A 57,671-nucleotide genomic window follows, 5' to 3' on the forward strand; every position below is an offset into this window, starting at 1 on the left:
AGCCCTCGTGACCGCAGGGGTGCAGAAAGTGCATACGCATTATGGGAACCGGTACCGCGTGGCGGAAATATGAACTTATATCCCCACAACCTAAAAAACATGCCTTTTCGTACATTCATAACAATTATTTGTCGTACCTTTGCGCGAAAGACCTACAAAATGTTTATAACCAAACCCATATAAATTTATGTTCAAGGAAAACAAAGGAGAAGTCCTGCACGGAATTTTGCTTATCGTATTATTTTCGTTTTCTGCCTTTTACATCGCAGAATTCGAATTCGTCAAACAACTTTCCTTCAGCCCGCTGATTGTCGGTATCATCTTAGGCATGCTATACGCCAACAGCTTACGCAACAAACTGCCCGAAACATGGGTTCCGGGAATCAAGTTCTGTTCCAAACAAATCTTGCGCACAGGTGTAGTACTCTATGGCTTCAAGCTGACTTTCCAACAGGTACTGGCCATAGGACTTCCGGCCATTACGGCCGACTTGATTATCGTCGCCAGTACATTGGCTTTAGGTATATTAATGGGAAAATTACTCAAAGTAGACAGCCAGACAGCCTTAATGACCTCTACAGGCAGTGCCATCTGCGGGGCTGCAGCCGTGTTGGGAGCCGAACCGGTCGTGCGCTGCGAAGCCCACAAGACAGCGGTTGCCGTATCCACCGTGGTGATATTCGGGACGCTTTCCATGTTCCTCTACCCCATCATGTACCGTGCCGGATGGTTGGACGGCTTGAGCGACCAAGCCATAGCCGTATACATAGGTTCGACCCTGCACGAAGTCGCCCATGTAGTCGGAGCAGGTAACGCCATCGATGCTGCGGGAGGCAACGTGGCAGATGCCGCCACCATCACCAAAATGATACGCGTCATGCTGTTGGCACCCGTTTTGGTCATCATGAGTGTATGCCTCTCCGGAAAACAAAAAAATAAAGGCATAACCGGAAAGAGTAAAATCACAATACCTTGGTTCGCTTTTTATTTTTTGATCGTCATCGGTATTAATTCCCTGTTACAATCCGCCACTTTCATTCCTCAGGAAACTTTGCAGGCAGGTATAGGGTTCGTCAATAACGTGGACACGTTCTTGCTCACCATGGCCATGACGGCGCTCGGTGCAGAAACCAGCATAGACAAATTCAAACAAGCCGGAGCCAAACCCTTCTATCTGGCCGGCATCCTCTATGTCTGGTTGGTATTCGGTGGATATGCCATTGTAAAATTGTTGTTCTGAAAAGAATTCGGACATCTGAAAATCCCCATGGTCCTAACCGGCCATGGGGATTTTCAGATATGTTCCGTCTCTTATTGGAAGAAAGGAAGCAGTAAATCGGGGATCTCTATCCCATGCTTTCTGATGTCTTCCAACCTTTCCTTGGCTTTATCAGTCAGGGTAAAAAACATCTGGCGTTTATCTTTCTCTCCCAAGGATCGAACTAACAAGCCCTTTTCTTCTACCGAACGTATCACTTTGGAAGCATGCGAGGCCGTCAGCCCCGTACGTTCCACGACCACCCCTGCCATCACGGTTTCTTCCCCAACGCTACACAGGACCATCGCTTCATTCAATGATAAACCGTATGTTTCCGACAAACGGGTTTCCAACAAAGCAAGAGAACGGTAAAGGTCCCTCATGACACAAATACATTTGATTTTTTCCATCGCGCCGTTAGATAAACAAGTTTACATTAGCCTCTTCGGCACGCCCCATATACGTAGCCACTCCGCCAATCGTCACATGGTCCAACAACTCTTCCTTTTTCACCCCCATCACATCCATGGACATTTGGCAGGCTATAAACTCCACTCCGTTTTCAATGGCCTGGCGGCGTAATGATTCCAACGAGTCAATGCCTTTACGTTTCATGATATGGCGCATCATCCGTGCTCCCATGCCTCCCATATTCATTTTTGAAAGTTTCAGTTTCATGGAATCGGACGGCAACATCATGCCGAACATCTTTCCCAACCAGTCTTTCTCCACTTTTGGCTTTTCTGTCTTCTTAATGGCATTCAATCCCCAAAAAGTGAAGAAAATGGTCACTTTCTCTCCGGTAGCCGCAGCACCGTTAGCCAAAACAAAAGTGGCTAACGCCTTATCCAAATCATCGCTGAACAAGATAAAGGTCTTGCCTTTTGCCGTCGAGTCCGGATGTGAAACCTCCATCGCACAAGGTGTCGCTTTCTCTACTCTGACTATGTATGTACCATTTTCGGTTTGGGCAGAAACAAAACGGTTTCCTGTCACCCGGCACCAGGCTTCGGCATCACGGGGAAAACCGGCATCCGTGGCACGTATCTCCAAACATTCTCCTGGTCGTAGTTGTTCCATGCTCTTCTTCAATTTCAGAATAGGACCGGGACATTGAATACCACAAGCATCTACCCGGACAATGCGGGCAACCGGCACATTTTCCTCCTGACTTGCACAACATGTGCCACTTGACTTCTGAACGCAAACGCCTTCAGACGCATCGGGAAGAAGAACCGGATTCACAGCCGCTTTATAGGTCTTAAGTCCTCCTATCAGATTCCTCACGTCATAGCCGTTTTCTCTCAGGATATTAGAAGCCAGATAACCGCGCAACCCCACACCACAATACACCCACACAGGTTTATCGAGAGGTAACTCTGCCAAACGTTCCCGCAGCTCATCCAACGGCACATTCACCGCACCGTCTATCCCTCCCAGTGCATATTCGTCGGGCGTACGCACGTCCACCAATGTCACGCGGTTCAAATCAGCCGTTTTTAAATCCCTCCAATAAAGCGGATTCATTTTCCCGTTCAATATGTTCCCGGCCACATAGCCTGATACCGCCACCGGATCCTTGGCTGATGAAAAAGGTGGAGCGTAAGCGTGCTCCAACTCCATCAAATCGTACACTGTACCTCCGCGCTTAATGACCATAGCGTATTCATCTATCCGTTTATCCACACCGTCATAACCCACGATTTGTGCTCCGTAAAGTTTGCCTCCATCGGGAGAAAACGTAATCTTTATGGCCATCTGCAAGGCTCCGGGATAATATCCGGCATGAGAACCGGAATGTATCGTAGCCGAAAGATAAGGTATCCCCAACTGCAATAAACGTTTGGCCGGAAGACCTGTTGAAGCCACGGTCTGGTCGAACACCTTGGCAATGGCTGTTCCGACTGCCCCTTCGTATTTTACTTTATTGCCGAACACCATATTGTCGGCCACAATACGTGCCTGACGGTTGGCAGGACCTGCCAAGAAATTCAGCCAAGGCTTACCTGTCAGCGGGTGAGGAAATTCTATCGCATCACCGACCGCATACACCGATTCATCCGATGTCTGCAAATACTCATTCACCCGGATACCTTTCATCTCTCCCAATTCCAATCCTGCAGCGGAGGCTAACGAGGTCTCAGCACGTACCCCAATGGAAAGAATCACCAAATCCGTCTCTATCGTGATACCGGACTTGAACTTTACCGTCACTCCGGAAACGGTTTCCTCAAAAGATTCCACCGCCTGTTCCAAATAAAGCTTCACCCCTTTCTGCAACAGATGTTCATGCACTAAAGCCGCCATAGAAAAATCTATAGGTCCCATGACCTGAGCTGCCATTTCCACCACAGCCACTTCTGCCCCTGTATGTTGCAAATTTTCAGCCATCTCCAAACCGATGAAACCGCCACCTACGATAAGTGCACGTCTGACCTGATGTTGTCGTACGTAATCTTTTATACGGTCGGTGTCTTGTACATTACGCAACGTAAAGATTCCACGGCTGTCGATACCTGTCAAAGGAGGACGTACCGGGGAGGCTCCGGGCGAAAGCAAGAGTTTGTCGTAAGCTTCCGCATATTCCCGACCGGCCGATGTCCTTACCGTAACTTCTTTCCGGGACACGTCTATTGCCGTCACCTCGGACGCTGTACGGACATCCACACGGAAACGACGGGCAAAAGCCTCCGGAGTTTGTACGAAAAGCCGTTCCCTGTCACTAATCACCCCACCTATGTAATAAGGTAAACCGCAATTGGCATACGATATATATTCTCCTTTTTCAAACAAAATGATTTCCGCTTTCTCCGTATTCCTACGAATCCGGGCAGCCGCAGTCGCACCACCAGCCACTCCTCCTATAATTACATACTTCATATTCTTTCTTATTATTTTGTATTATCATTATTTTCCAATAGAAACTTTTGCAAAGAACGCCTTTAATTTACAATGAAACAAATTTCCAACGGAAAACTTTCCAAGTTTAAGCATTTTTAGAAAACACAAACAAAAGCGATTCACTCCACCTCAAAATCCAGAAATTATCACTATATTTGCAAATGAACCGCAAAACCATGGATATATGACAGACTTTGCCCCCTCCGTATTGCTGATTTATACAGGTGGAACTATCGGAATGATAGAAAACCCGGAAACAGGAGCATTGGAAAGCTTCAACTTCGACCACTTGCTGAACTTTGTTCCGGAGTTGAAACGTTTTAATTATCATATCAACACCTATTCTTTCGATCCCCCCATTGACTCTTCCGACATGGAACCTTACCATTGGGCTAGATTGGCACGAATTGTAGAACGAAATTACGGACAATACGATGGTTTTGTCATCCTACATGGAACCGACACTATGGCTTATACAGCTTCAGCATTGAGTTTCATGTTGGAAAACCTGTCTAAACCGGTTGTCTTGACCGGTTCACAACTTCCGATGGGCATGTTGCGGACAGACGGCAAAGAAAACCTGATTACCGCCATCGAGATTGCTGCGGCCAAACATCCGGACGGTACGGCCATGGTGCCGGAAGTCTGTATCTATTTCGAAAGAGACCTGATGAGGGGCAACCGTACCACGAAAATCAATGCAGAAAAATTCAATGCTTTCAAGTCGTATAATTATCCGTGCCTGGGGCATAGTGCCATCGACATCAAAATCAAACCGGAACGCATACGCCGGCCTGACCCGTCCCGTCCCCTGAAAGCACACTACTTGTTCGACACCAATGTAGTGGTTCTCACGCTTTTTCCCGGAATACAAGAAAGCATCATTACTTCAGTCTTCAACATCAAAGGATTGAAAGCCGTAGTCATGAAGACCTTCGGTTCGGGCAACGCCCCACAGAAGCCGTGGTTTATCAAACTCATCAAGGAAGCCGCAGCACGTAACATCATCATTATCAACATAACCCAATGCCAGTCGGGAAGTGTGGAGATGGAACGTTATGAAACAGGACGCCAGTTACTGGAAGCCGGGGTTATCAGCGGATATGACAGCACCCCGGAATGTGCATTGACCAAATTGATGTTCCTTTTGGGACATGACCTGCCCTCCGAAAAAGTCAGGCACCTCATGAATACCAGTCTGGCCGGTGAAATTACATTGGAATAATATGACAAATATACAATCATGGAAGGACTAATCATAGGATTATTATTACCTTTTGCCGGTACAACCTTAGGTGCCGCCTGTGTTTTTCTGATGAAGAAGCAAATGCCGGATTTAGTACAGAAAACCTTATTGGGATTCGCTTCCGGTGTCATGGTGGCGGCTTCCGTATGGTCGCTGCTGATACCTTCCATAGAAATGAGCGGCACGGAAGATGCTACCCGGGTCGTCCCGGCCGTAAGCGGTTTCATAGCAGGTATTGCATTTCTCTTGCTGATGGACCGGATCACCCCGCACCTCCATTTAGGCAGCCCCTCACCCGAAGGACCGCACAGCAAATTGTCACGGACAAGCATGTTGGTATTGGCCGTCACATTACACAATATTCCGGAGGGAATGGCCGTAGGAGTAGCATTGGCCGCCGCCATGGAACACAGCACTTATCTTCCCATGGCCGGTGCATTGGCTTTATCTTTGGGAATCGCCATACAGAATTTTCCGGAAGGTGCCATCGTCTCCATGCCCCTGCGTAGTGAGGGAAACAGCAGATTGCGCGCTTTCGGCATCGGCACATTGAGCGGCGTCGTAGAACCAATCGGAGCTATCCTGACGATTCTGTTGGCGGCCTACATTACCCCCATATTGCCCTATTTGCTGTCGTTTGCCGCTGGCGCAATGATTTACGTGGTCGTAGAGGAGTTGATTCCGGAAGCTTCCCAAGGCAAACATTCCAATGTAGGGACAATCGGCTTTGCCATGGGTTTCGTACTAATGATGATTCTGGATGTCGTATTAGGATAAATGTCTGGAACGATACTCTTTAGGCCCGACACCAAAATGCTTTTTCACATATTTGCCAAAAAAAGAAAGGGAAGGGAAATCCAATTCCACCATAATTTCCTTAATGCTTTTGTTTGAATAAGACAACAAATCCGCGATGTCTTTCGTCACCGCCTTATGAATCAATACAGAAGCCGTGTCGCCACATGTCGCCTTACAAACAGAAGACAAATATTTAGAAGTCACGTTTAACTTCTCTGCATAAAAGGATACGGAACGAGGTTTGGGATACACCGATGTAAGTATATCCAAAAATCCTTTGAACAAGTTATTCCCCTGTGAATAATCAACCGAACCAACAGATATATAACGTCCTATCACACCGTACAACTCACACATAAACGACTTTAACAAACAACGCATGGATTCCTTATACCCCATTTTGTCTTTATCTCCAATTTTAACTGATACTAAAGAGTAATACAAAGATAAACATGTATACTCCATATCCGTAAGCGACAACACCGGATGAGCCATCAAAAATGAGACTACATCCCAATTATAAGAAGAGAATGAAATGCTCTTTTGAAATAAAGAACGAGAAATGCACAGGCAATTTACAGACAAATTCTTCGTTTCCCCCCGTCGCTCCAAGACGTAATTAGGTAAAGACATAATTATATCGCGTGCCTGTACCCTGTAATTTTTTCCATTGATGGTACATTCCGCTTCCCCTGAAATAATAATAGTAATAATCACCCATTCCACTTTTATTTTATCAGAGACCGAATGGGAAAAACTCTTCACTGCTGTTAGACCATCATACGAGAATACATCCTTTTTTCGCAATATCACAAAATCATCATTCACCAACAATAATCCTTCTTCCATTTTCTTTTTTTTTCAAATTGCAAAATAAATATCTTCATGTTTATAAACTGACCTGATTCTTCGCAAAGAGTGTTCTGAATAACATTAAAACTATCCTAAAACAGACTTATATTCCTCTATGTAGAGGGGGATGGCTAACCTCCACGCCAGTATTCCTCCGTACTAAAAACATCCTATCCTTATACGGACAGCCAGGCCAGAAAAGAACCGAGTAAAGAATATCTTATGCCGCTTTTTCTTAACTTTGCACCCGCTAACCCAAATGAAATATGATTTATCCACAGAATTTTGAACAGAAAATAGGATTTGACGAGATACGTACTTTATTGACGGGACACTGCCTGAGTACGCTTGGCATAGAGCGCGTCGTACAGATGAAATTCCTGACGGATTTGCATCTATTGCGCGAATTGCAAGAGCAGACACGGGAATTCCTGCGCATTCAGGAAGGAGAAGAGGACTTTCCGGAACAGGACTTCTATGATGTACGCCCGGCCATCAAACGCATCAGAATAGAAGGTACTTATCTCGACGAAACGGAATTGTTCGACCTGAAACGCTCGCTTTGCACGATTATCAACATCGTACGGTTTCTCAATAAGGAAACCGAAGAAGATAACGACACAGAAGAAAGACGCCCCGCCGACGATGCCTCCGTCCCCTATCCGGCTTTACGCCGCCTGACGCAAGGGGTCTCCGTCTACCCTCAATTGGTACACCGCATTGAAAACATACTCGACAAATACGGCAAAATCAAAGACTCGGCATCCGCCGAACTGTTGCGCATCCGCCGCGAACTTGTCGCTGCCGAAAGCGGAATCTCGCGCACACTGCACGCCATCTTGCGGAACGCGCAACAAGACGGCATGGTGGACAAGGATGTCACTCCCACCATGCGCGACGGACGTCTGGTCATTCCTGTGGCACCGGCTTTAAAGCGTAAAATAAAAGGAATCGTCCACGATGAATCCTCCACAGGACGTACGGTCTTCATCGAACCGGCTGAAGTGGTGGAGGCAAACAACCGTATCCGCGAACTGGAAGGAGAAGAACGGCGTGAAATCATACGCATATTGCAAGAATTCACGGCTGAGGTCCGGCCTCATTATCAGGAAATACTGCAATCCTACGAGTTTTTGGCCGAAATAGACTTCATCCATGCCAAGGCCGGATTAGCCCACCAGTTCGATGCCACGACACCGGACATCAAAGGGGCGCCGCTGATAGACTGGACCATGGCCCGCCATCCCTTGCTATACCTGTCCCTGACCCGTCACGGGAAAAAAATCGTACCGCTCGACATCGAACTGAACGGACATCAGCGTATTCTCATCATCTCCGGTCCCAACGCGGGCGGAAAATCCGTATGCCTGAAGACCGTAGGCCTCATCCAATACATGTTGCAATGCGGACTTCCCGTTCCTATCGGGGAAAACTCACGCACCGGCATTTTCGGCAGTATCTTTATCGATATCGGGGACGAGCAGAGCATAGAGGACGACTTGAGCACCTATTCCAGCCATTTGCTCAACATGAAAAACATGATGAAAGCTTGCTGTGGCACCAGTCTTCTGCTCATCGACGAATTCGGAGGCGGCACGGAACCGCAAATCGGCGGCGCCATAGCCGAAGCCGTCCTGAAACGGTTCAACCAAAAAAAGACCTTCGGCATCATCACGACACACTACCAAAACCTGAAACACTTCGCCGAGGACCATGAGGGGGTAGTGAACGGGGCCATGCTCTACGACCGCCAACACATGCAGGCCCTGTTCCAACTGCAAATCGGCAATCCTGGCAGTTCTTTTGCCGTGGAAATCGCCCGCAAGATAGGCATTCCTGAGGAAGTAATAGCCGATGCGTCCGAGTTGGTGGGCAAAGAATACATCAACGCGGACAAGTACCTGCAAGACATCGTAAGAGACAAGCGGTATTGGGAAAACAAACGGCAGAACATCCATCTCCGGGAAAAGGAAATGGAGAAGACCATAGCCCGTTACGAAACGGAAATCGCAGAGTTGCAACGCAGCCGGAAAGAAATCTTGCGCAAAGCCAAAGAAGATGCCGAACAACTGCTCCGGGAATCGAATGCCAAGATAGAGAACACCATTAAAGCCATCAGGGAGGCTCAGGCTGAAAAAGAAAAGACCCGCAACGTACGCCAGGAATTGGATGATTTTAAAAAGACCTTGGACGACATCGAAAAACGACATGAAGCGGACAAGATAGCCCGCAAAATGCAACAACTGCAGGAACGGAAAAGAAGACAGGCCGAACGGAAAGAGAAAAAAGCATCCGAAGCCGCCATGCGGAAAGCACAGCCCGATGCCTTGCTGCAAACCGCACGGGAAACGGAAGAGCGCAACCGTCCCCTGCAACCCGGCGAGACCGTACGCATCAAAGGGCAAACCACCGTAGGCACGATAGAGGAGATAGACGGAAAGAACGCCATCGTCACTTTCGGCATGATGCGCACCAACGTGAAACCGGAACGGTTGGAACGGGCCACAGCCCCCGATGCCCCGGCACGGACACAGGCTGCCACCTTCGTCAGCAAACAGACGCAAGACAACATATACGAAAAGAAACTGAATTTCAAACAGGACATCGACGTACGGGGCATGAGGGGAGACGAAGCCATCCAAGCTGTTACCTATTTCATAGACGATGCCATAATATTAGGTATATCCAGAGTACGCATCCTGCACGGGACGGGATCCGGCATCTTGCGAACCCTGATTCGCCAATACCTGCACACGGTGCCCGGCGTAAAAGATTTCAAAGACGAACATGTACAGTTTGGAGGAGCCGGCATCACCGTAGTAGACTTGGCCTGACTTCAGGGCGGCAAATATGCACTGCAAAGCGGATTCGCATATTATTTTTCCAACGGGACAAGGACTAAATAGGCCATTATTTATTACCTTTGTACCCAATTAAGTACATATTGCGACTTTTTAGACTTTAAGAAAAAGATTATGCTGGAGAGATTTTTAAGTCAAACGACATTCACGTCGCAAGACGACTTCATCCAAAATTTCCATGTAAAGGTACCGGAGAACTTCAATTTCGGATACGATGTAGTAGATGCATGGGCCGCAGAAGCCCCGGACAAGATAGCCTTATGTTGGACGAACGACCATGGTGTACACCATGACTTCACTTTCTCCGAACTGAAAGACTACACAGACCGTACGGCTTCTTATTTCCAATCGTTAGGCATCGGACACGGGGACATGGTCATGCTTATATTGAAACGCCGGTATGAATTTTGGTTCTCCATCATCGCCTTGCACAAGATCGGAGCCGTAGCCATTCCGGCCACCCATCTGCTGACCGGAAAAGACATTATCTACCGTAACAATGCCGCCGACATCAAAATGATTGTCTGTGCCGGCGAAGAGGTCATCTTGAACCACGTCAAAGACGCTCTCCCCTATTCACCTTCCGTCAAACATCTCGTTTCAGCCGGACCAATCGTGCCCCATGGTTTTGAAGACTTTCAAAAAGGCGTTTTAGGAGCCGCACCGTTTGTCAAACCGGAACATCCCAACCGGAACGATGACATATCCCTGATGTATTTCACTTCGGGAACTACCGGCGAACCGAAGATGGTGGCTCATGATTTCACTTATCCGCTCGGGCATATCGCAACCGGATGTTATTGGCATAACCTGCACGAAAACAGCCTGCATCTGACCGTGGCCGACACGGGATGGGGAAAAGCCGTATGGGGAAAACTGTACGGCCAATGGATTGCCGGAGCCACGGTTTTTGTATACGACCATGAAAAGTTCCATCCGGCCGACATCCTGCAAATGATACAAGATTACCATATCACATCGCTCTGTGCCCCCCCCACGGTCTTCCGCTTCCTGATTCGGGAGGACCTGACGCATTACGACCTTTCTTCCCTGCAATACTGCACGATTGCAGGCGAGGCGCTGAACCCGGCCGTGTACGAAACATTCCGCAAACTGACCGGTATCAAACTGATGGAAGGCTTCGGACAGACAGAGACGACTTTGACTATCGCCACATTCCCATGGATGGCTCCCAAACCCGGTTCCATGGGAGTACCTAATCCGGAATACGTAGTAGATTTACTCAAAACAGACGGAACATCGGCTGCACCGGGCGAACAGGGACAAATAGTCATCCGCACCACCCATGGCAAACCATTGGGATTGTTCAAGGAATACTACCGTAACCCAGGCCTCACCCGTGAAGTCTGGCATGACGGCATATATTATACAGGCGATGTGGCCTGGAAAGATGAAGACGGTTATTTCTGGTTTGTAGGACGGGTGGACGACGTCATCAAAAGTTCCGGCTACCGCATCGGTCCCTTCGAAGTGGAGAGCGCATTGATGACACATCCTGCCGTAGTGGAATGCGCCATCACAGGCGTACCCGACGAGATTCGCGGACAAATCGTAAAAGCTACCATCGTACTGGCAAAAGACTACAAAGATGTAGATAAAGAGCATTTGGTCAAGACTCTGCAAAACCATGTCAAACAAGTCACTGCACCTTATAAATACCCGAGAGTCATCGAGTTTGTAGACGAACTGCCCAAAACCATCAGCGGAAAAATCCGAAGAGTGGAAATCCGCAACAAAGACAATCATAAATCTTAATCACAGATTGCTCATACAGTCTGATTTTATACTTTTAAATTATGAAACAAAAAATTCTATTGCTGTCATTCCTGTTTCTCAGCCTGATAGGGCATGCACAACCCATAGACTGGAACAAGAAACTTCCGGCAGACCCGAATGTCTTAATCGGAAAACTACCGAACGGTATCACTTATTATCTCCGGCATAACGAAGAACCTAAAGACCGGGCCAGTTTCTTCATCATCCGCAATGCAGGCGCCTTACTGGAGAATGACGATCAAGACGGCTTAGCCCACTTCTTGGAACACATGGCCTTTAACGGCAGTAAGAACTTCCCGGGCAACAGCATGATTTCCACACTCGAACGCCACGGTATCTCTTTCGGTGGAAACCTGAATGCCTACACCACACAGAACGAAACGGTGTACAACATCAGTGATGTGCCGATGGCAGACGAAAGCCTGACGGACACGTGCCTGCTCATCCTTCACGATTGGTCTTATTACCTGACCCTCGACCCGAAAGACATCGACGAGGAACGCGGGGTCATCACAGAGGAGTGGCGTACACGCAATACCAGCGCAACCCGCATCTATAACCAGAAAAGACCTATACTCTACAAAGGCTCGAAATATGCCGAGCGTGATGTCATCGGCAATTTGGATGTCATCCGGACATTCAAGCCCGAAACCCTGCGCGACTTTTACCACAAATGGTACCGCACGGACTTGGAAGCCATTGCCATTGTAGGAGATTTCGACATCAAGAATATGGAGGGAAAGATAAAGAAAGTCTTTTCGTCCATTCCCGTTATCCCTAATCCGGAACCGCGCCCATTTTTTGAAATCCCGTCCCATGACGAAACTTATTTCTGCCTGGCCACCGACAAGGAAGCTACTTCATCCAACGTACAAGTTATCCGCATCTTCCGCGACAAAGAATACGACGGCAAGGGATATGCCACGTATCAGGACGTGAAAAACGGTTTGATGATCGGCTTTTACAACAGTATGGTGGGTGAACGTATCGGAGAGATTATTCAACGCGGACAAGCCCCTTACGTAAAAGCTTCGGTCGGCTTTTTCGGCATGGCAAGGGGATATTATGGTTACTCCGTGAGTGCGACAGCTAAACCGAATCAGGAAAAAGAAGCCCTTATCGGAGCCTTAGAGGAACACGAACGGATATTCCAACATGGCTTTACCGAAGACGAACTGAACCGCGCAAAAGCCAATATGCTGACAAGCCTTGAATCTATGGTGAAAGACAAGGACAAAACTTCCAACGATGCTTATGCTGAGGAAATGCAATCCCACTTCTTGACCAACGAAGCCATTATTGATATTGAGGACTACGCCGAAGCTGTCAAGGAAATCCTTCCGACCATCACGGCTGAGGAGGTATCCCAACAAGCCCGCAGATGGTGGAAAGCGAATAACCGTACCATCGTCATCAGCGGCCCGAGCGAAGGCGTCACACACCTGACGGAACAAGAGGCCCGGGACATCCTTGCCGAAATGGAAGGAAAGGAAGTAACTGCATACGAAGACAATAGCGTAAAAGGCAACCTCATCGAAAAAGAGCCCACAGCCGGAACTATCACAAAAGTGAAGGAACTGCCACAATTCCAAGCCGAAGAATGGACTTTAAGCAACGGGGCAAAAGTAATCTACCGCAAGGCCGATTATGAAAAAGACGAAGTGGCCTTAGCCGCTTACAGTCCCGGTGGTTCTTCTTTATATACGGATATCAATTTCCTCCCTGCGGCATCCAATGCCGGACAATTCACTTCGAACTACGGCTTGGGAACCTACGACGAAATCGCATTGGGCAAGCTGCTGACTGGTAAAAAGGCCGGGTGTGAGGTCTCTATCAGCGGATTGTATGAGAACGTCAACGGAAGCTCTACGCCCAAAGACTTCGAAACGATGATGCAACTGATGTACCTCCGTTTCATGGAACCTCGCTTCGATACTCTGGCACATAAAGTCATCATCGAACGCAACCATATCTATGCCAAGCAGATTGCCGGGCAACCGCAGACCATCATGCGTGATTCTCTCTCATTGATTTCTGCCAACTACAATCCGCGCGTACAATTGTTCAACGACGCATACGTAGACCGGTTGACGCTCGACCGTATTGAAAAGGCTTACCGTGACCGTATCTGCGACGCCAGCGATTTTACTTTCTTCATCGTCGGGAACGTGGACAAAGACACGGCGCGGGTCATGGCCCAGAAATACATAGGTTCCCTCCCTTCCCTCTACCGGAATGAGAAGTGGGTGGACCGTCAGGTCAGGGCACCGAAAGGCAAAGTGGAAAAGAACATAGAAATTCCGTTGGAGGTTCCGAAGTCCACAGTCATAGTCCTGTTCAACAGGGAAATGAAATATACCTTGAAAGAGGCTTACACCATCAACATACTGGGTAATATCCTCACCAACCGCTATACCAAGACTATCCGCGAAGAACAAGGCGGAACCTACGGCGTAGGAGTAAGCGGATCAGCCTCACGCGAACCTTATAACAATTATAATATGTATATGACCTTCGAATGTGACCCTGAAAAAGCGAATGAGCTGAAACCCTTGCTTTATAAGGAAGTGGACAATATCATACGTGAGGGTGTTACGGAAGAAGAACTCAGCAAAGTGGTCAAGAACACGCTGAAAGAGGCTGAACAAAGCAAACAGCACAATACTTATTGGCTGACCACCTTGGTTACATATTATAAGACAGGAGTGAACCTGAACGACCCGAAAAACATGGAAACCCTCGTGGCTTCCATCCAACCGAAGGACGTGCAGAAGTTTGCCAAGAAGTTCTTCAAGGAAGCAGATATCATTGACCTGATATTCTCACCGCAGCAGAAATAAACAAGAATGGGAGGAAAACGGAACACGTTTCCTCCCATTTTACTGATTACATGTTTCCCCTTCCAAGAGTTTTTCAGAAAAACCCTTTCATCCTTCAGGCCGTACACCAACTACTTGTCACGAAATGTATTATGAAATGAAGGAGAAATAGGCCATCTTTCAGTTCCATTTCATGGCAGAGAGCAATAAAAAGTTCTGCGCCGAACGATTTTTCAGTATCAGCCGAACGATTTTTCAGTCTGCGCCAAACGGTTCATCAATCTGAGCCGGTTGAAATGAATCATGGCTGAAAGATATCTGAAACATCCTTCAGATTGTAACATCAATATTATGAGAGAATTACCATACAACCTGAAAGATGAAGGATATTTTTGTGAAATCCCTGTGTAGGGGATGTTCCCACAAAGTTTTTACGCCCCTATCAAAACACTGCAAAAAACGTTTGATTTAAATTAACGTAATTCCGATATAACTTTGCTGACAACAGAAGTCTGATATTCCCCTTCCACAAGTTGTCATGACAACACCGGTTAAAAATATATGTATCCGGTTTATCTCTTACTAAGAGAGCGACTAATCGACTGCTAAAGTAGGTAAAAGAAAGCAAATGAAGAAATTTATTTTGTTAAAATTTACCCCCCCCTAAAACAAATAACAAAATACGCAAACCTTTTGCGAAATATTTTCCATAATAATAGCTGTAACATAATGAGTTACGCGGCCTGTACGCTCTCTTAGTAAGAGATAGACTTGTAAAATGCTAAAAAAGTATTGAAAACCGAATTGTACGATATTGTTTGAATGCAAAAGTTGATCATTAGGACACTCTTGATGTGGGTTTGCTTGACACCCGCTATTCTTTACGGGCAATCCTTATCCGGAACAAAGGACGTAAAACACGATACCGTGCCCTTCCTTAAACGTTGGTCCATCATGACCAACGCCGTGGATTGGGTAGTAGCCACTCCGAACCTCGGGGTGGAGTTTGACTTGGCAGGCAATGAAAAGACCCGTTTCTCCATACTTATGAACGGCAAATATAATTGGAATACCCACCATTCCATACAGCCGCGCATCGTGTACAATGTAGCAGCAGGAAATGTGGAATTCCGGAAGTATTGGCGTACGGGTGGCTCGATCAGAGGGGCTATGGAACGCTACACGAAAGAAAACCGAGACACCACCATTTCCTTACCTCTCTGGGGCTTCAGACGCTTCAGACGCAATGTGCTCTCCGGACGTACATTCACAAATCCCCGAAATTGGCGCGCCTATTATGTAGGTCTATACGTCGGGTATGAAAAATACACTTTCAGCTTAGGAAGGAAGGGAAAACAGGGCGACAGTTATAACTTCGGCTTCACCGGAGGGTGGAGCGTTCCCCTTTATCCTTTCAAGGATGGTCGAAGCGTAGACTTGGATCTGGGTTTGGCCGTCGGTGCCAAGATGACGGCATACGACAAGTTCGGCTATGACGAAGAATACGGATGCTACACTTACCAAGGCTCGAAAGGACGGCATATCGTACCTTTTCCGGTGGTACAGGACGTACATCTTTCATTCGTCTTTCGCTTCCGCTCTATCGGAAAGAAAGTACAGGGGGGAGCCGAACGTTACGACGAATGGGATACCCGGCAAAAAGAAAAATTCAACGAACGTGTACGCGTACGGCAACGCAACTGGGAAATCCGTGACTCCATGTACAAGGTGCGCCGCAAGGAAGCAGAAGCTGAGAAACTCTCACGCGACTCGCTCCGCCGCACACTGGAGCTGAACGACTCACTAAAAGATGTGACTAAGGAGAAGGCCAAAGCAGAGGCCGGGGAGAAGGGCAAGTCCCGCCGTAAGAGGAAAGGAAAGAAAACGGAAGGGGAAGAGCAAGTGACGGCTGCCCCCCAAGCCACAACGGGCAACGGCACCTCCGAAACACCATCCGGAAGCGCCAAAGCCGACACGCCCGAAGACACTGGCGACAAGAAGAAAGCAAGCCGGAAAGAAAAAAGACGTAAGAAGAAAAATAAAGAATCCAAAGAAGAAGATCCCGTGGAAACCTATTTTCACATAAAAGGCAAACTATCCGACGGATATTGGGCCGACAGAGGAAGGCTACGACACAGCATCCCCGAGAAAACAAGAAAGGAGGGACGCGTATGAAACCGTATAGCAGCCTGATTGCCGCACTCCCGCTCCTCTGCGCCATGGCTTCATGTACAGAAGTGGACTTATGCCAGGCAGAACACCCTCACCGTTCTTTCATGGATTTCCGTTTTCATTGGAAAGAGGAATACCAAGGAAACCGCCCCGACAGCATGGGAGTAATAGCCGTGCGTCCGGTCAACATCTTGCGGTATGAATTCCGGATAACCGCCGAAGAAAACGGTAACAACGGCATCCTCATGCAGCCCGAGACGGAAAGGCAGCCTTCGGCCGACACGTTGGATCCAATCGGAACGCACAACCTATGGGTTCGCAGCGGTGAATATAACTTCGCCACATTCGGATGGGACGAAGGTGAACTGGTAGATGCCACCGACATCGTAGACGCGCAAGGCGACGCAGCCACATTGGGAAGCGGCCTGACCCCACTCTACCTTACCTACCGCCACTACCCTGTAGACGATCCGAAAGTGGCGGGGGCGTATGGTGAATGGAAGGATTACAACGCTTACTCCGACTTCATCTCCAGTGAGGGTGCCCCCGTGTTCTATGCCCGGGTGGACCATGTGTCCGTCCCTTTGGACAAAGAAGGGACAGGCCAGGTGGTAGTGGACTTCACGCCCGAACCACTCACGCAGGACGTGTCGTTCGCATTCCACATCGAAAAGACGGCAGGCGTGGTAGTGGACAGCCTTACGGCCGAAATCTCCGGCGTACCTTCCACCATGGAACTGACCACGGGGCTGATTCTGGCCCAAAAGACCTACAAGCTGTTGTTCAGGCCGGCATACGCCGCCCTGCCTTCAGCGGCCGATAGCACCTCGACGGAAGCGTTGCGTTGTGAAGCCGCCATCAACATTCCCGGCATCGTGCGAAGCCATACTGAAGACATGGTCACCGGACCGGGCATCCTGCAGATTGCCATCTACACCCACTATGACTACGAAGAGGAAGGAACACAAAGGAAAGCTGCCAAAGTGTTCCATGCAGGCATCAACCTCTACCATACCTTGAAAGAGTGCAAGTCACTGCAATGGGACGAAGAGGCAGGCGGTTACCGGCAAGCTAGCCGAAGCATCACAGTGGAAATCGGCACACCACTGGAAATCGACAAAGACGGTATCCTGAACAGTGGCAGCACCTCGACCGGACTGGACCAGTGGATACCCGGCGAAACGTTTGAAATTGAAGTGTGAAACGTATGAAGAGGAAAAGCAAACATACTGAAATGAAAAGATACATCGCAGGAATAGGTTTGTGCTGCGCACTCGCAGCCTGCAACGAGTCCTACCCCGGACTGTATGCGCCCGTCTACGACGCAGACAACCCGAACCCGGAAATGACAGCGGACAGCATCCCCGTCACCCTGTCGCTCACCGACCCGGCCTACGCTTTAGTGACGGGAAAACGGGGCCAAGGGTCTTTCGGCTTTTGGGACGACGAAGAGGAACGTGCCAAATGGATGGCAGCGGAGTTCGGCGTCTACGCATTCCTGACGCGCAACCATGTGTACGACGGCCCCTCAGACCTCACAGCCGACGAAACTTCCGTTGGGGGCGGTGCGCCCCTTTGCCTGGTAAACGACCGCAAAGCACGGATTTCAGCCGCCTGCGAACTGATATGGGCCGATGGCGAGCCGCCGTATTACAGCGCGGTTTACCCGGAGCATAAATACAATTTCTTCCTTTATTATAAAGGAGATGCAGAAGAATATGCCCCGGAACAACGGACACAAGGCAGCATCACCAAGTTCTTCCGGATTGACGGCACACAAGACCTGATGTCGGCATACGCCCGTCCCGGTACAGAAGATGCCGAAAGGCTGCCGGACAATGATGAAACCAAATATCTCATGAATCATGCCGGGGATTTGGTATACAGCACGAAAAGTGCCCGCCTGCATGTCGAACCTCATCTTCGCGTGAAGCACGAACTGGCACGGCTCAACTTCCTGGTACAAGCTTACGATACCCTGAAGCAACAAGGACGGGAAATACGCATACAGTCCGTCGCCTTGGTCATCCCCACGAGGGCGCAATTCACGGTAGCCGCCGACTGGGCCGGCGTTTCGCACGACTGGACGGACGAGACCAATGCGCCCCGGACGGGCATTTCATGGGAAGCGGAGTGCGACACGGTCTACGTACCCAACGAAAACACACCGACCGAATTCGGGGCGACACTGAAAAGGGAAAATGCCACGTTCGACCCGGAACCCGGCGTGAGCGACCCGGAAGAAGAGCCTGTCAAAATCGGCAAGCCACTGTTGGTTCCTCCCATAGACCGATTAGGGGTAATCATCTACTACCGCTTCCTCACGGCTAATCCGGAGGATAAGATTCCTTCGGGGTCCATTTTTATTGTCAATTACAGCAACTTACGGCTTGAAAGCGGATTCCAGGCCGGTAAAGAGCATGATGTACTGTTGAAAGTCTACGGCCCGCGCAAAATAGAACTGGCCGTGGACGGCAAGGGACTGGGATGGATTTCGGGAGGCGACATCACCGTCGGAGAAGAAGAGGAAGATACAAACTGACGCAATGCTGACACAATGCGTGTAATTAACATATTGTTTTACTAAAATTTTTATTTTATGAAAAAATTATTTTTTGCATCTGCTTTAGTAGCAGGCATGGGTATGTTGGGAAGTTGTTCCAACGACGACGTTGCCGTAACCAACGGCACGTCCGGTATAGGGATTGGCAACGGACTGGTGCCGGTAGAACTGGCCCTGAACGGCCCCTCTGTGTCGGTTGAAAAGCGTGGGATTGGTACCGTCGGCGACATTGAAGGACAAGAAGCCAATAAATGGATGGGAGAAAAGTTATACCTTCTGATGATGCAACGCTCCAAGTCTGACAAAAACCAGACTAATCCGTGGGGATTCACCACTTGGACTTATTTGAGTGCTGCCGAATCAGGTACTGACGACCCAAACATCGACGACCCTGACTATGACGGGGTAACAGAAGAGCATAAGGATCCGACAGCCACAATCGTCAATTTCCCCAACGTAAAAGTCACGGCTCCTACTGGTGCAACATCCGGGGCACTGTCATGGGCAGACGAGATGTCTCCCAAGTATTATCCCGACGGAGGCATACATGATTTCTTCGCTTATAACATCGACGATGCCGCAACGATTTACACTAATCCTGTTTGGAAAACGAATAAAACGGACGTAAGCGTGAATACAGATTTCATGGTACGTGACTCATTAGTGGATGGCGAAGCTAAGATGAAATATGTATGGTTCAAGATTGACGGTTCACAAGATTTGATGACAGGTGTAGCCACAAATGCAGGGGATGATGATGACGAGGGCAAGAACTTAGGCTTCTCCGCCCAAACGGCTCGTGCCGGTATCAAGCCTGCTATCAACATGCAACACTTGCTCACCCGTTTCACTTTCACCGTACAAGCCGCAGCAGAATCAGCCGTAGGCCTCAAAGTTACGAATATTGCGGTAAAATCCAAGACCACGGGTAAAATGATTGTGGCTTACGACTTGGCCGACGGAACATTCAAACCGGAGAACATGTTGGAATGGACGCTTCCTACCGGTAGCGAACCTGTCATAGAAGAACCTGTAAAACTATATTTGAAAAGCCGTACTACAGCCAACTCAGCTGTAACAGACCTCGAACCAGTCACAATCAATGAAGGTTCCGGTGAAGACCCTGACAAGACGTATGAAAAACAACCGATAGGCCATGCGTTGATGGTAGCTCCGGGAGAATCAGAATATACGATGTATATTACCATAGAACAGACATTCGAGGAAAATGATCCTGAACACGAAGCCGTAGGTGAAGTCACCTTGGAAAAGTCCATCGATTTGACCAAAGGTGGAACAGCATCAGGCGCAAAAGCCGACGCTGGTTCTTCTTATGCAGTCAATGTGAAGGTCTATGGCATGGCCAAGGTTGAAGTCGACGCCACGCTTACCGGTTGGAAGAACGGTGGTGACCTCGAAGTGGATACAAACGTCAACTAATAAACCCTACAGAGACAGATGAAGTTACATCATTATCTTTGGGCCGTGGCAGCAGCTTGCACGCTGCTGCCCGGCTGTTCCAACGAAAACCTGTCGGATTATGCGGCCGCCCCCGTATTCATACCCGGCAACAGCGAAGTGGAAATCCGCTTCGCCGCCCATTCGGATGACGTGTCCACTTCTGTGGACAAGCGGGCCACAGTGGACGATGACGGCAATCTGGACAAAATGGGAGTGTTCTGTCTCGCACGTGGAAAACAGGAGAAAAACGACGGCGCACCCGATATCTCGTGGTTCGCCCCTGAAGACAACTACGCTTCCTGCCTGATGAAAAACGTGAAAGCGAAGAAGGAAGGCAGCAACGTGTCGTGGGACGGGCACTACTTCTACCCCATCAGCCAATTCTACATGTATGAATTCTACGGCTACTATCCGTATGCAGAGGATACCCATATCACGTATGAAGCGTCGGCAGACGGAGACGGTTCCGGCGGCCCGCGCCATCGCGCCACAGTACATTATACGATAGACGGCACGCAGGACATTATCTGGGGGAGAGCCACGCTCCAAGACAAGTATGCTTACAGCGCACGCTACTTCCGGGAGAACGCGGACGCAGCCATGCCCTTAATCGGCTTGCAGCACATGCTGACACGTTTACAGTTCCAGGTGAAACCCGGAGCGGATCCGCTAAAAGAAGAATCCGTGTTTGAGGATGCCGACAAGATTTCCGTGAAGTCCATCAGAATCCTCGATACGCATTCCAAAGTTGACCTCATCGTGGCCGACTTGGAAAAACGTGAACCATGGGGAGAAGATCCGGACAAGAGGCTCACGCTAGCTGAAAGGATCAAGCCATCGGACGACAGCGCAAGGACAGATTTCACGCTCAAGGATGCACAAGACGGAGACTTGCAGCCTGTAGCCATCGGCACTACCTTGGGACAGGCCACGAGAGTGGGCGGCAGCCTGATGCTCTACCCGGAAAAGAAATACCGTCTTGAAATCACGCTGCACAAAAAGGGGGAAGCCCCAGAAGAAGGCTTCGACATCACTACGGAAGAATGGCTTACCGTAGGGCCTCCTTACGGTGCTTCCGACAGCGAGACCAACCTGTTCCGACAAGGAATCTCTTACATGGTGACCATCACGGTGAATGACATAGAAGAAGTGAAAGCGAATGCCAGCCTCACCGATTGGCAGGATTCCGTCAACGGCCCCTCCGTCGAGTTATGACATGCCCTCCCTTCTGGCATAAAAGCCCGACGGCACATCTTCCGGCCGCATGCCTTGCAACCGTGTGCGCCGGAAGATGTTTTGAATAAAAAAGAACAAACCAATCGAAAAGAACGAATGAAACGCCTTTTATCAACAATCATAACAGTAGCTGTAACAGCCGGACTGAAAGCGCAGCTATTGGCCCTGAAGACCGACGCACTATGGGATGGACTGATGACCCCCAACTTAAGCATGGAAATCGTTACGGGCAACAAGACCACTTTCGGCCTGTCCGTATTCGGCAACTACAAACCGTGGGGCATGGACATGAAAATGGCGGGTGCCATCCCCGAGTTCCGCTATTGGTTCGGCGGACGCCCCATGATGCGCGAATTCATCGGAGTGGCAGCCCTTGGCACGTCTTACGACATCACGTGGGGCAGCGAGACCTATAAGGGCGACGCCTGGGGTGGCGGACTGACTTTCGGCTACGCTTTCTTCCTCTCGCCCCATTGGAACATAGAATGTTACGGGAGTGTGGGTGCCGTCTACTACGACCACAAGCATTACTACCGCGACGACCATTATTCCGAAAACCGCCGCACAGCGCACGGCTATGCCTTCATCCCGTTTAAACTCGGCGTTTCCTTCGCCTATATCATCAAGTAAACCCGCAACTTGCATATCACCATGTATAAAACGAATTTCTATATGATTACACGCTACCTGCTGTTCCTGCTGTTCATCGTAGCGGTCCATATCCCCGCAGAAGCCCAGGTGAAGAACATCAATATCACGGTCCGACGCGCAGAAGACCTGAGCAGCAAGGATGCCGCCCCTTGGCCGGGTGTCATCGTATATGGCTTCTTCAATGCGAGCAAAGCCAACGCCTTCATGAAGAAATGCCAAGAGGAGGAAGCCAAGGGCATGACCTATGCCCCACAATCAGAATCGGAGTACGACGCTTTGGCTGAAACCGACCAAGACGGCTACTGCCTGATGCAGCTTCCACTGACAGGTTACATCGTCGTGAAACCATCGGGTTCTGACCCCGTAAAGCGGGAATTGCGAGGCATGATGGACATCAAAGTGACCTGCTTGGCTGCCAAGCAGATAGGCACGGTGACCAAAACCGCCAAACGCAAGCGGAAGAATGAACCGCAAATCCCCAACATGTGCGGTAACCGCATGGTGGTCGGCCCTTTCTACTATTACCTGTCGGCCGATGACACGGATGACAAATCACGCATCATCGTCAGCCCCGTGGTCAAGGCGATTCCCATCAGCGAAGAAGTGAACCTGGACGAGAATGAGGAAGAAAGCAACGGCGAGGTAGTGGGCCATCTGGTTCCTTTCGTGAAAGACGGCGAACAGTTTCAAAAAGGCAACTTGCGCCGTATGGGCTTCGACGAAACCCGCGACCCCTTATTCAAATACCGTGAAGGAACGTTCATGCATTCCCATGTGGAAGATTCCATGCTCATCCACTTCGTATTGGAACCCGTAGACCGCAATACGCGTTACCGGGTGGATGCCCTTCAGGCATACGGCATGAACTCCAACATCCCCTATCGGCAAGACAGTGTCTGCCTGAGCGAAGGCTATGTAAAAGATCCCATGCGCTTCTTGGATTACAGCCTCATCGAGCTTCCCATCAACCGCGAGCGCTATGCACGAAGAGGACGGGCAGAATTCAGCAAAGACCACGAAAAGCTCGATTTGAAATTCGTGGTAGGAGAAGCACGCCTCGACCCGACAGACACGTTGAACTTCAAACAAATGAACCAACTCAAAGACAACATGTCGCGCTATATGGGTGCCGATGCGGGCATCACCAGTGCGGTCATCCACGGGTCGGCCTCGCCCGAAGGCGGCAACGCCATCAATGCACGCCTCTGCCGCGAACGTGCGGAATACCTGCGCGGCGAATTGAGCCGTTTCCCTGCCTTGCAGGATGCCCGCCGCACGGGCGAAATCAAAACCACCCACAAGGTGGCCACATGGACTGATGTGGCGAACCTTTTGGAAGCCGACTCGCTAAAAGAAGAGGCTGCCAGCGTGCGAGCCGTACTCTCCACGACGAAAGACATGGGGCGGCAGGAAGCCGCCATCCGCAAACTGCCGTGTTGGAGCATCATTGAACAACAGTTCCTGCCCCAACTGCGCATCGTGGACATCGAATACCAATACTACACCAACCGCGTGAAGACACGTGAAGAGATATGGGAACTCTACCAGACCGACCCCGGATACCGCGCCGGGCAAAAACAAGTACCTTACGAGTTCTACGAACTACTCGGCATGATTAAAGACCCGAAGGAAAAGGAAACTATAGCCCGGGCCGCCTACACGTCGGTCAAAGACGAGGACGGCCTGCGCCAATGGCCATTGGCAGCCTACGAACTGGCCCGGTGTTACGCCCAACGCGGCGTGGCAGACACCAATCTGCTCAAACCTTACATCGACGTGCAACTAAATCTGGAATACCACAAACAAAAAATGGACGACTTCGGCAACGCAAGTTGGCAGGGATGGTACAACGACGAAGCCATCGTCACATCTCACATTAAGATGTTGGCCAATGCCGGTGCCTTCGCTTCGGCCTACCGCGTAGCGGAAATGCTCCTGCCTGACGGCAAACCGGAATATCGCAGACTGAAAATGTTCCTTCGCTGCCTGAACTGCGAATGGAACGACCCGGAGGTCATGGATACCGTATCAAACTCCTCATATTGGAACAAAATCGTCGTATTGGCGGCGCAGGAAGACCCCGGATGCTGGGGCACTGCGCTCTACATGTTGGAAGATGCCACACAAGTATCCCCCGCCGACCCGAGAGCCCTTTACCTCAAGGCACAGCTACGCTTCAACTTGGATGCTCCTAAACGCACCACGACGGGATACATGGACGACAATTTCATGTTCGATGAGTTTTTCGAACCATCGGCCGATGACCCCACGGTGAACAGTTTCGGGGACAAACGTATAGACTGGGGATTACCTATGGTACAATGCTGCCTGAAGGATGAGCGCAACCTGAAATACATGCTCAACGACGGTACATTCAACAAGGAATACCGCAAAGCGTTCAAAAAATACTGGAAAAAACTCAAAGCCGATCCGGAACAATGCCGCAAGATATTGACCGATTTGGAGAAGTCCGCAGCCCCCCAACAAGCAGCGCAGCCGGCAATCCCCGGAGATGCCGAAAATGGCGGCGCAACTACGGGGGAACAGGACATAGGGACAGGAGACGCACCCACAACCACCTCGTCTGCCGAAGCGGCATCCGGAACGGAAATCCAGACCAACAGTGCCGACACGGCCAGTCCGCCTGCCATACCGGTACAACAACCCGCCGCAACACCCATGGAGGAATGAAATGAATATGAAAAAGGCATTATAGGTTCAAGATGACATAAACGGTTGGTAAAGAATAAAATGGCATAAAACAAAGGCAAAACAATATAACGAATACAAAACATGATGATGTACGAAAAATATACAATAATATGCACATGCCTATGCCTGTGGTACATATCACCGGGACAGGCGCACACGATGGCGACAGCGGTACGGCCTGTTGTGGAAACACCCGACAGCACGGCGACATCCTCCACACCGGAAACAGCCGACACCACTGCGATACGGCCAACCACGGAAACACCAGTTTCCACGGCAGTATCCACCTCCTCCAAACCCAAATTGGACCACACCGTGGACTTCAACCCCTTAGACTACCTGTACTCAGACCGTTACGTGGAAAAAGGCGATACTTTCCGCAACCGTTTCCTTGACCACCTGTACGTAGGATTCACGACAGGCTTCTCGCAAGTAGCCCCAAAAGGCCAGCGGGCCATGAAGAACGGGATACCTTTCGGTGGCGTGGTTGGGTATGACTTCAACCGGCTACATGGCCTACGCGCCACGCTATTGCATACGAACTACGACATGAAGGACGGCAATGGTACCGTGAAACAATGGGAAGCCGATATAGACTATGTATTTCATCTGTCCGATTACCTTTATGGCTACGACAAACGACGCATATTCCGCATCTCTCCGACTCTCGGCGTGGGCTATATACATTCCGTTTTCCAAGAGGAGCGCGCTTCCATTTTTAAAGGACAGGCAGGTATAAACGTCGGTATAGGTCTCGGACGCAACGCCAAGTTCTTCATAGAACCGTTCTTTTCCGCACTGACCGACCAAGCCGACCATTCCGGCCATACGAACGTGTCAAAGTATGACATACAATACGGTGTGAAAACCGGCCTGACGGTCAATATGGATAATACCAATGACTTTTATAACAGCGAGGTGGTCTATACACGTGGATTTTTCTACGAACTGGCACAAGGTGTGACTTTTTATGACAGCGACGATTTGGGCTTCTTCAAAACGACCGGCACGGGCTACAAGATTTCCGTGGGCCGGTGGTTCGACCCCATCGTGGGACTCCGCCTCTCGGCCACGGCTTCCGAATATTATTGGAGCTACAACACCACGGCATCCACCGAAGCCCGCCCCTCCTACGAGACACGTTACAAGGGCAGCATGTTTGCCGGACGGCTCGAAGGATTGGTCAATCCTCTCAACTTCTTCCCCTATTGGCGACAAGTACGCCATCCGTTTGAGATGAACATCGCCGTGGGAGGCGAATACGGTTGGCTGACCAAATACATCCCGGGAACGGATAACGGCCTGAAATGCAACTACGCCGGTTTCACAGGTGCCGCCACTTTCCTGTACAGCATGGACAAAGAAACTTCTTTTTTCGTGGAGCCCCGTGTGGTGGTGGCCAACTTCCGCGAACCATACGTGAATGTGGATCGCGAAGCATCCTTCACCGAAACTTCGGCCTCCATATCGCTCGGCGTGCGCGTCTGTGCAGCCAACCGGAAAGAACGCGCCTCGTGGCCCCCTTACATCTTCGAGCCACGCCTGTTCTCCGGCGTACAAGTAGGAGGGCTAAAACACATGCGTTCGGTGAACACCGTGGGCGACTTCGCCCTGAACTACTCGGGACAGTTCTACGTGGGCTACCACCTCGGGCCTTACGTCTCACTCAAGGCTGCCATAGAGTATGAAACCCTCAACGAAAACAAGTATGGGAGTTATGTGGTGGATTTCATGGGCGTGGAAAAACAATTCACCGCACTATGGCAATACCGCTACAACCTGCTGAACATCAAACTGGCCTATATGCTTAATTTATCCAATGTCTACCAAAAATATGACTTAAACCGGAAGTTCAACCTCTTTGTGGAAGGCGGTGCCTTGTACAGCAAGTGCATGTCGGACAATGCCCGGATATACAGCGGCGAACTCGAAGTGGGTTCCTCCCCCCGTCCTCTGTCCGCCGCGAACCCTGGCGGAGCACCTGCATTGTTGCTCGGTGCCGTGGCGCAATACCGTATCAACGACCAATGGAGCCTGCTACTCGAACCGGAAGTCCATTATTACTTGAAAAACGGTTTCATCGGTGGTGAAGTATTGTCACCGTTCAATGACATAGTGGCCAAGGTTAGTCTCGGCACAAGCTACACATTTTAATAATTGTTTCTAACAGAAAAGAATATCCGTGAGGTTATCATTCATAAATTACATAATAAAAGACATCCCTTGGGTGGATGTCTTTATTTTTTCACGATATGCTCTTCATGACCCTACAGAAACTCTCGAACGAAGCATCGAGGCATCCCAATTGATAAGGAGCAAGATGCAAGGAGAAGGTACCCTTCACCGGCGTCAAGTCGAAATACAGCTTGGCCACGCTGGCCAGATTGAACGACAAGGCATCGCCTTTTTTCATCAGGAATTGGCAACAACGCACCAGAAGATCGCGTTCATGCTCCAACTGACGCATACACTGGAATAATAAATAATAACAGGCCATTCCTCTGCCCTGCAACAAATATTGCACACGTTCGTGCGACGTATCTACATGAAGGCTTCCGAATAAATAAGACAATTCCTCCGTATCTTCCCCGAAGACCTCCACCATAAACCGGATGAATTTGGCACGGTCCAATTCCGTCCCGGCATCGTTCAGGAACTTCGCTACCGGTACATAGCCGTCTTGCCGCAATGTAAAACCGGATTTTTGCTTCCGAAGGGGAACGGACTTGAGCAAAGTCACCAGAAAAGCTTTGGAATTACGCACCAACAGGAAACGAAACGCTTCCCAAAACACCGTATCCGAGACACGAGGCATGATTTGCATGCTGATGATTTCACCGGCCATACGGAACTCGCGATGGGACAAGCCGTCCAGATACACAGCCAATCCGTCCCAATCGCCCGACTCGAAACAGGATTCAAGACGTGCTAAAATCAACGGATTATAATATTTTCCATACGCCATAAGCCCGATAAAATAAAAAGGCGAAACTTTTCCGGTTTCGCCTTTGTGCTTTTTGAGCCTCTTGTCGGATTCGAACCAACGACCCCGAGATTACAAATCACGTGCTCTGGCCAACTGAGCTAAAGAGGCGGGTGGGAAAGCTTACTGCATCGCGCTGCTACAACCAACTACCCTTGCTGCGATCAAGCCCTGGGGGATTCGAAGGGAGCTAGCCGTACAGGACTTTCCCGTTTGCGGTTGCAAAGGTAGGAACTTTTTCTTTCCGTTCCAAACATTGGTATATACTTTTTTAATGCATTCCTGAAATAAAACTCATTTTCAACCGCTTAGATTTTACAAAAATAAAGAAGTTTAGTTCGCCGTATTCCGCTAATTTTTCGTATTTTTGCACGCTAAATGTAATATATGTCATAATGAATGCAATAAGCTACAAGCAACTCCGTGCTTTTGCCGCCCAATACGGTGCCGTAGTGGGCCTGATGTGGATTGTCAGTTTTGCTTTTTATATTATCGGGTTGACCCGTCCGCTCGTAGGCAACGTGGGTCTCATCATCGGATTGTTGTCCGTGGTGACAGCCGGTTTCCTGATACGGAAATTCAGAGGTGAAGTGTTTCCCCTTCGTTTCGGCCAGTCGTGGTGGATGGCGACGCTGATTTTCATGTATGCCTCCTTGCTCATGGCGGTGGCCCAATTTGTTTATTTCCGCTACATCGACAACGGATTGCTCCTCCAGACTTATTCCACCATCATGCAACAGCCCGAGGCTGTAGCTATGATGCAAAGCATGATGCCGGGAGAGGACGTGGCCGAAGTCAGCCGCCAAGTCATAGACCTGCTTAAAAGTATCTCTCCCATACAACTGACTTTCGAATTCTTAGTATATAATCTCATGTTCGGCTTCCTGCTAGCCATCCCCACCGCGTGGATCGGATTAAGCGGAAAGAGCCGTACGACTCACAGTCAAAACCGATAAATATGGATATTTCAGTCGTAATACCCCTCTTCAATGAAGAAGAATCCATTCCGGAATTATATTCATGGATTGAACGCGTAATGAACGCACACGGCTTCACATACGAAGTCATTTTCGTCAATGACGGCAGCACCGACCGTTCTTGGCAACTGATTGAAGATTTGCAGGAAAAGCACAGTTGCGTGAAAGGCATCAAATTCCGCCGCAACTACGGAAAAAGCCCGGCCTTGTATTGCGGCTTCAAGAAAGCGGAGGGTGACGTGGTCATCACCATGGATGCCGACCTTCAGGACTCCCCCGACGAGATTCCGGAGCTTTACCGCATGATCGTGACGGACGGATTCGACTTGGTGTCGGGGTACAAGCAAAAACGATATGACCCGTTGTCCAAAACCATCCCTACCAAACTGTTCAACGCCACCGCCCGCAAGGTCAGCGGCATCAAAAACCTGCACGATTTCAACTGCGGATTGAAAGCTTACCGCAAGGAAGTCGTGAAAAGCATTGAGGTCTATGGGGAAATGCACCGTTATATCCCTTATCTGGCCAAGAACGCCGGTTTCGACAAAATCGGGGAAAAGGTGGTGCACCATCAGGCACGCAAGTACGGCAAGACCAAATTCGGCGGCCTGAACCGCTTCTTCAACGGTTATCTGGATCTGATTTCCCTTTGGTTCCTATCCAAATTCGGGGTCAAACCGATGCACATCTTCGGCTTTTTAGGTTCTATCATGTTCATTTTGGGTTTCATTGCCACAGGGGTTATCGGCGTGAACAAGCTGTATGACATGTATTGCGGCAACGACTACCGTTTGATTACCGACTCACCCTACTTCTACATCGCGCTCACTACGATGATACTGGGTACGCAACTTTTCCTGACCGGCTTCTTGGGAGAACTCATCAGCCGCAATTCGCCAGAACGCAACAATTACTTGATTGAAAAAGAAATATAAAGATTACATCTTTTGAAGATGAAGAAACTAAAAGGTATAACCCTCACGTTGGTTTGCATCAGCATTTTCATTGCTGCCGTTTCCTGCGAATCTACCGACTGCCCGATAAACAATGTCGTTTACAGTACGTATGGATTCTATGCCGCCACGGATGAAGGGGAAAGCAAAATCCAAGTGTTGGACACACTGACGGTCACGGCTGCCGGAACGGATTCCATTTTGATTAACCGCCTGGTACGAGGAAGCGAAGTGGAACTTCCGGTAAGTTACAGTGCCGCAACCGACACGCTTATCTTCCACTTCACCGATACGGTGGGCCGTACGCGGAGGGACACCATTTGGATTGACAAAGAAAACATTCCGCATTACGAATCCCCTACTTGTCCGGCTTCGATGTTCCACCATGTGACCGCCGTCCGTTGGACCCGACTGCTTGTAGACTCCGTTTCAATTGTAAATCCGAATATCAATTATAATGTATCCGAGAATTTTAAAATATATTTCCGTAACGGTAATTAGCCTACCTCTCCCTTTCGCTTCCTACGCTCAACAAACCGACAACAAGGAGCCTCAGGAAACCGTAGAAGACCTGACGAAAAAGGAAGCACCCATATTCGGAGGAGTGGCCCTGTCAGGCGACCTTGTAGGTGTCATTATGAAATCCCTCAATTCGGATTATTCGCAAATGGAAGTGGCCGCACATTTGAATTTCAAGGAGAAATATTTTCCGGTTTTTGAATTGGGATATGGGGAAAGTAACTGCGAGGGTGAGGAAACAGGCAATACTTACAAAACCAAGGCACCTTATTTCCGCATCGGTATGGACTACAACTTTACTAAAAAGTGGTACACTGGCAACCGGTTGTATTTAGGCTTACGTTATGCTTTCACGTCTTTCAAATACGATATAAGTTCCCCGGGATTCGCCGATCCGGTGTGGGGAAACGAAGTCCCGTTCGTGTTCAACGGGCTTTCGGCCAATTCCCATTGGGGAGAAATCGTGTTCGGCATAGAAACACGGATATGGAAAATTTTCCACTTAGGATGGAACGTACGCTATAAAATCCGCATGAGCCACAGCGAAGCCCCGCAAGGTTCTCCGTGGTATGTGCCTGGTTTCGGCAAATACGGCAATTCATGTATCGGTGGAACATTCAATATCATATTCGACATTTAAACCCTGGCAAAAACATGCAAACATGTACATCACAGAAGCTATACTAATAGGATTGGCACTCGCCATGGATTGCTTTGCCGTAAGCATCACTTCAGGTGCTATTGTCAAGCACATCGTCTTGCGCCCAATGTTGGCCATGATCCTTTCGTTCGGCCTCTTTCAGGGTGCAATGGTATTGGCCGGTTGGTATGTCAGCACACTCTTCAGCCGTTTTCTGGCTCCCATAGACCATTGGATTGCTTTCGGATTGCTCTCTGCCGTCGGTATCCAGATGGTTCGGGAAGGCTTCGGGAAAAAAGAGGAAACCAAGTTCGACCCGCTAAGCTATAAAGTCATCCTTACACTGGCCGTAGCCACAAGCATAGATGCCATGGCCGTAGGAGTTTCCATGGCTTTTATGCCAATAGGTAGCAGTTGGGACACCATCGCAATGCCAACCGTCCTCATTGCCGCCATTTCGTCAGCCCTTACCATAGCCGGGTTGGGAACAGGCATATTCATCGGACGCAAGATACCATGCTCCATGGCATCCGCCGGAGGTCTTATCCTGATAGGTATCGGTATTAAAATCATTGTAGAACATTTAGGTTTATGCTCATGAACGATAAAAGAAAAAAACTACGTTGGCAACTGCCATTTCTCATCCTGTTGGTTATCGGCACGATATATGCCATACGCAGCCCACACTCCAATATTCCTTTCCAACGGGAAGAAGGAGCAGTTTTCGGCACGTTTTACCACGTAACCTACCAATGCGATTCCAGTCTGCAAAAGGAAATTGAAGCCGAATTACGAAAAGTGGATGTTTCCCTCTCCCCTTTTAATAAAGAATCGGTCATCAGCCGAATCAACCGGAATGAGGAGGTTACCCCGGACAGCATGTTCGTCCACGTATTCCAACTGGCCAAAACCATCAGCAAACATACCGACGGTGCATTCGACATCACCGTCGCCCCGCTAGTCAATGCCTGGGGATTCGGCTTCAAAAACGGACAGAATCTCACTCCGTCACAAATCGACAGTATCCTTTCGTTCGTCGGATTTGAAAAAGTGGCTTTGGAAAACGGAAAGGTCGTGAAACAGGATTCTCGGGTAATACTGGATTGCAGTGCCATTGCCAAAGGATACGGCAGTGATGCGGTAGCCCGCCTGTTCGACCGTAAAGGCATCCGGAACTACATGATTGAAATCGGAGGGGAAATCGTGGTGAAAGGACTCAGTCCCAAAGAGCAAAAATGGAAAGTGGGCATCAATAAGCCCATAGACGATTCATTGAATGTCAACAATGAAATCCAAACCATACTGAACGTCACGGACCTCGGTATCGCGACTTCGGGAAATTACCGTAACTTCTACTACAAAAATGGAAAAAAGTATGCACATACCATAGACCCGCACACAGGTTATCCTGTGCAGCACTCCATCCTGTCGTCCACCGTAGTGGCCAAAGACTGCGCCACCGCCGACGCATACGCTACGGCATTTATGGTCATGGGATTGGAACAGGCTAAAAAGATATTGCAGTCCACTCCCGACATACAAGCTTACCTTATCTATGCGGACGAGAAAGGGAAGAACCAAGTGTACACAACTCCGGCCCTCCAAACGATGATGGACCGATAAAACAGACATATATGGAAAACTTTACATTGGACACTTTGACCGCCCTGCCATTGTTTCAAGGCATCGGAAAAAGTGAATTGGCACAATTTTCCACGTCTGTCCCTCACCGGATTGTCCAATATGCCGAAGGAGAGAACCTGGCTGAACAAGACCACCCTTGCCGACAGTTGATACTGGCATTCCGGGGCACCATCGAAATGCGTACCCGGTCGGACAACAACCGCTTCGCATTCTACGAACGGCTACAATCGCCAGTAGCCCTGCAACCGGAAGCCCTGTACGGCATTACTCCACACTACACGCATACTTATACGGCACAGACAGACATACGCGCCCTGATCATTCCCAAAGACGGAGTGACCTTGTTATTCAGTCGTTTCGAGGTATTCCGGCTTAACATGATCAACCTCTTGTCCTCCTATATTTACCGTCAGGGAAGATGGCTGTGGCATAACCTTTCAGGGAATACGGAGAAACGTATCGTCAATTTCATTCACTCCCGTAGTGTATACCCTGCCGGGGAGAAAATTTTGGAAATCAGCATGGAAGACCTCGGATTACAAATCAATGAGCCACGCATGAATGTGTCACGTGCCCTGAACCGTTTACAGAAAGAAAACTTAGTCTTATTAAAAAGAAGGAAAATTATCATACCAGCCTTGGAGAAATTGATCCAGGCCTTCTAAAAATACAAATATCGACATGGACATCATACAAGAAAACAAAACCGAAGAAAGGAAAAATCCGTTTTTCAGCTCTTCCTATGGAACGCCTCACGACACGGCACCTTTCGACCAAATACACCTCGAAGATTTCGAACCGGCTTTCATGGAAGGCATACGGCAAGATGACGAACTGACGGACACCATCATCCAAAATCCGGAACCTCCCACGTTCGACAATACCATATCATTCAGCGTCCCCGACAACCTGCTGAGCCGGGTGAGCAATGTGTTCTTCAACCTGTTGAGTACGGAGACCAACGACGAGATGGACGAGTTGGCACAAAAAATGTCACCGATATTGACGGAACATGCCAACAACATCCTGCTGAACGAGAAACTGTTCGCCCGGATAAAGGCCGTGCATGAAAGCCACCGTGAATTGACGCCTGAAGAACAAATGCTTCTGGACAAGAGCTACGACGGCTTCATACGCAACGGGGCTAACCTTACGGCCGAGGATAAAGAAAAGTTCCGCACGCTCAGCAAGGAACTGAGCCAGTTGACTTTGCAATTCTCACAGAACAACCTGAAAGAGACCAATAATTTCCAACTCCACCTGACTGACGAAAAGGATTTGGCAGGTCTTCCGGAATCTGCTGTCGAAGCTGCCGCATTGGCAGCCAAGGAAAAGGATTTGGAGGGATGGGTGTTCACCCTGCACGCCCCGAGCTACAATCCGTTCATGACCTACGCCGACAATCGGGAACTCCGCCGGAAAATGTATATGGCACGGAATACCATCTGCACGCACGACAACGAATACAACAACCTTGAAATCGTCAAGCGTATCGTCAACCTGCGACGCGAACGGGCACAACTGTTGGGCTACCCCACCTACGCCGACTTCGTATTGAAAAAACGTATGGCGGAAAACAGCCGGAATGTTTACCAACTGTTGAACGACTTGTTGGAAGCTTACCTGCCCACGGCACGGGAAGAAGTGAAAGAAGTGGAGAGAAAGGGCCGCGAAAAAGAAGGAGAAGACTTCGTGCTGCAACCTTGGGATTTCGGTTATTATGCCCATAAACTGCAATTAGAGAAGTACAATCTGGATGCGGAAATGCTACGCCCGTACTTCGAACTGTCACGCGTCAAACAAGGTATCTTCGGACTGGCTTCCCGCCTGTACGGCATCACATTCAAGGAAAATGCCGACATTCCGGTATACCATCCGGACGTGACGGCATACGAAGTGTTCGACAAAGACGGAACTTTCCTGGCCGTATTGTACACGGATTTCCATCCCCGGAAAGGTAAACAGAGCGGTGCCTGGATGACCTCCTACAAAGACCAATGGATAGATGAAGACGGCACCAACCATCGTCCCCATGTGTCCGTCACCATGAATTTGACCAAACCGACAGAGAGCAAACCGGCCTTACTCACTTTAGGAGAAGTAGAAACATTCCTGCATGAATTCGGACATGCCCTACACGGCATATTCGCCAATACGCGCTTCGAAAGTCTCAGCGGTACGAGTGTCTATTGGGATTTTGTGGAACTTCCGTCACAAATTATGGAAAATTTTGCCGTAGAACGCGATTTTTTAAATACCTTTGCCCAACACTACCTGACGGGTGAACCGCTTCCGGAAGAACTTATCGACCGGATTATCAAAAGCCGCAATTTCAACACGGCTTACGCTTGTATCCGACAGGTCAGTTTCGCTCTGTTGGACATGGCTTATTACACGCAGGACAAACCTTTCGAGGAAGACGTGCTTTCGTTTGAAAAACGCGCGTGGGAAGCGGCACAGTTGTTGCCGCAACCTGAAGAGGCCTGTATGAGCGTACAGTTCGGACATATCATGTCCGGAGGCTATGCAGCCGGATATTACAGTTACAAATGGGCGGAAGTCCTGGACGCTGACGCATTCTCCCTGTTCAAGGAAAAAGGTATATTCAACCGGGAAGTGGCACAAAGTTTCCGCGACAATATCTTGTCGAAGGGAGGCACGGAACCTCCTATGGCATTATATAAACGATTCCGCGGACAAGCTCCCACCATAGATGCTCTGTTAAAACGAAACGGTATCAACCCCATAAACAAAGCTTGAGAGAAAAAATGAAAACTCCGGAAGAAAAAAAGCATGAACTGGACCTGCGCTATTTGCGTATGGCTCGGATATGGGCAGAAAACAGCTATTGTGAACGACGCAAAGTAGGAGCCCTCATCGTGAAAGACAAAATGATTATTTCCGATGGCTACAATGGTACACCGGCCGGATTCGAAAACGTGTGCGAAGATGAAAACCACCTGACCAAACCTTACGTGCTGCATGCAGAAGCCAACGCCATCACCAAGATCGCACGGTCTGGGAACAACAGCGAAGGAGCTACCCTGTACGTCACAGACGCTCCCTGCATCGAATGCTCCAAGCTTATCATACAGTCCGGCATCAAGAAGGTCTTCTATGCCCGGCAATACCGGCTGACAGACGGCATCGACCTGCTTCAAAGAGCCGGTATAGAAGTACACTACCTACCATTGGAGACTCAGACTGAAGAACTTTAAAAAACATGTATTTATGAATCAGAATAGTTCATCGCGATTTACACCTATCCTATTGGCGTTATGCCTTGTGGCAGGAATATTGATAGGAACGTTCTATGCCAACCATTTCTCGGGAAACCGGCTGAACATCATCAATACGAACAGTAACAAGGTGAACGACCTGCTGCGTATCATCGACGACCAATATGTAGACACGGTCAATATGACCGACCTCGTGGAAAAAGCCATGCCCCGCATATTGGCGGAACTGGACCCGCACTCGGCTTACACCACAGCCAAGGAAACAGAAGCGGCAATGGAAAGCCTGAAAGGCAGTTTTTCCGGCATCGGCGTGTCTTTCACCAAACAAAACGACACAGCGCGCATCATCAGTGTCATCAAAGGCGGCCCATCTGAAAAGGTAGGATTGCTGGCAGGAGACCGTATTGTCAATGTGGACGGAAAAGACATTACAGGAAAAGACATCACAGCCGAAGACTGCATGAAACTCATGAAAGGCAAGAAAGCCTCCAAAGTCAAATTAGGCATCCGGCGTACGGGTGAAAAGGAGACACTTTACTATACCATCACACGAGGCGACATCCCGGTACACAGCATAGAAGCCACTTACATGCTCACCCCCGAAACCGGATATGTCAAAATCAAAAGTTTCAGCGAAACGACCTACCCCGAACTCTTGGTATCCTTGGCTGAATTAAACCAGAAAGGGTTTAAGAACCTGGTCATCGACTTGCGGGACAACACCGGGGGCATTATGCAGACCGCCATACAAATGGCCAACATATTCCTGCCCAAGAACCGTTTGATTCTCTACACGGAAGGACGCAAATTCCCACGTGAAGAATACAAAAGCGACGGGCGCGGAGCTTTCCCCAATCTGCCTCTGACAGTATTGGTCAACGAGGGATCGGCATCGGCCAGCGAAATTTTTGCAGGAGCCATACAAGACAATGACCGGGGAACCATCATAGGCCGCCGTACGTATGGCAAAGGATTGGTACAACAACCCATCGAATTCCGGGACGGAAGCATGATACGCCTGACCATCGCACGGTATTATACACCTTCTGGACGGTGCATCCAAAAGCCTTACGTAAAAGGACACGGAGAAGAATACGAGAATGACCTTATGGAACGTTACGAACGAGGGGAATTTTTCTCTCAAGACAGCATCAAACAAAAAGGCCCGCAGTTCAAGACCCGCTTGGGACGCACCGTTTACGGCAGTGGAGGCATCATGCCGGACATCTTTGTTCCGGAAGATACAGCAGACATAACCTCATACTATAAGGAAGCGTGGATAAGCGGACTAATACATCAATATGCATTTAACTTTGCCGACAGCCATCGTCCGGAATTGAATGAAATAGATACTAATGAGGAACTCGTCCGCTACTTAGACCAACAAAACGTAGTCCGCAAGTTTGCCGATTTTGCACAACAACGGGGACTTCGCAAAAGAAACCTGATGCTTTACAAGTCACGCAAACTTTTCAGAAGAAGCCTTTATGCCTCCATCATCAACAACGTGAAGGAAACAGAACAATTCTACGAATTCGTCAACAGTGATGACCCGGCAGTTGAACGTGCCATCAAGGTTCTGGAAGAAGGAAAAGCTTTTCCGGAAGCCCCACAGAAAACTGTAACCTCCCAATAATATAGAGACTTATTGGAAAAACTATGGCATTTGATGATGCCGTAGTTTTTCCAAAATTAATTATGCTTATGGATAAAAAAGAATTAAGGGCATCAATGACCCGAAATAAGAAAGAAACTTCCCGGGCGGCCATACTCGACCTTTCCGGCCCGATTTTGAGACGTTTGGCTGTACATCCGCGATTCATCGCTGCACGAACGGTTTTACTCTACCATTCATTGCCGGACGAAGTGGATACACAAGACTTCGTACGTTATTGGAGCTTGCGCAAATGCATCCTGCTTCCCACCGTAAAAGGTAAAGAAATCGAGTTGCACCGTTATGCAGCTGAAGACCGGCTCGAAGAGGGGCCTTTCGGCATCCAAGAATCCACCGGCGAGGTCTTTACCGACTACGCCTCTATTGATTTAGCCATTATCCCGGGAGTGGCTTTTGATGCAAAAGGAAACCGCTTGGGACGCGGACAAGGCTTTTACGACCGTTTGCTGACGCGGTTGCAACATTACGATATATATAAAATAGGTGTTTGCTTCGATTTCCAACGGGTAGAACATGTTCCTACCGAACCCCATGACATCCCCATGGACGAGATTCTTTGAATCGTTGTCAACGGAACACAATATTCTGAATGACTTGCGCTCCCACATACTCATTCAGTTTGCGTACCAATGCTTCCCTACCCATCATTAGGTTAGCCCTGAGGGCCGGTGACTTGAGATGGACGTATAACACTTGATTTTTCACGAAAACATCCCCTGTATACCGGGCAATAGCCTGCCCCATCACTTCGGACCAAGCTGCCGCCATCCGGGTCTCATTCAACGGTGTCTCCAACCCTTCCTGCCGGAGATATTGCCGGATGATGTCGCCTATGCATTCCGCCTTGTTCCGTCTCATGCCTTGATTTCTCCGTTTTCCACATAAAAGAGCTTGTAGTCTTCGTCCGTCTTCTCCAAAATACGATCCAGATGGTCTCGATTGGTATCCGTCACGAAGATTTGCCCGAACTGTTCGCCGGAAACCAATTTGACAATCTGCTCCACGCGGTCAGCATCCAACTTGTCGAAAATATCGTCCAACAACAATAAAGGAGTAGTACGGCTTCCCGTACGGCGCAAGAAATCAAACTGCGCCAACTTCAAAGCAATCAAATAGGTTTTGTTCTGCCCCTGAGAACCCTCCCGCTTTATAGGGAACTCTCCCAAGGTCATCTCCAAATCATCCTTATGGACACCATGCAGGGAATACCCCATAATCCGGTCCTTGGCACGGTCGCGACGAATGACTTCCAACAAATCCCCACGTTGGCCATGAGAAATGTAACGCAGCCCCACATGTTCTTTTCCACGGGAAATCCGCGTATAGAAATCCTGAAAGACCGGAACGAATTCCTCCACGTAAGCCTTTCGCTTCTCGTATATCTTCTCCCCTTCCTGAGCCATCATTTCTTCCCATAGCCCTATAAGGGCTTCATCGGGTTCCTCCTCCTGTTTCAACAACACGTTCCTCTGTTGCAAAGCCCTGTTGTAACGCACTAATGCATCGAGATATTCATGGTCATATTGCACGATTACCATGTCCATAAAGCGTCGCCGCTCCTCACTCCCCCCCGAAATCAAATCGGCATCGGCCGGAGAAACGAGCACTACCGGCACCAATCCGATATGCTCCGACAATCTTTTATACTCTTTCTTATTACGCTTAAAACGCTTTTTCTGTTTGCGTTTCAAACCGCAATATACCTCTTCCGGCTCTCCCGACTCATGCTCATACTCTCCCTGCAACATGAAGAAGTCCTCACCGTGCCGGATATTTTGGGAATCTACGGAATGGGTTGCGCTCTTACAAAAGGAAAGAAAATACACAGCATCCAACAAATTGGTCTTTCCTTCACCATTATGTCCGATGAAACAATTCATCTTCGGAGAGAAGGCCAACTCGGCCTGCGCTATGTTCTTATAATTCAAGACAGAAATTTTTTTCAGTATCATCCGTAGGTTTTCCCGTTAAATCACCCTGCAAAATTAAGGTTTATCCCCCGAATCCTAAAAATAATAGGCTATAAATTTCATCAAACGGGAGAATTTCGCTACTTTTGCTCCGCTTTATTCCCGTACCATGCACTATGGGACGAAAAACAGGAAATAATAATAAAACCATCAAATAAAATGACGAACAAAAAGACACAGCATGATTCACTCAACGTGGAACAGACTTTGATTTCTTCCGAGGCTTTCATCGACAAATACAAGAAGCCTATTATGTACGTTTTCATCGCCATCGTCGTATTGGTAGGCGGATACTTCCTCTATCGGAGTTTCGTAAGCGAACCGCGCGAGGCCAAAGCCAATGAACTGATGTTCAAAGGGCAGCAATATTTTGCTTCGGACAATTACGAAAAGGCGTTGAACGGTGACGGACAAGGCTTTCCCGGTTTCTTGAAAATCGCCAACGACTACGGAAGCACGAAAGCCGGCAATCTGGCACAACTCTATGCCGGATTAAGTTATGCCAAATTGGGTAAATATCAGGAAGCTGTTACCCGTCTGGAAGATTTCAAAAATTGCGGCGATGCCATGGTGTCTCCTGCTGCCATCGGTGCATTGGGCAACTGCTATGCAGAATTGGACCAATTAGACAAAGCGACTTCCACTTTATTGGAAGCAGCCAAGAAGGCGGACAACAACAGCCTCAGCCCCCTCTATCTGATTCAGGCCGGTGAGATTTTCGAATCGCAAGGAAAGAAAGACAAGGCTTTGGAATGCTACAAAGAAATCAAGACCAAGTATGTGAACTCCATGCAGTATGCCGAAATCGACAAATACATCGAACGTGTAAGCGAATAAAGTCCTAAAGCAGAAAACGAACATGGCAACGAATTTACATAACTTGTCTGAATATGACCCCAAGTCCGTCCCCTCGGCCCAAGGCATGCGCTTCGGCATCGTGGTCAGCGAATGGAATCACCACATCACCGGCTCGTTGTTGGAAGGTGCGCAAACCACCTTGCTCAAACATGGAGTCAGTGAAGAAGATATTTTGGTCATGACCGTGCCGGGCAGTTTTGAATTGGTGTTCGGTGCCGCCCAAATGGCTAAAAGCGGCAAGGTGGATGCTGTGATAGCCATCGGTTGCGTGATTCGCGGCGACACTCCTCACTTCGATTACATCTGCGAGGGAGCAACCCAAGGATTAGCAGAATTGAACACGAATGGCGATGTACCCGTCATCTACGGACTGCTCACTTGCAACAACTTGCAACAAGCACAAGACCGTGCAGGAGGCATTTTGGGAAACAAAGGCGATGAATGTGCCGTAACAGCCATTAAAATGGTGGACTACAAAAGACGCATCAAGGGCTAAAAAGCCATAACTTATATGAACGGCGGCCGTAATCTCTTAGGATTACGGCCGCCGTTCATATTTACGAGCACCATTATGAAACAAAGGATACTTCTTGTTGAAAATCAAGTCAAGTCCTTGGCTACGATAGAACCAAAAGCGTGTATCGCTCGATATGAGCGGCAAATGTTCGGTGATGGCGTGGGCGATGATTACGTGGTCGGAAGGGTCTTTATGCCCTTGCGCCTCGTTGGTTTCCAAGTGGGCATAAGTCATCATGTGCTCCTTTTTCAAAGGTAGTATCTTGACATAAAACTCATCTTCAATGGCCGCCACCATTTCTTCCGCCGATTTCCAACGTTTGGAGCACAATCCCTTGTTGCGGTAGGCCACAACAAGTTCACGCACCGATTCCGCACTGATGTAAATCAGAGTGTCCGGCTCTTGTAAAAGTGCGGCTACGTCTTTGCTCAACAGCTCCGTATCAAGTGCCAGATAGACAAAAATGTTGGTGTCGATAAGCACCCTCATACTTTACAACAAGAATGTAGGGTCGTTCACAATCAGACTACCTTTCAGTCTCATAGCCGCCTCCCACGTCTTATTTACTCTCTTCGGAGGATTTTTCCCGTCCGCTTCCAAGATTTCTTCCACCTTACTTTTTTTCTTCGTCGGTTCCATTGCTTTTTCAGTATTTTCTTCCATAGTTACTTTCCTTCCATGGTTACTACTATGGCAAAGATACAAAAAATATAAAAACAGAGAACAGTTACCCTGTTTTTTCGTTCGTTTCAGTTCTGCGCCAAATGATTTTTCATTCTCAGCCGAACGATTTTTCATTCTCCTGAGAATGATTTTCCGTTCTGTGGCAAACGATTTTCCGGTTGACGGAAGCCTCTCAAGCAGACAACGACAACATACAAACTCCCCTCCCCTACGTACAAGTATTTAAATGGGAAAAGGGTTCGCATCCTTCATACACACTGTAAACCAATCTGTTGCGGTGAAACCTCTTCGACAAGTGCCCTCACCTAACGTTCACGTCACGCAATATGTGCATGTTTATAATCCTTGAAACACAAACTGTTAAGGTGAAGGGGCATTATACTGTGCAAAAAATATTAAACCGGGATGGGCAGAATCCCCCGAAGGTCGTCCACGATAGCCACGTGGGGATAAGTTTTCAATTCCTCACACGTGGTCATGCCATGCAATACACCCGCAAAATCCGTACCGGCGGCCTGTGCCGTTGCGGCATCCACTACGCTATCCCCTACATACAGCACCTCAGATTTCCCGCCACCGGAAGCACGTCCGATGGCCAACAACAATCCTTCTGGGTCCGGCTTGGCCGCTGTCACATCCTCTCCGCCCACAATGAAATCCACAAGACCGTCATGTCCCGTTTTTTCAAACAAGTCGAGGATGCGGTAACGGAATTTGGTGGACACAATACCCAACACGGCTCCTTGGCTTTTCAAAGTTTCCAAGACCTCTATCGTCTCCGGGAAAAAGAAAGTATTGGCAGTCATGTGGACATCGGCGGCCTTTACATATTCACGCTTGTAGTCCGCCAACGTCCCCGCCTCGGTAATTCCCGTCAGGATGGAAAAAGATTCCTCCAACGTCTTCCCGATGGTGTGCTTGATTTCCGTATCCGTCACTCCGGTGTGCCCGTGATTGCCGAGCACATGCCGGAAACAAGTCACAATGCCCCGTGAAGAATCGACCAAGGTATAGTCGAAATCAAAAATATAAGTAGTATAGCGTTTCATATCTTACGAAAAACAGTATTAAAACAGATTCAGTTTCTTTTGCCGGGCTTCCTCTATCGAGATGGTCTCTACACGCCGCGTTCCGGCACTTTCACGCAAACGTTCCTGCTCTTCGCGCAACTCGCGGAAAGCCTCTCCCTCCGTGTCGGGATTCAGGAAACGGGCAGCCGTCAGCGCGTTCTGCGAGGCATCCTTCATCCAAATGACTGGCCCGTCGTACACAGGAGCTATCTTCAATGCCGTATGCAAACGACTCGTCGTGGCCCCGCCGATCATGACCGGAATGGACAGCCCGGCCCGCTTCAATTCGCCCACCACATGCACCATTTCTTCCAGGCTCGGCGTAATCAGTCCGCTCAGGCCGATGATGTCGGGGTGCAGTTCCTTGGCTTTCGCCACAATCTCTTCTGCCGGTGTCATGACCCCCAAATCCACTATCTCATAGTTGTTGCAGGCCATGACCACCGATACGATATTCTTCCCGATGTCATGCACATCTCCCTTCACCGTAGCCACCAAGACCAATCCCGCACGTGCTGCCCCCTCTTTTTTCTCGGCCTCGATACGGGGTTGCAGGATGCCCACGGCTTTCTTCATCGTACGGGCTGTCTTCACGACCTGCGGCAAGAACATCTTACCGGCCCCGAACAGCTCGCCCACGGTATTCATCCCCTTCATGAGCGGCCCTTCGATGATGTCTACGGCGTGCGGATAAGACTGTGCCGCCTCCTCCAAATCTTCCTGCAAATAGGAATCTATACCTTTCACCAAAGCATGCTGCAAACGTTCCTCCACACTGCCGCCACGCCAGGCATCTGTCACAGGCACCCCGCCGCCTCCCGCTCCAGACAGCCCGGCCTTCGCCGCTTCTGCCTCAGCTTTCAGCTTATCGGCCAACTCTATCAACCGCTCCGCCGCGTCAGGCCGACGGTTGAGCACCACGTCTTCTATGACCGTCAGAATGTCGGACGGAATATCGCCATACATCACCGACGTGGCGGGATTGACGATGCCCATGTCCATCCCCTCACGGCAGGCATGGTAGAGGAACACAGCGTGCATCGCCTCGCGGATATAGTTGTTGCCCCGGAAAGAGAAAGAAAGGTTGCTCACCCCGCCACTTACATGTGCTCCGGGAAGGTTACGGCGAATCCATCCCGTAGCACGGATAAAGTCCACGGCATAGTTGTCATGTTCCTCCATTCCCGTGGCTATGGCCAACACGTTCGGGTCGAATATGATGTCATGGGGATTGAAACCGACCTCGTCCACCAACAAACGGTAAGCCCGTGCGCAGACTTCGATCTTGCGTTCATAAGTATCGGCCTGCCCCTTTTCATCAAAAGCCATCACGATGACGGCCGCCCCAAGGCGTTTCACCTCCCGGGCATGGGCCAAGAAAACTTCCTCTCCTTCTTTCAACGAGATGGAATTGACGATGCTCTTGCCCTGCACGCATTTCAGTCCGGCTGTAATCACGTCCCATTTGGAAGAATCTATCATGACGGGCACGCGGGAAATCTCCGGCTCGGAGGCCAACAGGTTCAGGAACGTCACCATCTCCTGCCGGGCATCGAGAAGCCCGTCGTCCATGTTGATGTCGACGACCAACGCACCATCCTCCACTTGCTTGCGGGCGATTTCCAAAGCCTCTTCGTAGTTTTTCTCTTTGACCAACCGCAGGAATTTGCGCGAACCAGCCACATTGCAACGTTCGCCCACATTGACGAACCGCACTTCAGGCGTCAGTTCAAACTGCTCCAAACCACTCAGGCACAAGGTTTCGGCTCTTCCGGCCGGCACATGCGGACGCCCTTGCGCCGCCAAAGCCGGAAAACGGGCGATATACTCGTCCGTCGTACCGCAACACCCCCCGATGATATTCACCCAACCTTTGTCCACAAAGAATTTCATTTCCTCTGCCATCTGGGTTGGGGTCTGGTCGTACTCTCCCATGCTGTTGGGCAGTCCCGCGTTCGGATAAACGGATATATAATAAGGTGAACGATGGGCCAAGACTTGCAGGAAAGGAATCAGGTCGTGTGCCCCGAAAGAACAGTTCAGCCCCAAGGAAAAAATATCGGCATGAGCCACGGAAGCGAGGAAAGCCTCCATCGTCTGGCCGGAAAGCGTACGTCCGCTCTTATCCGACACCGTAACCGACAACATGAGCGGCACTTTGCGTCCGGTGGTTTGCATGGATGCTTCTGCCGCATAAATAGCGGCCTTGGCATTCAGCGTGTCGAAAATAGTTTCGATGAGCAAGGCATCCACACCGCCTTCGAGCAAGGCTTCCATCTGTTCCCGATAGGCAGCCACCAATTCGTCGAAAGCTAGGGCGCGGTATGCCGGATTGTTCACATCGGGACTCATCGAACAGGTTTTGTTGGTCGGCCCCACCGAACCGGCCACGAAACGCGGTTTTTCAGGATTGCGGGCCGTGAACTCATCCGCAAGCTCGCGGGCTATCCGGCAAGCCGCCAGATTGATTTCACGACAATAGTCCTCCACGTGGTAATCCGCCATCGATACTCGTTGCGAACTGAACGTATTCGTCTCGATAATGTCCGCCCCGACCGTGAGATATTTACGATGGATATCCCGAATCACATCAGGACGGGTCAGCGACAACAGATCGTTGTTACCGGCCATCAGTCCCGGAACATCCCTGAAACGCCCCCCCCGGAAATCAGCCTCCGTCAGGCCGTACCGCTGAATCATGGTGCCCATGGCACCATCCAATATCAATATCCTCTCCTTAACAATCTCTTCCAACCTCATGATTTCAAACTCTAATACCTTTTTACCTGCCGGTCTATCTCGCGCCGGTCTTCCTTTTCCTTCAACGTCTGCCGCTTGTCGTATTCTTTCTTACCCCGGCACAAATACACATCCACTTTGGCACGTCCGTTCTCGTCGATAAACAACAAGGTCGGCACCAACGTGAAGCCGGGACTTTTCATTTCCTGCTGCAATTTCCGGATTTCCTTGCGGTTGAGCAAAAGCTTCCGGTCACGCCGTGCCGCATGGTTATTGTAAGAACCGTACGAATACTCGGCCACGTACATGTTTTTCACCCACACCTCTCCGTTATGGATGAAACAAAAAGTATCCACCAGACTGGCCTTGCCCGCCCGTATGGATTTGATTTCCGTACCGGTCAGCACGATGCCGGCCGTATATTTGTCCAACAGCAAGAAATCAAACGAAGCCCGTTTATTCTTGATGTTTATTGATTTGGTCTTATTTTTCTTTTCTGCCATCTTTTTCCCTCCTTACTCTTTCACTACCTCGGCAAACAGCTCGAGATGCTCATCCACATAACAAGCCAATGCAGCCGTGACTTCTTCTTCCATTTCCACAAACCCGTCATCCAAGTCGTCAAACTGCGGATACGCCTCGAACAAAGCCATAAAGTCTTCGTCCGAACAGTCCTTCGTCAGTTCTTCCTTGTATTTGTCATACAGCCTCTTTCCTTTATATACCAGTTTGGAGAAATCATGCGCCCCCATCAGCCGCATGGCTTTCGCAAAAGGATTGTCGAAAATAAACGGCCCGTAGCCGTTGTGTATCAATTGGATAAATCCTCCGTCCATCACCTCCTCACGAAACAGGGCATAGGCCAACAATGAAATTTGTTCCCCATTGAGCATCCCCATGTTCCCGGCACTCAACTCTCCACCGATAACCTCCCGATAACGGTCTATGAAGACCTGCAAAAACTCATCCATTCCTTGTGCAGCCGCCTCGCGCAACCGCGCATCGCTGATTGTTATTTTTTCTTGTTCCATTCCTTTGCGTCTTGAATTTGCAAAGATAGTGAAAGACGAGCGCAGTTCCAAGCCAAAAGCTTGCTTTTGAACGAAAGACTGCCGAGCCGCATCCTATTTTCGCATTGGCAAAGAAAAACCTAAAAATATTCCGCCTTTTATTTGTACGTTCCGCAATGTTGTCCTATATTTGCAGTGTACTATTATACTAATACACTAATTAATTTATAAAACATTGCCTTATGATGACCATTGAACACCTTTCATTCGGATATTCCAAACGGAAAAACCGCGTGTTAAACGACTGCTCCCTCCATCTCGAGGAAGGCAAGATTTATGGGCTTTTAGGGAAAAACGGGGTCGGAAAGTCCACCTTGCTCTACCTGATGACCGGACTCCTTACACCGACAGAAGGACATGCCTGCCTGAACGGCACAGATGTACGCTTGCGCCGTCCGGACACATTGAGCGACTTCTTTCTCATCCCCGAAGAATTCGACCTTCCGGACTACAACCTGAAAAAGTACGTCCGCCTCAACGCTCCTTTCTATCCGCATTTCGACCATGACAACCTGCTCCGCAATCTGGAAATGTTCGAACTACCGGAAGACATCAAGCTCGGCGAACTTTCGATGGGACAAAAGAAAAAGGCACTCATCTGCTTTGCCTTGGCCACCCGTACCTCGTGGCTCATCATGTACGAACCGACCAACGGACTGGACATCCCCGGCAAAAGCCAATTCCGCAAACTCCTCATCCGCGAAATGAACGAATCGCGTGGTATCGTGATTTCCACCCATCAGGTGCAAGATGTGGAACAACTTCTCGACCACGTGGTCATCTTAGATAACGCCCGCGTACTGCTCGATGCGTCGGTAACTGAAATCTGCCATAAATTATATTTCACGCAGACCGACAATGAATCGGAAACCTCCGAGGCTTATTACGCCCTCCCTTCTTACAACGGGCACAGCATCATGCTCCCGAATCCGGAAGACAAGGATTCGGAAATCAACTTGGAACTCCTTTTCAACGGTACCCTGGCACACCCGGAAACCATCTGCCCCTTGTTTAATGCTGAAAAATAAAAGGATATGGAATCACAGTTTTTCAACCGGAAACGCTTCGCAGCCTTGCTTCACGCAGACTGGGCTATCCTATGTACACGCAGCCTCGTCATCCTCACCGCAGGCTACTTGTTACTCTCTGTCATTCTCACGGTGTCTTGCCTCAAAGTATATTCGGAAAACGCCACCTTGCTACAGACCCTCCCAACGGACATGTTAGAAGAAAAGTTCGCCCACCTCACTGACACAGCCACTAACCAAAATGCTGCGTTCGTCACCGTTACGGCATTCTTTTTCCTATTCCTTATATTCACTCCGTGGCTATGGAATGCGCCCATATACAACAAGGGACAGCACATCAGGTACTTGTTACTCCCTGCCTCCACGTTCGAGAAGTTCGCCCGATGGTGGCTCTATACCGTTCCTCTTTCGATTTTAGCAGGCGTTCTTATTATTTTGGCGGCAGACATCACCCGTGTCATCATCTGCAACATGGTCTTCCCGGATTACAGTTTCGCCCGCCCCCTACTCTTTACTTCCGGACTTCATACAGCCTCCTCCGGCTTTGTACTCAGGATGCTCCTCACGACCGGCCTTTTGGGCCAAGCCATTTCTGCCCGGAGCGAAACAGGACGGACACCCCTGCGCCGCGCACTCGGCAAATGCCCAATCCTGTTGTTGCCCCTCCTTTTGATGATTGGAGTCTCGCTCATTGCCGGAGGCGACCCTGACACTTACCCCCAACAGCCCGGAGCTGCGACTGCCGAAGTGGTATGGCATACCTTTTGGCTTGTCGTAACCTCCCTCTTTTGGCTGTCGGCCTACCGCAGAATGAAAAAGAACGACCTCAAGTACCAATATGCACTCAATCCGAAAAGCGTATGAATTTCAAGGAAAGCGTATGAATTTCAAGGAAAGCAAACCCATTTACTTGCAAATCGCCGACCGCATCTGCGATGAAATACTGCAAGGACGGTACGCTGAAAACGACCGTATCCCTTCCGTGCGCGATTACGCCGCCACGGTGGAGGTGAACGCCAATACGGCCATGCGCTCTTACGACTTCCTGCAATCCCGCTCTGTCATCCGCATGCAACGCGGCATAGGTTATTTCGTAGAACCGAGCGCATCGGAACGCATCCGTTCGTTTCGCAGGGAAAGTTTCATGAATGAAGAACTCTACGATTTCTTCCGGCAAGCCCGTTCCATCGGCATCACGGCAGAAGAACTCGAAACCCTTTACCGGCAATATTTATCAGACACCTCAGATCCTATGTACAACCTTTAAAACACTCATCATGAACAAGAATACATTGAACGCCCAACGCCTCCTCCGATATTTCCGCAAGGACTGGAGTGAGAACAACATGCAGTTATACTATTATTTCATCATTCCTTACGGCATCATGACCCTGCTATTCAGTTGGATGGACTTTTCCAAAACGCATTCTGTGGTCGTGGCATTGGAACAAGTGCGGCAAGGCATGGAAACCGACAACAACAGTTACCAACAAATCATGGAAAATGCGTTGTCGGGAAAAGACGACTGTTGGTCATTCATTACCTTAACGACCATTTTCTGTTTTTATTTCTTCATGGCCTACGTTGGCAGCACCTTTTTCAAAACATCAAAATACCGGAAAGATTACATCACCGACCTGACACTCCCGGTTTCAAATGCAGAGAAGTTTATCATACGGTGGGGCAGAATCGCAATCATACCTTTCCCCGTCTTTTGTTTAGCCACCGTATTGGCAGACTTCACCCGTATCGGTTTCATCCATTTCCTCTATCCCGAAGTCTCGTTGTCGTTCCCTGTCCCATGGTCAAGTAGCGAATGTGAGGTGTACCTGCCCTTAGCCATCCTCCAAGCCTACGGCCTGCAAGCCTTGTTCATTCTGGGCGGTACCTATTGGCAGAAGAAACCTTTCCAAAAAACGCTGAGCCTCGTGCTGCTCACGTCCTTGATATATTATTTCACCTATTTCTGCACCGTATTTTATTTTATCGGACCGGATTTCGTTTACCATAATACCGCACAACAATGGGTATACGGTTGGACATTCGGTGTCCCCGCTTTCCTCGTCCTGTTGGGCTACCTGTTGACTTACCTCCGCATGCACCGTGCCACGCTTCTCCCGTCGTGGAAAGACAAGACTACGTTAGTAGCCTTCGCAGCCTTGCTCATCGGATTGGGGCTTTGCGTCTGGATGCCGAACTTCATCGTGGACCATTTCGCTTACGATTAGGACAGAAAAGCCCCAAATGAAAACATTGTTCCGCCAAATTATATCGAAAAGGGTAAACACGTGTACATTTAACACCTTTTTCGCCCGTTTTCTTGCCCGTACAACATTTTATTCATAGTTTTGCCGCCGAAAATGACAGAAAAACATTACAGTTAAAAGAACAACAGTCACATGAAAAAACAAACCATCATTGCCGCTCTCTTATTAGCTACGACCATGAGCCACGGAAAGGCGGCACCGAATCGAACCGAAACACCAACTAATTATGAAGGCTATCTTTTCGCTTATTTCGAAGGCAGAGGAGATGCCAAACAACAGGAACATTTGCGTTTCGCCCTCAGTGATGACGGAGTGAACTGGCGTGCACTCAACGGAAACCGCCCGGTCATCGCTTCCGACACCATCAGCGAAAGCGGGGGTATCCGCGACCCGCACATCCTGCGCGGCGAAGACGGACGCTTCTACATCGTGGCCACGGACATGAATACCGCCAAAAACGGTTGGAACGAAAACCCGGGCATCGTACTCCTGAGTTCGGACGACCTGCTTCATTGGAAACATGCCAAGATCAATCTATCCAAGGATTATCCGAAACATTTCGGTGATGCTTATTGGGTATGGGCCCCTCAGACCATTTACGACCGCAAGGCCAAAAAATATATGATTTATTTTACCTTGCAACGCAACGACCGCAAAAGCCTCATCACCTATTATGCATACGCCAACAAGGACTTCACAGGCTTTGAAAACGAACCCAAACAGCTCTTTTCGGCCAAATACGGCAGCATAGACAACGACATCATAGAACGGGATGGCACTTACCACCTTTTCTATAAAGGCAACACCAAGGACGAAAATGGCAAGGAAGTGAAAAACGGCATCCAACAAGCCACTTCGAAAAGCCTGAAAGGCAAATGGAAGGAAGACTTCAGGTATGTAGACGCTTACGCAGGAAAGACACCCGTGGAGGGGTCGAGCATCTTCAAGCTGAACGGGAAAGACGAATACGTGTTGATGTACGACATGTACACTAGCGGACGGTATGAGTACCAGACCAGTACCGACCTTTACCATTTCTCCGAACCCAAAGCGTTCACCAAAGACTTCTTCCCGCGCCATGGTTCCGTCATTTCGCTGACCCGCGACGAACTGCAACGCCTACAAGAGAAATGGGGCTACGTGGTGACCTACCAGTTTGAAAGCCACGGCAACCCCATCATCCGCCACATGCACACAGCCGACCCTGCCGCGCTCGTCAAGGGCGACACGCTATGGCTCTTCACCGGACACGACCTGAACGGCAACCAAAACGGCTACGTGATGAAAGACTGGCAGCTGTTCTCCACCACCGACATGAAGCATTGGACGCAACACCCCTCCCCTCTGAAAATCGATGAATTCAAATGGGCAGAAAGCAAACAGGCATACGCCGGGCACGCAGTTGAACGCAACGGCAAATACTATTGGTATGTCAGCACCAACTGGTGCGGTATCGGCGTGGCCGTATCCGACAAAATCACCGGCCCTTACAAAGATGCCTTAGGCAAGCCGCTGCTCACCAACAAAGACTGTTTCGATTCCCGCCACAGTTGGGCTTGTATCGACCCTGCCGTATTCATAGACGATGACGGCCAAGCCTACCTGACATGGGGTAACCGCGAATGCTATATCGTAAAACTGAAAGACAACATGATAGAAACAGAGGGAGAGGTGAAACGCATCCATATCGACGAAAGCCATCCTTTCACTGAGGCTCCGTGGATTCACAAATACAATGGCAAATATTACCTCACATACGCCAGCGAATGGCCGGAAAAAATAGCCTACGCCGTAGCCGACCACATTGAAGGCCCGTATGAAACGAAAGGGATAATCTCTGAAATAGCCGGGAACAGCAACACGACCCATCCGGCCATCGTGAACTTCAAAGGACAATGGATTTTCATCAGCCACAATGGCGGCCTGCCCACCGGCACCAGTTACAGCCGCTCCATCGTGGCCGAACCCATGGAATACAATACCGACGGCAGCATCAAGCCTATTCCTCCCACGGCAGAAGGCGTGAAACCATTATAAATTTCCCTTACCTCAAAAGCAAATCCCCGTGAAGACCTTTATCCGGTCTTCACGGGGATTTGCTTATCTATGCCGTGCCCACAGGTATAAACAGCACGTCAGCCATGCCTCGGTTGTGCCAACATCCATTTGAAGTATTCCTCATGCTCGTCCACCAACTTCTCCCATGAATAATCACGCCGTATCACTTCCAAGTTACGTCCCGTATATTCCTTTTTATAGGCAGACACCGCCTGGTCTATTCCGTCCAACATCTCCATGGCAGCATCCGTGGAACCATAGTATAAGGCGTTTTCACCCAAGACCGCACGGTTGAAGATATTGTCATGAGCCAGGATAAAGCAGCCGGAAGCCATGGCTTCCAACAAAGAAGGGTTCGTTCCGCCCACACTATGCCCATGGAAATAAGCATAGGAATAATGACGGATGGAGTTTAATTTACGAAAATCATATATACCACCCACAAAGCGGATATTCCGGTCATCGCCGTAGCGTTCCACCAGATGTTTTCCATAAGGCGTATTCGTCTTGCCTACAATCACCAACGGGCGTTTGCCATACTGGCCTGAAGCCAAATATCCCTCTATGGCCATGAAAAGGTTGTTTTCCGGTTCCAAACGGGCCACCACGATGAAATAACCATCCGCTTCCAAACCGAACTCCTTTAATATGTCCTCATCGTAATCCTCATGAATGTCAGCCCCGTATGCCAAGAACTTGCTTTCTTTTCCATATTTCTCCTTATAATAATCATGTATACCCATATTGTCCGCAATCAGGAAATGGCTATGCTTCACTGCCATACGTTCTTCCCAGAATACGAACTTCTGCACCCATCTGTTAAACTTCGTACGCTTGTATTCCAACCCGTCCATGTTCGTCGTAAAAAGCGGATACTTGATACGCTTCACATTGAACCAGATATAAGCCGGAACGATGCTCGTATAGCCCGCTTCGTAAATAATGTCGAACTTCTCCTTCTTCAAGGCATCGCGCAAAGACAGGAAATCGTAAAAGAAACTCCCCACGGAACTCCCTATCCATTTCTCCGGGCTATAAATATGCTTTATGCGTACCCCCTTATAATCAGGCTCTCGGTAAGGATGGAAATGCGGAGAGTACACCACGACCTCATGCCCCCGCCGGACCAATCCCACGGAGATATATTCTGCAAACTGCTCGAAGCCCCCGTAGTTATTCGGTATGCCACGGGTGCTGATAAATGCTATTTTCATATAATATGTTTATGGATTAAAAATCGATGAACATAACCCCTAATTAAATGGTTATGATTGAGGTTGTTTCAGTTTGTCATAGCAACCATCAAAACGTTATAAAATGTGCCTCAACTGTTGAAAAAAAACTTTAAAGCTATTGGTTTCATAAAACTGTTCGATGTCTTGCTGCATGTATGCCTTTATTCCATTATAGCATATCTCTTTATAAACAGTTGACAAAGCTGTGATGTTACCTTTTTCCACTATATACGAAAATGAAGGGTATTGCTGCGAAAACGACTTAAAATATGGAATGTCTGTCAATATCATCTTCTTTCTAAAATACACCGCAGCTTCCAAAATTCCACTTTGCGACACTTCTTCGTATGGCAACAACACGATATCTGTATTGTCAAAAAGATAGTTTAGCTCTTCATCCTCAATGAAACGCAATATTGTAGAACACGATACAAGCTCTTTTATTTCGCCTATCCTTTTCTTGACAATCAAATGTGCATCATTACCTGCAAAAATGAAATGCAACCGTTTCAGGACATCAGCTTCCGTCTTCTTTATAGAATCAAACACAAAGTTAATGCCCTTACTTTTTCTCATATGTCCAAAAAATAAAATGTTGATATGATGGGACGAAATTGAGTTTATAACGCTCTCATTCAACTCAAGCGTATTGTAACTTTTTGGAAACTCGTATTTAAAATGCGGAACGTAAAGACGCTTGCCCCCAAAGCTTATCCTGTCTAAATACCTCTCACTACGTTCCGAATGATAAATCAAAGCGTAAATATGTTTATAAAGCATTTCAAACACTTTAGTGTATTTTCTATTACCTTCTTTATCTAACGAAACGAACTCATGCACATCTAAAATCGGCTTAGGATGAAATACCAACAGCAAACATATCAACACCATGTCAACCCACTCGCCAAAAGCCATATACACATATGCCGACTTTCTGTTCCTACATACGTCTTTAATAAACACAGGTAACAACTTTAGCAAATTAAAAATCTTTTTCACCTTGTTACCTTCGTAGATATTAGTAATAAAAGGTTTACCCTTACCTACGGAATAGTTGGAATGGATTTCTGCATCAAACCCATTACTTCGCAATTGGCTATAAAATGCAGTATCGTAGTAATCCATACCCGACTTTTGTCCTATTACATCAAAAAGAACTATTTTCATTTCACAGTTACCTTTACACTATTTTTATATGTATAAACAAACAGACCCAACAACACCCATGTGAACAAGAAATAACCCGGCATATGGAAACAACAGTTAATGATAAAAAATACGAATATCACCTTAAATGTAGTACCTTTAACCTTAAATATAGTGTACAGGAAAACAAGGGCGAAACCACAAACACCCACAATGCCAAAGTCGAAATATATTTGCCCCGGCCAGACATTGATTGTAATATCATAGTTCCTGTATGGAAAATCATCGGCAATACTCCCCAAACTGCCCCATCCCATGCCGAACACCTCCCTGTGGTACCATTGCACTTCACCCGAAATATTCACCACATCCAACCATCTCGGATTAGTATCACTATCCACAAGATCGTAAACTAACCTTTCGGGCAAAACATTTATCAACATGGATGTATCTGTAAAACAAACAAGTAAAAGCAAAACAAATGGGATTAAGCTCCAAGTCTTACGATATTTAGCCACACAATATACATAATGCATGACAAAACACAACAAAAGTATTCGCGATTGAATAAATAAAAGGGCAATAAATACTACTAACCTATATCTTGACGACACGTTAAGACCACACCATTGGCTCATTACATCAACCATCATATAGGCAAACACGATATAAAAAGCAAGCCAGTTTGGATCGTTGAAAAACAAATCCGGACGTCCCACGGCCAAAAAGCCCTCACCCGGCTGACTTATGGGCACAATGTGAATTAGGGCACCAAGCCATTGAAGCAACGTCAACACACACAGAAACAACACAAACTTTTTAAGAAAAAGCAAGATCTGTCCTATCCTTGACTTATGGATTTCCAAAAAGAAAAGAAAGAAATAGAACACTGCAAAATTAAGTATCATGGAAAAGAAGATACGGATAGTGCCACTTTGAAACTTCGAGGTGAAATAAGTCAGCCCTCCATAGCACAGGGCAGAAAACAAAACAATGAAATACTTGCGATATTTCTTCATCCGCACCACGACCTTGATATGCCTGAAGACTATGACATACATAACAGGTATGCAAAAGTGTAACAGTCTGAATTTTCCTACCGGTGTCGCAAACACGACATCATGAAAAATGGAGAGCAACACGAACATCTTGAAGAAGAAAAACTCAATTCTAAGCATTTTTAAGGAACAAATCGAATGATTTCACTACTGTTCGAATATTTGTCTCATCGGTAAACAAAGGAGAGCTTACAGGTGGGTCAACAACACCGGGGAAACTACTCGCGATGATATAACGGCTATATTCCTCTACCGACATTTTCATCTTGTTTTCAGTTTGCTTCTTCTCCAATAGGTCAAAATAATTAACGCATAACTTCAGGTCATCCAACGTTGTGTTGTACACTCCACTTAGCTTGTCGTAAAAGATACGGGAGAACACAAATGCAGGTCTTCCTTTCAAGGCAGATTCCAAACCGATTGTTCCGCTATTTGTGAAAATGGCTTGCGCGAGATCTATAAGTTCGTGCGAGTCAGCACACTCGTCAACAAAACACACATTCGGGAATGCCACGCACTGCTTATAGAATTTATAGCCTCGATTACCAATGGCATTACTATGTTCTTTTACCAACAAGAAATAGCCATTTGGAAGTATGCGCCAAATGTTTTTTATAGTTTGCAGTTGGTCATCGTAATAACGTCCCACAACGTCAACTGATGCCTCGGGCTGCATATGCAATGTGTAGAGAAAGAATTTCCTTCCTCCCAAATCACTTAGGTTCAAACGTTTCCATTTATGATATTGGTATTTGTTAATTTCTTCCCTTATCGCTTTGACATAACGTACTTTTCGGTCAACTATGAGGCTGGGGGAGTCTGTATCGATGTTCTCCTCAGTTATCATCCGTTTAATCCTTGCAAGCTTACCGCCCCATGACATCTGCTGCTTCACCTCACGATCAACCTCAGCCACCCTTTGAGGTCGTACAATTTCAATCGGAATCCTATAGTCAGCCACATCAGTGGAATTAACACCAATGCAAGATGGATGCAACGAATTTTGAAACTCGGTGTCCATAAATGAGAACCGACCATTGGGTATGCGTATAGACTGCGGATGCAAATAGTCGCAAATACCATTTAGTTTATCCCTACATATACGGTTCATCAAAATTTCGTGGGCATAGGTCATTTCTCCGAATACATAACGCACTGTTTTCTTATTGATGAAGTTGAGAAAAGGTTCCTGTATATTTTGCAAGAATCTCAATCCCCATTCTCTCTCATAGCTCAAAGCCCTATCATTGTATACCAACTCGTTAAGTTTATATTCTCCAATTGGGGCATTGTGCATTTTTGCCATTTCCCTGTTGAGCAAAAGAATGTCTTCTTGGGCGTATTTGGTGCATAAATAATCATAATAAGTCTTCGAGAAGCATATCCAATAAATACTATAGCCCTTTGCCATAAGGCCATCAGCTATGAATGAAAATAAATAAGTCTTTTGGAAGTTGGAAACGAATGCAATGTTCATAATCATAAAATTAAATATTATCCAAATAAGTGTAAACATTATCCATATAAAGGCTATGAGCCTGTTTTTTGTAACTTTCAAACAGTTCAAATTTTTGTGTCCAATCAAACGCCAATGCATTATCCATCATTTTTTCAAAAATCCTTTCGTCAAACTCCGATATGTCCGAAAAAGAACACTGCTCGACAGCCATGTTTTGTACCAATGCACTCATCTTTTCCTGCACGACAAGAGAAATGAATGGGGTTCGATTCAGCAGGGATGTAATTTGACCATGATACCTCATTGTGACCACTAAAGCACTTTTACCTATAAGTTCCATATACTCGCCTCTGTCACAAGGATATATCTCCTCGCCCAAATCCTCAACTAGCATCTTGTCTGAAAAATGAAACTCGGGAAATACAGGCAAGTAACCTCGGCTTCTTACAAACCCAATGGCCTTTTTAATTTTAGCCAAAAACAAGGCATGTTTTTCCTTTTTTTGTTTGTTTAGGTTGTGTAGTGCCTTTAGGGTATAAAATTCAGGCCAAAGAA

At 48.4% G+C, this 57,671-nt stretch carries 49 protein-coding genes and 1 tRNA gene (1 of these 50 running past the window's edge); 32 read left to right on the forward strand and 18 right to left on the reverse strand.

Going from position 1 to position 57,671, the window contains the following annotated elements:
- Window positions 1-187 precede the first annotated feature (187 nt).
- Entirely contained in the window at window positions 188-1,240 is a 1,053-nt protein-coding gene (locus tag AC5RDV_RS11140; RefSeq protein WP_282747073.1) for a YeiH family protein, read from the forward strand.
- 71 nt (window positions 1,241-1,311) lie between these two features.
- Here AC5RDV_RS11140 and AC5RDV_RS11145 read toward each other — a convergent pair whose 3' ends face one another.
- A complete protein-coding gene (locus AC5RDV_RS11145) occupies window positions 1,312-1,668 on the reverse strand; it encodes a helix-turn-helix domain-containing protein (RefSeq protein WP_282747072.1) in 357 nt (118 codons plus the stop codon).
- Window positions 1,669-1,675: 7 nt separating this feature from the next.
- A complete protein-coding gene (locus AC5RDV_RS11150; protein ID WP_282747070.1) occupies window positions 1,676-4,138 on the reverse strand; it encodes a DsrE/DsrF/DrsH-like family protein in 2,463 nt (820 codons plus the stop codon).
- Window positions 4,139-4,343: 205 nt separating this feature from the next.
- Between AC5RDV_RS11150 and AC5RDV_RS11155 the strand changes: the two genes are divergently transcribed.
- Window positions 4,344-5,384 carry an asparaginase gene (locus AC5RDV_RS11155; protein WP_008624892.1) on the forward strand — a complete coding sequence of 347 codons (1,041 nt, stop codon included), beginning with the start codon at window positions 4,344-4,346 and terminating at the stop codon, window positions 5,382-5,384.
- 18 nt (window positions 5,385-5,402) lie between these two features.
- Complete coding sequence (locus tag AC5RDV_RS11160) at window positions 5,403-6,182, forward strand: ZIP family metal transporter (protein ID WP_008624891.1); 780 nt, start codon at window positions 5,403-5,405, stop codon at window positions 6,180-6,182.
- On the opposite strand, the gene AC5RDV_RS11165 is transcribed toward AC5RDV_RS11160, so the two are convergent.
- Window positions 6,174-7,052: a helix-turn-helix domain-containing protein gene (locus AC5RDV_RS11165; RefSeq protein WP_040602506.1), complete on the reverse strand. Its 879-nt coding sequence runs from the start codon at window positions 7,050-7,052 to the stop codon at window positions 6,174-6,176. The two genes, AC5RDV_RS11160 and AC5RDV_RS11165, sit on opposite strands and share 9 nt — an antisense overlap.
- A gap of 269 nt (window positions 7,053-7,321) precedes the next feature.
- Between AC5RDV_RS11165 and AC5RDV_RS11170 the strand changes: the two genes are divergently transcribed.
- The 11 genes from AC5RDV_RS11170 to AC5RDV_RS11220 all read left to right on the forward strand — a co-directional run bounded on the left by AC5RDV_RS11170 (window position 7,322) and on the right by AC5RDV_RS11220 (window position 27,481).
- Complete coding sequence (locus AC5RDV_RS11170) at window positions 7,322-9,889, forward strand: endonuclease MutS2 (RefSeq protein WP_282747067.1); 2,568 nt, start codon at window positions 7,322-7,324, stop codon at window positions 9,887-9,889.
- Between the two features lie 141 nt (window positions 9,890-10,030).
- A complete protein-coding gene (locus AC5RDV_RS11175) occupies window positions 10,031-11,692 on the forward strand; it encodes an AMP-binding protein (protein ID WP_276787994.1) in 1,662 nt (553 codons plus the stop codon).
- Window positions 11,693-11,733: 41 nt separating this feature from the next.
- On the forward strand, window positions 11,734-14,553 hold the full coding sequence (locus AC5RDV_RS11180; RefSeq protein WP_282747066.1) for a M16 family metallopeptidase: 2,820 nt from the start codon (window positions 11,734-11,736) through the stop codon (window positions 14,551-14,553).
- A gap of 906 nt (window positions 14,554-15,459) precedes the next feature.
- Window positions 15,460-16,707, forward strand: a complete 1,248-nt coding sequence (locus tag AC5RDV_RS11185) for a DUF3575 domain-containing protein (RefSeq protein WP_232038283.1) — start codon at window positions 15,460-15,462, stop codon at window positions 16,705-16,707.
- Window positions 16,704-17,906: a hypothetical protein gene (locus AC5RDV_RS11190; RefSeq protein ID WP_282747065.1), complete on the forward strand. Its 1,203-nt coding sequence runs from the start codon at window positions 16,704-16,706 to the stop codon at window positions 17,904-17,906. The genes AC5RDV_RS11185 and AC5RDV_RS11190 overlap by 4 nt, the downstream gene beginning before the upstream one ends.
- A gap of 32 nt (window positions 17,907-17,938) precedes the next feature.
- A complete protein-coding gene (locus tag AC5RDV_RS11195; RefSeq protein WP_282747064.1) occupies window positions 17,939-19,246 on the forward strand; it encodes a hypothetical protein in 1,308 nt (435 codons plus the stop codon).
- A gap of 57 nt (window positions 19,247-19,303) precedes the next feature.
- Window positions 19,304-20,707: a fimbrillin family protein gene (locus tag AC5RDV_RS11200; RefSeq protein ID WP_282747063.1), complete on the forward strand. Its 1,404-nt coding sequence runs from the start codon at window positions 19,304-19,306 to the stop codon at window positions 20,705-20,707.
- Between the two features lie 18 nt (window positions 20,708-20,725).
- A complete protein-coding gene (locus tag AC5RDV_RS11205; RefSeq protein ID WP_282747061.1) occupies window positions 20,726-21,943 on the forward strand; it encodes a fimbrillin family protein in 1,218 nt (405 codons plus the stop codon).
- 117 nt (window positions 21,944-22,060) lie between these two features.
- Window positions 22,061-22,594 (forward strand): DUF3575 domain-containing protein, encoded by a 534-nt coding sequence (locus AC5RDV_RS11210; RefSeq protein ID WP_130892622.1) that lies wholly within the window; start codon window positions 22,061-22,063, stop codon window positions 22,592-22,594.
- 21 nt (window positions 22,595-22,615) lie between these two features.
- Window positions 22,616-25,306, forward strand: a complete 2,691-nt coding sequence (locus tag AC5RDV_RS11215; protein ID WP_282747059.1) for a hypothetical protein — start codon at window positions 22,616-22,618, stop codon at window positions 25,304-25,306.
- A 180-nt stretch (window positions 25,307-25,486) separates the two neighbouring features.
- On the forward strand, window positions 25,487-27,481 hold the full coding sequence (locus tag AC5RDV_RS11220) for a hypothetical protein (protein ID WP_008624856.1): 1,995 nt from the start codon (window positions 25,487-25,489) through the stop codon (window positions 27,479-27,481).
- Between the two features lie 91 nt (window positions 27,482-27,572).
- Here the strand turns inward: AC5RDV_RS11220 and AC5RDV_RS11225 are convergent, their stop codons facing one another.
- Together AC5RDV_RS11225 and AC5RDV_RS11230 are read right to left on the reverse strand one after the other, a co-directional pair.
- Window positions 27,573-28,265 carry a hypothetical protein gene (locus tag AC5RDV_RS11225; protein WP_302443755.1) on the reverse strand — a complete coding sequence of 231 codons (693 nt, stop codon included), beginning with the start codon at window positions 28,263-28,265 and terminating at the stop codon, window positions 27,573-27,575.
- Window positions 28,266-28,347: 82 nt separating this feature from the next.
- Window positions 28,348-28,421: transfer RNA gene (locus tag AC5RDV_RS11230), tRNA-Thr, on the reverse strand.
- 284 nt (window positions 28,422-28,705) lie between these two features.
- On the opposite strand from AC5RDV_RS11230, the gene AC5RDV_RS11235 reads away from it, so the two are divergent.
- The 11 genes from AC5RDV_RS11235 to AC5RDV_RS11285 all read left to right on the forward strand — a co-directional run bounded on the left by AC5RDV_RS11235 (window position 28,706) and on the right by AC5RDV_RS11285 (window position 38,517).
- Complete coding sequence (locus tag AC5RDV_RS11235; RefSeq protein ID WP_008624854.1) at window positions 28,706-29,266, forward strand: DUF4199 domain-containing protein; 561 nt, start codon at window positions 28,706-28,708, stop codon at window positions 29,264-29,266.
- A gap of 2 nt (window positions 29,267-29,268) precedes the next feature.
- On the forward strand, window positions 29,269-30,222 hold the full coding sequence (locus AC5RDV_RS11240; RefSeq protein ID WP_008624853.1) for a glycosyltransferase family 2 protein: 954 nt from the start codon (window positions 29,269-29,271) through the stop codon (window positions 30,220-30,222).
- A gap of 18 nt (window positions 30,223-30,240) precedes the next feature.
- The gene (locus tag AC5RDV_RS11245; RefSeq protein ID WP_282747056.1) at window positions 30,241-30,741 is read left to right on the forward strand and encodes a DUF6452 family protein; all 501 of its coding nucleotides are present in this window, start codon (window positions 30,241-30,243) and stop codon (window positions 30,739-30,741) included.
- Window positions 30,698-31,399, forward strand: a complete 702-nt coding sequence (locus tag AC5RDV_RS11250; RefSeq protein ID WP_282747054.1) for a DUF6048 family protein — start codon at window positions 30,698-30,700, stop codon at window positions 31,397-31,399. Before AC5RDV_RS11245 ends, AC5RDV_RS11250 begins: the two co-directional genes overlap by 44 nt.
- Window positions 31,400-31,421: 22 nt before the next feature.
- Window positions 31,422-32,000: a manganese efflux pump MntP gene (locus tag AC5RDV_RS11255; protein WP_282747053.1), complete on the forward strand. Its 579-nt coding sequence runs from the start codon at window positions 31,422-31,424 to the stop codon at window positions 31,998-32,000.
- Window positions 31,991-33,022 carry an FAD:protein FMN transferase gene (locus AC5RDV_RS11260; RefSeq protein WP_008624839.1) on the forward strand — a complete coding sequence of 344 codons (1,032 nt, stop codon included), beginning with the start codon at window positions 31,991-31,993 and terminating at the stop codon, window positions 33,020-33,022. Before AC5RDV_RS11255 ends, AC5RDV_RS11260 begins: the two co-directional genes overlap by 10 nt.
- Window positions 33,023-33,033: 11 nt before the next feature.
- Window positions 33,034-33,708: a Crp/Fnr family transcriptional regulator gene (locus tag AC5RDV_RS11265; RefSeq protein WP_008624837.1), complete on the forward strand. Its 675-nt coding sequence runs from the start codon at window positions 33,034-33,036 to the stop codon at window positions 33,706-33,708.
- Between the two features lie 16 nt (window positions 33,709-33,724).
- Window positions 33,725-35,803, forward strand: a complete 2,079-nt coding sequence (locus tag AC5RDV_RS11270; protein WP_282747049.1) for a M3 family metallopeptidase — start codon at window positions 33,725-33,727, stop codon at window positions 35,801-35,803.
- Between the two features lie 8 nt (window positions 35,804-35,811).
- Window positions 35,812-36,261 (forward strand): deoxycytidylate deaminase, encoded by a 450-nt coding sequence (locus AC5RDV_RS11275; RefSeq protein ID WP_008624835.1) that lies wholly within the window; start codon window positions 35,812-35,814, stop codon window positions 36,259-36,261.
- Window positions 36,262-36,274: 13 nt separating this feature from the next.
- Complete coding sequence (locus AC5RDV_RS11280) at window positions 36,275-37,918, forward strand: S41 family peptidase (RefSeq protein ID WP_008624834.1); 1,644 nt, start codon at window positions 36,275-36,277, stop codon at window positions 37,916-37,918.
- A gap of 62 nt (window positions 37,919-37,980) precedes the next feature.
- Entirely contained in the window at window positions 37,981-38,517 is a 537-nt protein-coding gene (locus AC5RDV_RS11285) for a 5-formyltetrahydrofolate cyclo-ligase (protein WP_130892615.1), read from the forward strand.
- A 7-nt stretch (window positions 38,518-38,524) separates the two neighbouring features.
- On the opposite strand, the gene AC5RDV_RS11290 is transcribed toward AC5RDV_RS11285, so the two are convergent.
- Together AC5RDV_RS11290 and recF are read right to left on the reverse strand one after the other, a co-directional pair.
- The gene (locus AC5RDV_RS11290; RefSeq protein ID WP_008624832.1) at window positions 38,525-38,815 is read right to left on the reverse strand and encodes a DciA family protein; all 291 of its coding nucleotides are present in this window, start codon (window positions 38,813-38,815) and stop codon (window positions 38,525-38,527) included.
- A complete protein-coding gene (gene recF, locus AC5RDV_RS11295) occupies window positions 38,812-39,909 on the reverse strand; it encodes a DNA replication/repair protein RecF (RefSeq protein ID WP_282747048.1) in 1,098 nt (365 codons plus the stop codon). Before recF ends, AC5RDV_RS11290 begins: the two co-directional genes overlap by 4 nt.
- Window positions 39,910-40,086: 177 nt before the next feature.
- Here recF and AC5RDV_RS11300 point away from each other — a divergent pair, with 177 nt between their 5' ends.
- Both AC5RDV_RS11300 and ribH read left to right on the forward strand, forming a co-directional pair.
- Complete coding sequence (locus AC5RDV_RS11300) at window positions 40,087-40,764, forward strand: tetratricopeptide repeat protein (RefSeq protein WP_008620179.1); 678 nt, start codon at window positions 40,087-40,089, stop codon at window positions 40,762-40,764.
- Window positions 40,765-40,786: 22 nt separating this feature from the next.
- A complete protein-coding gene (gene ribH / locus AC5RDV_RS11305) occupies window positions 40,787-41,281 on the forward strand; it encodes a 6,7-dimethyl-8-ribityllumazine synthase (protein ID WP_130892613.1) in 495 nt (164 codons plus the stop codon).
- 42 nt (window positions 41,282-41,323) lie between these two features.
- Here ribH and AC5RDV_RS11310 read toward each other — a convergent pair whose 3' ends face one another.
- The 6 genes from AC5RDV_RS11310 to AC5RDV_RS11335 form a co-directional block, all read right to left on the reverse strand.
- Window positions 41,324-41,791, reverse strand: coding sequence for a type II toxin-antitoxin system VapC family toxin (locus AC5RDV_RS11310; RefSeq protein WP_282747045.1), 468 nt, complete (start codon window positions 41,789-41,791; stop codon window positions 41,324-41,326).
- Window positions 41,792-41,794: 3 nt separating this feature from the next.
- Entirely contained in the window at window positions 41,795-41,941 is a 147-nt protein-coding gene (locus AC5RDV_RS11315) for a hypothetical protein (RefSeq protein ID WP_303177178.1), read from the reverse strand.
- A 440-nt stretch (window positions 41,942-42,381) separates the two neighbouring features.
- The gene (locus AC5RDV_RS11320) at window positions 42,382-43,035 is read right to left on the reverse strand and encodes an HAD family hydrolase (RefSeq protein WP_282747043.1); all 654 of its coding nucleotides are present in this window, start codon (window positions 43,033-43,035) and stop codon (window positions 42,382-42,384) included.
- Between the two features lie 18 nt (window positions 43,036-43,053).
- Window positions 43,054-45,816 (reverse strand): methionine synthase, encoded by a 2,763-nt coding sequence (metH, locus tag AC5RDV_RS11325; protein ID WP_428387634.1) that lies wholly within the window; start codon window positions 45,814-45,816, stop codon window positions 43,054-43,056.
- A gap of 11 nt (window positions 45,817-45,827) precedes the next feature.
- Window positions 45,828-46,298 carry an SsrA-binding protein SmpB gene (gene smpB, locus AC5RDV_RS11330; protein WP_008630252.1) on the reverse strand — a complete coding sequence of 157 codons (471 nt, stop codon included), beginning with the start codon at window positions 46,296-46,298 and terminating at the stop codon, window positions 45,828-45,830.
- Between the two features lie 12 nt (window positions 46,299-46,310).
- On the reverse strand, window positions 46,311-46,826 hold the full coding sequence (locus tag AC5RDV_RS11335; RefSeq protein ID WP_282747041.1) for a DMP19 family protein: 516 nt from the start codon (window positions 46,824-46,826) through the stop codon (window positions 46,311-46,313).
- Between the two features lie 221 nt (window positions 46,827-47,047).
- Between AC5RDV_RS11335 and AC5RDV_RS11340 the strand changes: the two genes are divergently transcribed.
- The 5 genes from AC5RDV_RS11340 to AC5RDV_RS11360 all read left to right on the forward strand — a co-directional run bounded on the left by AC5RDV_RS11340 (window position 47,048) and on the right by AC5RDV_RS11360 (window position 52,197).
- Window positions 47,048-47,893 (forward strand): ABC transporter ATP-binding protein, encoded by an 846-nt coding sequence (locus tag AC5RDV_RS11340; RefSeq protein WP_282747040.1) that lies wholly within the window; start codon window positions 47,048-47,050, stop codon window positions 47,891-47,893.
- Window positions 47,894-47,899: 6 nt separating this feature from the next.
- Entirely contained in the window at window positions 47,900-48,757 is an 858-nt protein-coding gene (locus AC5RDV_RS11345; protein WP_282747039.1) for a hypothetical protein, read from the forward strand.
- A gap of 16 nt (window positions 48,758-48,773) precedes the next feature.
- Complete coding sequence (locus tag AC5RDV_RS11350; RefSeq protein ID WP_008630257.1) at window positions 48,774-49,160, forward strand: GntR family transcriptional regulator; 387 nt, start codon at window positions 48,774-48,776, stop codon at window positions 49,158-49,160.
- A 10-nt stretch (window positions 49,161-49,170) separates the two neighbouring features.
- Window positions 49,171-50,121 carry a hypothetical protein gene (locus AC5RDV_RS11355; RefSeq protein ID WP_282747038.1) on the forward strand — a complete coding sequence of 317 codons (951 nt, stop codon included), beginning with the start codon at window positions 49,171-49,173 and terminating at the stop codon, window positions 50,119-50,121.
- Window positions 50,122-50,292: 171 nt separating this feature from the next.
- Window positions 50,293-52,197, forward strand: a complete 1,905-nt coding sequence (locus AC5RDV_RS11360) for a family 43 glycosylhydrolase (RefSeq protein ID WP_282747036.1) — start codon at window positions 50,293-50,295, stop codon at window positions 52,195-52,197.
- 98 nt (window positions 52,198-52,295) lie between these two features.
- Here AC5RDV_RS11360 and AC5RDV_RS11365 read toward each other — a convergent pair whose 3' ends face one another.
- From AC5RDV_RS11365 to AC5RDV_RS11385, 5 genes are all read right to left on the reverse strand, one after another.
- On the reverse strand, window positions 52,296-53,432 hold the full coding sequence (locus AC5RDV_RS11365; protein ID WP_130892600.1) for a DUF1972 domain-containing protein: 1,137 nt from the start codon (window positions 53,430-53,432) through the stop codon (window positions 52,296-52,298).
- A gap of 96 nt (window positions 53,433-53,528) precedes the next feature.
- Window positions 53,529-54,620 (reverse strand): glycosyltransferase family protein, encoded by a 1,092-nt coding sequence (locus AC5RDV_RS11370; RefSeq protein ID WP_282747034.1) that lies wholly within the window; start codon window positions 54,618-54,620, stop codon window positions 53,529-53,531.
- Complete coding sequence (locus tag AC5RDV_RS11375; RefSeq protein ID WP_282747033.1) at window positions 54,617-55,777, reverse strand: hypothetical protein; 1,161 nt, start codon at window positions 55,775-55,777, stop codon at window positions 54,617-54,619. The genes AC5RDV_RS11370 and AC5RDV_RS11375 overlap by 4 nt, the downstream gene beginning before the upstream one ends.
- Window positions 55,770-57,140: a capsular polysaccharide export protein, LipB/KpsS family gene (locus AC5RDV_RS11380; RefSeq protein WP_282747031.1), complete on the reverse strand. Its 1,371-nt coding sequence runs from the start codon at window positions 57,138-57,140 to the stop codon at window positions 55,770-55,772. The genes AC5RDV_RS11375 and AC5RDV_RS11380 overlap by 8 nt, the downstream gene beginning before the upstream one ends.
- A 4-nt stretch (window positions 57,141-57,144) precedes the next feature.
- Window positions 57,145-57,671, reverse strand: the 3' end of a protein-coding gene (locus AC5RDV_RS11385; protein ID WP_282747029.1) for a polysaccharide pyruvyl transferase family protein. It continues 673 nt past the right edge of the window; 527 of the gene's 1,200 nt are visible here — the last part of the coding sequence; its start codon lies off the right edge, out of view; its stop codon occupies window positions 57,145-57,147.

The organism is Paraprevotella sp., assembly GCF_986071375.1.

Coding starts and splice junctions, on each gene's coding strand:
- AC5RDV_RS11140 (WP_282747073.1), top strand. CDS start 188: ATGTTCAAGGAAAACAAAGGAGAAGTCCTGCACGGAATTTTGCTTATC.
- AC5RDV_RS11145 (WP_282747072.1), bottom strand. CDS start 1,668: ATGGAAAAAATCAAATGTATTTGTGTCATGAGGGACCTTTACCGTTCT.
- AC5RDV_RS11150 (WP_282747070.1), bottom strand. CDS start 4,138: ATGAAGTATGTAATTATAGGAGGAGTGGCTGGTGGTGCGACTGCGGCT.
- AC5RDV_RS11155 (WP_008624892.1), top strand. CDS start 4,344: ATGACAGACTTTGCCCCCTCCGTATTGCTGATTTATACAGGTGGAACT.
- AC5RDV_RS11160 (WP_008624891.1), top strand. CDS start 5,403: ATGGAAGGACTAATCATAGGATTATTATTACCTTTTGCCGGTACAACC.
- AC5RDV_RS11165 (WP_040602506.1), bottom strand. CDS start 7,052: ATGGAAGAAGGATTATTGTTGGTGAATGATGATTTTGTGATATTGCGA.
- AC5RDV_RS11170 (WP_282747067.1), top strand. CDS start 7,322: ATGATTTATCCACAGAATTTTGAACAGAAAATAGGATTTGACGAGATA.
- AC5RDV_RS11175 (WP_276787994.1), top strand. CDS start 10,031: ATGCTGGAGAGATTTTTAAGTCAAACGACATTCACGTCGCAAGACGAC.
- AC5RDV_RS11180 (WP_282747066.1), top strand. CDS start 11,734: ATGAAACAAAAAATTCTATTGCTGTCATTCCTGTTTCTCAGCCTGATA.
- AC5RDV_RS11190 (WP_282747065.1), top strand. CDS start 16,704: ATGAAACCGTATAGCAGCCTGATTGCCGCACTCCCGCTCCTCTGCGCC.
- AC5RDV_RS11195 (WP_282747064.1), top strand. CDS start 17,939: ATGAAAAGATACATCGCAGGAATAGGTTTGTGCTGCGCACTCGCAGCC.
- AC5RDV_RS11200 (WP_282747063.1), top strand. CDS start 19,304: ATGAAAAAATTATTTTTTGCATCTGCTTTAGTAGCAGGCATGGGTATG.
- AC5RDV_RS11205 (WP_282747061.1), top strand. CDS start 20,726: ATGAAGTTACATCATTATCTTTGGGCCGTGGCAGCAGCTTGCACGCTG.
- AC5RDV_RS11210 (WP_130892622.1), top strand. CDS start 22,061: ATGAAACGCCTTTTATCAACAATCATAACAGTAGCTGTAACAGCCGGA.
- AC5RDV_RS11215 (WP_282747059.1), top strand. CDS start 22,616: ATGTATAAAACGAATTTCTATATGATTACACGCTACCTGCTGTTCCTG.
- AC5RDV_RS11220 (WP_008624856.1), top strand. CDS start 25,487: ATGGCGACAGCGGTACGGCCTGTTGTGGAAACACCCGACAGCACGGCG.
- AC5RDV_RS11235 (WP_008624854.1), top strand. CDS start 28,706: ATGAATGCAATAAGCTACAAGCAACTCCGTGCTTTTGCCGCCCAATAC.
- AC5RDV_RS11240 (WP_008624853.1), top strand. CDS start 29,269: ATGGATATTTCAGTCGTAATACCCCTCTTCAATGAAGAAGAATCCATT.
- AC5RDV_RS11245 (WP_282747056.1), top strand. CDS start 30,241: ATGAAGAAACTAAAAGGTATAACCCTCACGTTGGTTTGCATCAGCATT.
- AC5RDV_RS11250 (WP_282747054.1), top strand. CDS start 30,698: ATGTATCCGAGAATTTTAAAATATATTTCCGTAACGGTAATTAGCCTA.
- AC5RDV_RS11255 (WP_282747053.1), top strand. CDS start 31,422: ATGTACATCACAGAAGCTATACTAATAGGATTGGCACTCGCCATGGAT.
- AC5RDV_RS11260 (WP_008624839.1), top strand. CDS start 31,991: ATGCTCATGAACGATAAAAGAAAAAAACTACGTTGGCAACTGCCATTT.
- AC5RDV_RS11265 (WP_008624837.1), top strand. CDS start 33,034: ATGGAAAACTTTACATTGGACACTTTGACCGCCCTGCCATTGTTTCAA.
- AC5RDV_RS11270 (WP_282747049.1), top strand. CDS start 33,725: ATGGACATCATACAAGAAAACAAAACCGAAGAAAGGAAAAATCCGTTT.
- AC5RDV_RS11275 (WP_008624835.1), top strand. CDS start 35,812: ATGAAAACTCCGGAAGAAAAAAAGCATGAACTGGACCTGCGCTATTTG.
- AC5RDV_RS11280 (WP_008624834.1), top strand. CDS start 36,275: ATGAATCAGAATAGTTCATCGCGATTTACACCTATCCTATTGGCGTTA.
- AC5RDV_RS11285 (WP_130892615.1), top strand. CDS start 37,981: ATGCTTATGGATAAAAAAGAATTAAGGGCATCAATGACCCGAAATAAG.
- AC5RDV_RS11290 (WP_008624832.1), bottom strand. CDS start 38,815: ATGAGACGGAACAAGGCGGAATGCATAGGCGACATCATCCGGCAATAT.
- recF (WP_282747048.1), bottom strand. CDS start 39,909: ATGATACTGAAAAAAATTTCTGTCTTGAATTATAAGAACATAGCGCAG.
- AC5RDV_RS11300 (WP_008620179.1), top strand. CDS start 40,087: ATGACGAACAAAAAGACACAGCATGATTCACTCAACGTGGAACAGACT.
- ribH (WP_130892613.1), top strand. CDS start 40,787: ATGGCAACGAATTTACATAACTTGTCTGAATATGACCCCAAGTCCGTC.
- AC5RDV_RS11310 (WP_282747045.1), bottom strand. CDS start 41,791: ATGAGGGTGCTTATCGACACCAACATTTTTGTCTATCTGGCACTTGAT.
- AC5RDV_RS11315 (WP_303177178.1), bottom strand. CDS start 41,941: ATGGAACCGACGAAGAAAAAAAGTAAGGTGGAAGAAATCTTGGAAGCG.
- AC5RDV_RS11320 (WP_282747043.1), bottom strand. CDS start 43,035: ATGAAACGCTATACTACTTATATTTTTGATTTCGACTATACCTTGGTC.
- metH (WP_428387634.1), bottom strand. CDS start 45,816: ATGAGGTTGGAAGAGATTGTTAAGGAGAGGATATTGATATTGGATGGT.
- smpB (WP_008630252.1), bottom strand. CDS start 46,298: ATGGCAGAAAAGAAAAATAAGACCAAATCAATAAACATCAAGAATAAA.
- AC5RDV_RS11335 (WP_282747041.1), bottom strand. CDS start 46,826: ATGGAACAAGAAAAAATAACAATCAGCGATGCGCGGTTGCGCGAGGCG.
- AC5RDV_RS11340 (WP_282747040.1), top strand. CDS start 47,048: ATGATGACCATTGAACACCTTTCATTCGGATATTCCAAACGGAAAAAC.
- AC5RDV_RS11345 (WP_282747039.1), top strand. CDS start 47,900: ATGGAATCACAGTTTTTCAACCGGAAACGCTTCGCAGCCTTGCTTCAC.
- AC5RDV_RS11350 (WP_008630257.1), top strand. CDS start 48,774: ATGAATTTCAAGGAAAGCAAACCCATTTACTTGCAAATCGCCGACCGC.
- AC5RDV_RS11355 (WP_282747038.1), top strand. CDS start 49,171: ATGAACAAGAATACATTGAACGCCCAACGCCTCCTCCGATATTTCCGC.
- AC5RDV_RS11360 (WP_282747036.1), top strand. CDS start 50,293: ATGAAAAAACAAACCATCATTGCCGCTCTCTTATTAGCTACGACCATG.
- AC5RDV_RS11365 (WP_130892600.1), bottom strand. CDS start 53,432: ATGAAAATAGCATTTATCAGCACCCGTGGCATACCGAATAACTACGGG.
- AC5RDV_RS11370 (WP_282747034.1), bottom strand. CDS start 54,620: ATGAAAATAGTTCTTTTTGATGTAATAGGACAAAAGTCGGGTATGGAT.
- AC5RDV_RS11375 (WP_282747033.1), bottom strand. CDS start 55,777: ATGCTTAGAATTGAGTTTTTCTTCTTCAAGATGTTCGTGTTGCTCTCC.
- AC5RDV_RS11380 (WP_282747031.1), bottom strand. CDS start 57,140: ATGATTATGAACATTGCATTCGTTTCCAACTTCCAAAAGACTTATTTA.